General features: G+C 41.1%; 47 protein-coding genes (2 of these 47 cut by a window edge). 24 read left to right on the top strand and 23 right to left on the bottom strand.

Annotation, left to right across the window (positions count from 1 at the left end; genetic code table 11):
• The 5 genes from ACWATR_RS26925 to ACWATR_RS26905 form a co-directional block, all read right to left on the bottom strand.
• On the bottom strand, positions 1-1,698 hold the 5' portion of the coding sequence (locus ACWATR_RS26925; RefSeq protein WP_460339020.1) for an efflux RND transporter permease subunit. Its footprint begins 1,494 nt before the window's first position; the window shows 1,698 of its 3,192 coding nt (coding positions 1-1,698); the start codon lies at positions 1,696-1,698; the stop codon falls past the left edge of the window.
• Between the two features lie 157 nt (positions 1,699-1,855).
• Positions 1,856-3,463 carry an efflux RND transporter periplasmic adaptor subunit gene (locus ACWATR_RS26920; protein ID WP_460339018.1) on the bottom strand — a complete coding sequence of 536 codons (1,608 nt, stop codon included), beginning with the start codon at positions 3,461-3,463 and terminating at the stop codon, positions 1,856-1,858.
• A 288-nt stretch (positions 3,464-3,751) separates the two neighbouring features.
• Positions 3,752-4,399 carry a TetR/AcrR family transcriptional regulator gene (locus ACWATR_RS26915; RefSeq protein ID WP_460339016.1) on the bottom strand — a complete coding sequence of 216 codons (648 nt, stop codon included), beginning with the start codon at positions 4,397-4,399 and terminating at the stop codon, positions 3,752-3,754.
• A gap of 602 nt (positions 4,400-5,001) precedes the next feature.
• A complete protein-coding gene (locus ACWATR_RS26910; protein ID WP_460339014.1) occupies positions 5,002-6,291 on the bottom strand; it encodes a glycosyltransferase family 4 protein in 1,290 nt (429 codons plus the stop codon).
• A gap of 562 nt (positions 6,292-6,853) precedes the next feature.
• The gene (locus ACWATR_RS26905; RefSeq protein WP_460339012.1) at positions 6,854-7,444 is read right to left on the bottom strand and encodes a PEP-CTERM sorting domain-containing protein; all 591 of its coding nucleotides are present in this window, start codon (positions 7,442-7,444) and stop codon (positions 6,854-6,856) included.
• A 351-nt stretch (positions 7,445-7,795) separates the two neighbouring features.
• On the opposite strand from ACWATR_RS26905, the gene ACWATR_RS26900 reads away from it, so the two are divergent.
• The 6 genes from ACWATR_RS26900 to ACWATR_RS26875 all read left to right on the top strand — a co-directional run bounded on the left by ACWATR_RS26900 (position 7,796) and on the right by ACWATR_RS26875 (position 14,612).
• Complete coding sequence (locus tag ACWATR_RS26900) at positions 7,796-9,970, top strand: DEAD/DEAH box helicase (RefSeq protein ID WP_460339010.1); 2,175 nt, start codon at positions 7,796-7,798, stop codon at positions 9,968-9,970.
• 433 nt (positions 9,971-10,403) lie between these two features.
• On the top strand, positions 10,404-10,979 hold the full coding sequence (locus ACWATR_RS26895; protein WP_460339008.1) for a TerD family protein: 576 nt from the start codon (positions 10,404-10,406) through the stop codon (positions 10,977-10,979).
• A gap of 181 nt (positions 10,980-11,160) precedes the next feature.
• Complete coding sequence (locus tag ACWATR_RS26890; protein ID WP_460339006.1) at positions 11,161-11,763, top strand: TerD family protein; 603 nt, start codon at positions 11,161-11,163, stop codon at positions 11,761-11,763.
• 69 nt (positions 11,764-11,832) lie between these two features.
• Positions 11,833-12,405, top strand: a complete 573-nt coding sequence (locus ACWATR_RS26885; protein ID WP_069071297.1) for a TerD family protein — start codon at positions 11,833-11,835, stop codon at positions 12,403-12,405.
• Positions 12,406-12,508: 103 nt separating this feature from the next.
• Positions 12,509-13,906, top strand: coding sequence for a TerD family protein (locus ACWATR_RS26880; protein ID WP_460339004.1), 1,398 nt, complete (start codon positions 12,509-12,511; stop codon positions 13,904-13,906).
• A gap of 7 nt (positions 13,907-13,913) precedes the next feature.
• Positions 13,914-14,612 (top strand): zinc-dependent metalloprotease family protein, encoded by a 699-nt coding sequence (locus ACWATR_RS26875; RefSeq protein ID WP_460339002.1) that lies wholly within the window; start codon positions 13,914-13,916, stop codon positions 14,610-14,612.
• 186 nt (positions 14,613-14,798) lie between these two features.
• Here ACWATR_RS26875 and ACWATR_RS26870 read toward each other — a convergent pair whose 3' ends face one another.
• From ACWATR_RS26870 to ACWATR_RS26850, 5 genes are all read right to left on the bottom strand, one after another.
• Positions 14,799-16,562 carry an ATP-binding protein gene (locus ACWATR_RS26870; protein ID WP_460339000.1) on the bottom strand — a complete coding sequence of 588 codons (1,764 nt, stop codon included), beginning with the start codon at positions 16,560-16,562 and terminating at the stop codon, positions 14,799-14,801.
• The gene (locus ACWATR_RS26865; RefSeq protein WP_460338998.1) at positions 16,559-17,617 is read right to left on the bottom strand and encodes a substrate-binding domain-containing protein; all 1,059 of its coding nucleotides are present in this window, start codon (positions 17,615-17,617) and stop codon (positions 16,559-16,561) included. Before ACWATR_RS26865 ends, ACWATR_RS26870 begins: the two co-directional genes overlap by 4 nt.
• A gap of 89 nt (positions 17,618-17,706) precedes the next feature.
• Positions 17,707-20,400: a PAS domain S-box protein gene (locus ACWATR_RS26860; protein ID WP_460338996.1), complete on the bottom strand. Its 2,694-nt coding sequence runs from the start codon at positions 20,398-20,400 to the stop codon at positions 17,707-17,709.
• A gap of 734 nt (positions 20,401-21,134) precedes the next feature.
• Positions 21,135-22,313, bottom strand: a complete 1,179-nt coding sequence (locus ACWATR_RS26855; RefSeq protein WP_460338994.1) for a DNA double-strand break repair nuclease NurA — start codon at positions 22,311-22,313, stop codon at positions 21,135-21,137.
• A 303-nt stretch (positions 22,314-22,616) separates the two neighbouring features.
• Entirely contained in the window at positions 22,617-23,402 is a 786-nt protein-coding gene (locus ACWATR_RS26850) for an HAD family hydrolase (protein ID WP_460338992.1), read from the bottom strand.
• A 621-nt stretch (positions 23,403-24,023) separates the two neighbouring features.
• Here ACWATR_RS26850 and ACWATR_RS26845 point away from each other — a divergent pair.
• From ACWATR_RS26845 to ACWATR_RS26825, 5 genes are all read left to right on the top strand, one after another.
• Positions 24,024-24,359: a hypothetical protein gene (locus ACWATR_RS26845; RefSeq protein WP_181929165.1), complete on the top strand. Its 336-nt coding sequence runs from the start codon at positions 24,024-24,026 to the stop codon at positions 24,357-24,359.
• 293 nt (positions 24,360-24,652) lie between these two features.
• On the top strand, positions 24,653-25,312 hold the full coding sequence (locus ACWATR_RS26840) for a carboxylesterase family protein (RefSeq protein WP_460338990.1): 660 nt from the start codon (positions 24,653-24,655) through the stop codon (positions 25,310-25,312).
• Positions 25,313-26,041: 729 nt separating this feature from the next.
• On the top strand, positions 26,042-26,260 hold the full coding sequence (locus ACWATR_RS26835; protein WP_460338988.1) for a hypothetical protein: 219 nt from the start codon (positions 26,042-26,044) through the stop codon (positions 26,258-26,260).
• A gap of 129 nt (positions 26,261-26,389) precedes the next feature.
• Positions 26,390-27,745 carry a GTP-binding protein gene (locus ACWATR_RS26830; protein ID WP_460338986.1) on the top strand — a complete coding sequence of 452 codons (1,356 nt, stop codon included), beginning with the start codon at positions 26,390-26,392 and terminating at the stop codon, positions 27,743-27,745.
• A 320-nt stretch (positions 27,746-28,065) separates the two neighbouring features.
• Positions 28,066-28,323 (top strand): CP12 domain-containing protein, encoded by a 258-nt coding sequence (locus ACWATR_RS26825; protein ID WP_460338984.1) that lies wholly within the window; start codon positions 28,066-28,068, stop codon positions 28,321-28,323.
• Here the strand turns inward: ACWATR_RS26825 and ACWATR_RS26820 are convergent.
• Both ACWATR_RS26820 and ACWATR_RS26815 read right to left on the bottom strand, forming a co-directional pair.
• Positions 28,320-29,138, bottom strand: coding sequence for a TlyA family RNA methyltransferase (locus ACWATR_RS26820; RefSeq protein WP_460338982.1), 819 nt, complete (start codon positions 29,136-29,138; stop codon positions 28,320-28,322). The two genes, ACWATR_RS26825 and ACWATR_RS26820, sit on opposite strands and share 4 nt — an antisense overlap.
• A gap of 140 nt (positions 29,139-29,278) precedes the next feature.
• The gene (locus tag ACWATR_RS26815; RefSeq protein ID WP_460338980.1) at positions 29,279-29,725 is read right to left on the bottom strand and encodes a DUF29 family protein; all 447 of its coding nucleotides are present in this window, start codon (positions 29,723-29,725) and stop codon (positions 29,279-29,281) included.
• Positions 29,726-29,914: 189 nt separating this feature from the next.
• On the opposite strand from ACWATR_RS26815, the gene ACWATR_RS26810 reads away from it, so the two are divergent.
• Positions 29,915-30,190, top strand: a complete 276-nt coding sequence (locus ACWATR_RS26810) for a hypothetical protein (RefSeq protein ID WP_460338978.1) — start codon at positions 29,915-29,917, stop codon at positions 30,188-30,190.
• Between the two features lie 371 nt (positions 30,191-30,561).
• Here ACWATR_RS26810 and apcB read toward each other — a convergent pair whose 3' ends face one another.
• Positions 30,562-31,071 carry an allophycocyanin subunit beta gene (gene apcB, locus ACWATR_RS26805; protein WP_460338976.1) on the bottom strand — a complete coding sequence of 170 codons (510 nt, stop codon included), beginning with the start codon at positions 31,069-31,071 and terminating at the stop codon, positions 30,562-30,564.
• A 357-nt stretch (positions 31,072-31,428) separates the two neighbouring features.
• Here apcB and glnA point away from each other — a divergent pair, with 357 nt between their 5' ends.
• The gene (gene glnA, locus ACWATR_RS26800) at positions 31,429-32,850 is read left to right on the top strand and encodes a type I glutamate--ammonia ligase (RefSeq protein WP_460338974.1); all 1,422 of its coding nucleotides are present in this window, start codon (positions 31,429-31,431) and stop codon (positions 32,848-32,850) included.
• A gap of 121 nt (positions 32,851-32,971) precedes the next feature.
• Here glnA and gifA read toward each other — a convergent pair whose 3' ends face one another.
• Complete coding sequence (gene gifA, locus ACWATR_RS26795; protein WP_012411649.1) at positions 32,972-33,172, bottom strand: glutamine synthetase inactivation factor IF7A; 201 nt, start codon at positions 33,170-33,172, stop codon at positions 32,972-32,974.
• Positions 33,173-33,467: 295 nt separating this feature from the next.
• Here gifA and ACWATR_RS26790 point away from each other — a divergent pair, with 295 nt between their 5' ends.
• Positions 33,468-34,526, top strand: a complete 1,059-nt coding sequence (locus ACWATR_RS26790) for a class I SAM-dependent methyltransferase (protein ID WP_460338971.1) — start codon at positions 33,468-33,470, stop codon at positions 34,524-34,526.
• Positions 34,527-35,307: 781 nt separating this feature from the next.
• Here the strand turns inward: ACWATR_RS26790 and patX are convergent.
• Together patX and ACWATR_RS26780 are read right to left on the bottom strand one after the other, a co-directional pair.
• Positions 35,308-35,535: a heterocyst-inhibiting protein PatX gene (gene patX, locus ACWATR_RS26785; protein ID WP_069071274.1), complete on the bottom strand. Its 228-nt coding sequence runs from the start codon at positions 35,533-35,535 to the stop codon at positions 35,308-35,310.
• A 107-nt stretch (positions 35,536-35,642) separates the two neighbouring features.
• A complete protein-coding gene (locus ACWATR_RS26780; protein WP_460338969.1) occupies positions 35,643-37,412 on the bottom strand; it encodes an FAD-dependent oxidoreductase in 1,770 nt (589 codons plus the stop codon).
• Between the two features lie 274 nt (positions 37,413-37,686).
• Here ACWATR_RS26780 and ACWATR_RS26775 point away from each other — a divergent pair, with 274 nt between their 5' ends.
• The 6 genes from ACWATR_RS26775 (at position 37,687) to ACWATR_RS26750 (ending at position 44,356) form a co-directional block, all read left to right on the top strand.
• Positions 37,687-38,109, top strand: coding sequence for a helix-turn-helix domain-containing protein (locus ACWATR_RS26775; protein ID WP_460338967.1), 423 nt, complete (start codon positions 37,687-37,689; stop codon positions 38,107-38,109).
• Between the two features lie 27 nt (positions 38,110-38,136).
• Positions 38,137-38,406, top strand: a complete 270-nt coding sequence (locus tag ACWATR_RS26770) for a hypothetical protein (RefSeq protein ID WP_460338965.1) — start codon at positions 38,137-38,139, stop codon at positions 38,404-38,406.
• A 30-nt stretch (positions 38,407-38,436) separates the two neighbouring features.
• Positions 38,437-38,709, top strand: coding sequence for a hypothetical protein (locus tag ACWATR_RS26765; RefSeq protein ID WP_460338963.1), 273 nt, complete (start codon positions 38,437-38,439; stop codon positions 38,707-38,709).
• Between the two features lie 58 nt (positions 38,710-38,767).
• A complete protein-coding gene (locus ACWATR_RS26760; RefSeq protein ID WP_460340700.1) occupies positions 38,768-39,814 on the top strand; it encodes a zinc-dependent dehydrogenase in 1,047 nt (348 codons plus the stop codon).
• Between the two features lie 117 nt (positions 39,815-39,931).
• Positions 39,932-41,266: an inorganic phosphate transporter gene (locus ACWATR_RS26755; RefSeq protein ID WP_460338961.1), complete on the top strand. Its 1,335-nt coding sequence runs from the start codon at positions 39,932-39,934 to the stop codon at positions 41,264-41,266.
• Positions 41,267-41,950: 684 nt separating this feature from the next.
• Positions 41,951-44,356, top strand: a complete 2,406-nt coding sequence (locus ACWATR_RS26750; protein WP_460338959.1) for an EamA family transporter — start codon at positions 41,951-41,953, stop codon at positions 44,354-44,356.
• Here the strand turns inward: ACWATR_RS26750 and ACWATR_RS26745 are convergent.
• Positions 44,353-44,475 (bottom strand): hypothetical protein, encoded by a 123-nt coding sequence (locus tag ACWATR_RS26745; protein ID WP_460338957.1) that lies wholly within the window; start codon positions 44,473-44,475, stop codon positions 44,353-44,355. The two genes, ACWATR_RS26750 and ACWATR_RS26745, sit on opposite strands and share 4 nt — an antisense overlap.
• Positions 44,476-45,857: 1,382 nt before the next feature.
• Positions 45,858-46,136 (bottom strand): hypothetical protein, encoded by a 279-nt coding sequence (locus ACWATR_RS26740; protein WP_460338955.1) that lies wholly within the window; start codon positions 46,134-46,136, stop codon positions 45,858-45,860.
• Between the two features lie 77 nt (positions 46,137-46,213).
• On the opposite strand from ACWATR_RS26740, the gene hetR reads away from it, so the two are divergent.
• Both hetR and ACWATR_RS26730 read left to right on the top strand, forming a co-directional pair.
• Positions 46,214-47,113, top strand: a complete 900-nt coding sequence (hetR, locus tag ACWATR_RS26735; RefSeq protein ID WP_069071266.1) for a heterocyst differentiation master regulator HetR — start codon at positions 46,214-46,216, stop codon at positions 47,111-47,113.
• A 509-nt stretch (positions 47,114-47,622) separates the two neighbouring features.
• Complete coding sequence (locus tag ACWATR_RS26730) at positions 47,623-48,720, top strand: TIGR03032 family protein (protein WP_460338953.1); 1,098 nt, start codon at positions 47,623-47,625, stop codon at positions 48,718-48,720.
• Between the two features lie 357 nt (positions 48,721-49,077).
• Here the strand turns inward: ACWATR_RS26730 and ACWATR_RS26725 are convergent, their stop codons facing one another.
• Positions 49,078-49,716, bottom strand: a complete 639-nt coding sequence (locus ACWATR_RS26725) for a hypothetical protein (RefSeq protein ID WP_370684465.1) — start codon at positions 49,714-49,716, stop codon at positions 49,078-49,080.
• A 598-nt stretch (positions 49,717-50,314) separates the two neighbouring features.
• Here ACWATR_RS26725 and rpsD point away from each other — a divergent pair.
• Positions 50,315-50,923, top strand: a complete 609-nt coding sequence (rpsD, locus tag ACWATR_RS26720) for a 30S ribosomal protein S4 (protein WP_069071263.1) — start codon at positions 50,315-50,317, stop codon at positions 50,921-50,923.
• Between the two features lie 120 nt (positions 50,924-51,043).
• Here the strand turns inward: rpsD and moaA are convergent, their stop codons facing one another.
• On the bottom strand, positions 51,044-52,030 hold the full coding sequence (gene moaA / locus ACWATR_RS26715; RefSeq protein WP_460338950.1) for a GTP 3',8-cyclase MoaA: 987 nt from the start codon (positions 52,028-52,030) through the stop codon (positions 51,044-51,046).
• Between the two features lie 162 nt (positions 52,031-52,192).
• Between moaA and ACWATR_RS26710 the strand changes: the two genes are divergently transcribed.
• Positions 52,193-53,224 (top strand): hypothetical protein, encoded by a 1,032-nt coding sequence (locus ACWATR_RS26710; protein ID WP_460338948.1) that lies wholly within the window; start codon positions 52,193-52,195, stop codon positions 53,222-53,224.
• A 303-nt stretch (positions 53,225-53,527) separates the two neighbouring features.
• Here the strand turns inward: ACWATR_RS26710 and ACWATR_RS26705 are convergent, their stop codons facing one another.
• The 3 genes from ACWATR_RS26705 to ACWATR_RS26695 all read right to left on the bottom strand — a co-directional run.
• On the bottom strand, positions 53,528-56,020 hold the full coding sequence (locus ACWATR_RS26705; protein WP_460338946.1) for a filamentous hemagglutinin N-terminal domain-containing protein: 2,493 nt from the start codon (positions 56,018-56,020) through the stop codon (positions 53,528-53,530).
• 241 nt (positions 56,021-56,261) lie between these two features.
• Complete coding sequence (locus ACWATR_RS26700) at positions 56,262-56,594, bottom strand: hypothetical protein (protein ID WP_460338944.1); 333 nt, start codon at positions 56,592-56,594, stop codon at positions 56,262-56,264.
• A gap of 413 nt (positions 56,595-57,007) precedes the next feature.
• Positions 57,008-57,671, bottom strand: partial view of a hypothetical protein gene (locus ACWATR_RS26695; protein WP_460338942.1) — the 3' end only. It continues 1,106 nt past the right edge of the window; the window shows 664 of its 1,770 coding nt (coding positions 1,107-1,770); its start codon lies off the right edge, out of view; the stop codon is at positions 57,008-57,010.

Raw genomic sequence — 57,671 nt, 5'->3', positions numbered from 1 at the left:
GTCTGGGAGAAAGGCTGTAGGTACTGTGGTGTAGAGCCAAGCAGTCATACCCAAGGAGACAATAAACAACCCAATTACGACGCTTTTAAATCGTGTGAGAAAGGTAAGCGATCGCTCATAGCTTGACCTTACCCATTCTAGAAACCGATTAATCAGGTCAAACAACCAGGCAATCCACCGGGGAGGTCTTTGTTCTTGACGCAGTAGCACACCACACAAAGAAGGTGTTAAGGTCAAAGCCAAAAAAGTCGAAATCGCAATTGAAAAGGCGATCGTTAGCGCAAATTGCCGATAAAGTGCGCCTGTGGTTCCCGGAAAAAACGCCACTGGTACAAACACTGCCATCAACACTAATGAAGTGGCAATAACCGCGCCAAATAGTTCCGCCATTGATTCACTAGCGGCTCGGCGAGGATTTATGCCTTTATCCTGAATAAAACGGCTGATTTGTTCCACCACAACGATCGCATCGTCTACCACCATCCCTGATGCTAAAGTCAGACCAAACAATGTCAAACTATTAATGGAAAAGTTAAAAACTTTGATGAAGGCAAATGTCCCAATTAGTGCTAAAGGAATAGTTAGCGCAGGAATTAAAGTGGTTCGCCAATCCTGCAAGAACACAAAAATTACAATCACCACCAACACCACCGCTTCAATCAGAGTCTTGATCACTTCTGCCAAAGACTCTTCTACAAAGGATGTTGTGTCAAAAGCTACTTGATATCGCATCCCTGGCGGAAAATTCGGAGCCAATCGCGCTATTTCGGCTTTGACTCCTTTAGCCACATCTAAGGCATTACTGCCAGGAACTTGATAAATCCCTAAACCGACAGCATCGTTGCCACGAAATCGTAGAAATGAACTGTAGTTTTCTGCACCCAGTTCGGCTCTACCTACATCTTTGAGCTTAACTAAGGTGCCATCCTCTTGAGTTCTGAGGACAATTTCTTCAAATTCTGATGGTTCTGCTAATCGGCTGACAGCACGTACATCAAGTTGATACCTTTGTCCTTCAGGAGCCGGTTCTTGTCCAATTCTCCCTGCACCGACTTGCAAATTTTGTTCGGATAAAGCATCGGCTACATCCTGAGTTGTTAGTCCCCGACTAGCAAGGCGACTCGGATCTAACCACAAACGCATTGCATAGCGACGTTCACCAAAAATTCGTGCGTCACTTACACCTTTGACTCTTTTTAAGGCATCTGCTAAGTAAAGGTCAGCATAGTTGCTTAAAAATATATTGTCGTACTCTTTATTTTCAGCGTATAAACCAATTGCTAAGAGAATGTTGCTTGACTGTTTTGATACCTGCACTCCCGTGCGCTGTACACTCTCTGGGAGTTGCGGTTGGGCAACAGAAACACGATTTTGCACATCCACAGCCGCAATATCTTTGTCTCGTGAAGAATCAAAGGTGGCTGTAATGGTACTAGTGCCATCGTTACTGCTGCTAGAAGTGAGATATCTTAGTCCCTCAATCCCGTTGATTTGCCTTTCTAAGATATTCGTTACCCCGCTTTCTACGACTTCGGCACTAGCTCCGCTATAGTTGGAAGTCACACTGATTTGGGTAGGACTAATTTCTGGGAACCTAGCGATCGGCAGTGTAGGAATACTGATTAATCCTATTAAAAGGATGACGATCGCACAGACCGACGCAAAGATTGGCCGCTTAATAAAGAAGTCAACAAACATAGGTTAAAAAATTGGGCATTGGGCATTGGGCATTGGGCATGGGGCATTGAAAAGAGGCAGAGGGGCGGGGTGCGGGGTGAAGAGGGGAAAACTCTTCTCCCTTTCTCCCTGCTCCCTGTGCTCCCTGCTCCCTGCTCCCCTGCTCTCTCATCTTCAACTAAGGCCTCCGACTACCCACTTGTTCCGGTGCAGGAGTGATGGGAGCGCCATTGGTTAGATTGAGAATACCGGAAACAACAATTTTGTCCCCAGTTTTTAATCCTTCGATAACTTGATAATTATTCCCCTCAATAACTCCCAATTTCACGGGTTTTTGTTGAGCTACTAAAGATGGCGCTCCAGCTTTGGTTTTTTCTGCCGGTGCTTCAGCTTTAGGCTTTTCCTGCGGTGCTTCAGCCACAAATACAAAAGTCTCTCCACCTAGGCGAGATACTGCTGTAACTGGAATTAAGATTCCCGGACGTTCGTTCCAGATGACTTTGGTTTGCACTGCCTGACGATTAACCAGTTGACTTCTGGAATTACCAAAGTTGGCTTTAGCCAAAACTGTCTGCGAATCTGAACTAGCATTTGGAGAGATGAAACTCACCTTACCAGTAGCGATGGGTTTGCCTTGGGTGTCCAACATTTGCACAGGTAATCCCAAACGCAGCTTATTGGTGTCAGCTAAGGGAACGGAAATATTCAGTTCTAAAGAGTCATTTCTAGTCAGTGTAGTGAGTTGATCTGCTTGTTGCACATAATCTCCCACCTTTGCTGGAATATCACCAACAATACCGGTGAAAGGTGCAAGGACTTTTGTGTATTGCAGTTGAACTTGGGCAGATTTGACTTGGGCTGCTGCTTGAGTTACTTGCGATCGCGCTTGGGCAATTTCTTCTGGGCGAGAACCATTTTCTAGCTGCCTTAAGTTTTGTCTCTGTTGTTCTAAAGCACCAGCTAGCTCATTGATACTAGAATTTCTGCTTTGGCGAAGTTGGTCTAGGCGTTTCTGAGCCACAACCAGGGCAGCTTCAGCACTTTGCTGTTCTTTGACATATCCTTCTAAGGTATCTTGGGAAACTGCACCCTCTTTTCTCAATTGTGCGTATCGCTTGGCGCGTGACTGTGCTAGTTCCACATCAGATTTAGCTGACTGAATTTGAGCTTCAGCTTGAGCAATTTCTTCTGGTTGTGATCCCGATTGGGCATCTCGAAAACGAGCTTGGGCTTGGGCTAACTGTGCTCTAGCTTGGGCAACTTCTTCTTGTCGCGTACCCGCTTGCAGTTCAGCAAGCCTTGCTTGGGCTTGTTCTAGTCCAGCTTTTGCTTGTAATAATTGAGCTTGGACATTATCACTTTCTAGGCTAATAATGACTTGCCCTTGTTGAACACGGTTGCCCTCTTGAATGAAAATCTGGGTAACTCGTCCGTCAACCTGTGGTCTGATGATTACCGAACGTGGAGCCTCTAAGGAGCCAATAAACTCCGAACTTTCCTGCACAGTTTCAGTTTCCACAGTTGCTAGCTTGACGGGAATTGCCATCGGTTGACCAGCTGCGGCCCCAGCAGGTGCATCGCTAGCGCTACTAGTTTGCCACCAGCGCCAACCAAAACTAACACCTGCAACTAACAAAACAATTCCCAAAATTAGCGGCCAACGGCGTTTTTGCGGTGGCTTTGGCGATCGCTCCAACAATGGTTGCGATTCTTGATTAGAATCATTAACAGCAGGCTGTTCTATTTCAACGGGCAGGTGAGAATCAGGGAACTCAGAATGGGACATCTTCGGTTTCTCGTCTTATGGATTTAGACTTGGGCAATCTACTCTTCGCTAAAAAAGCACTGTTTGAATAGTTTTTTAGCCCTTGTTGCTTGATGTTGGTGCCAAATATATACGCGGGTATTTGGGCGATCGCTCACTATGTCTAGCACCTCAAACCAAACAATATCGCTTATCACTTTATGGTTAATTTGTAAATTACTTAACTCCTGTCAATTGTTTAAAGTGTAATTTATAAAACTTTTTTAGTCAGTGTAAAATCAGAGCCTTAACTCTAAGAGAAAACACGATTTATCTTGTTGCAAGGGAATCAACTGAACCTCTAGCCTCTTTCAATGGCAAAGTGCTAATACCGCGCACAAATAAATTGACACAAGTTTCTATGTAACATTGACGACTGTAATCTAGTGTGGTAGATATATCTCTAAAACGCAGCATACCGTGAAGCAACATACCCGTAAAACTATCTACAGATGCTTTCAAATCTATATCTGAGGACACTGTGCCCTTCTGTTGACTGTTTTGCAAATACACAACCAGCTTTTCGCGCATCGATTTGTTAGCTTCGTATAACATCAGACTGGCTGCTTGGGGGTGTCGCTTCGCTTCTCCAATCAATGTCCGAATCAGGTCTTCATGCTCCTCCATCATCTGGTTGCAAAGCCTTGCATAATTATTGAGGTCAATGTACAGGTTTTGAGTCCAGTCCTTGTGATCAGCTAAGGTTTGGGATTGTGAAGCGATCGCTTCGGTAATCACAGCAGCTAGTAGTTGCTCTTTGCTCTGGAAATGACGAAATAAAGTTACCTCGTTGACCGCAGCAACACGAGCAATTTCTCGCGTTGTCGCTCCTGTTAAACCTGCCGTTGCAAACACCTTAGTTGCCGCCTTGATCAAGCGTGCACGAGTTTGTGCCGTTTTTGATGCTAAGTTTTTCATGAGGGTTTGCAAGCGCTTGCTTGCATTATAACCACATAGAAGACGAGATTGGTATAAGTTACAGATGAGTTTATCGGTCTTTATTCATGGTGAATAGTGATCTTAGGGAAGAAAAGCATACGGAGCGATGCCTTCTGAGGCTTGTCTGCGACACGCTGCGCGTAGCTTGCTTCGACCTAGGAGTATGCCTACGCTGATTAATCCAGCTCTATTAATCAAGGTTACGAGTTTCATCAAGTTATCCTCACCAAGAACGACATCCAATCAATCAGTGTTCTCTAGAGTCCTATTTTTCAGCAGTCTCAACTTCCTACACTTAGGTCACCCGATCGGTTGATTTTTAACTCACCCGAATGGGTGATTTAATTTATCCAAATCAGGGTTTTGTCTGTGCAGTCGCCTGGTGTTCGCTAATTAATTGACATCCTCACCGACCTAAAGACGCTCTTAAAAAGGAGTAATGAGTAATAAGTAATAAGTAATGAGTAAATACCCATTTTTCATCCACTCATTACTCATTACTCCTTACTCATTACTTTAAAGCATTGCGTGAAGCCTTAGAATTCAGACCCAATTCTTTGGTGAGCAGTCCTCAACAGCCTTCAACCATCTACAACTGATTCCTTAGAATCCAAATCCGGTAATATCTTCAGAGTAGATTTCCGGTTAGTAACAATATAAGAAAGCAGCCCTTCATACCGATCAAGTGCTTGCTCCAAGGAATAGTTTTCTTCGGCAAACTGTCTTCCTGTATTACCAAGCCTTGCCCCTAAAGTAGGATTAGTATATAAATCATGCACCGCAGCGGCCATTGCATCGGGTGATTCTGGCTCAACAATTATTCCACCACCACTAAGTTGGATTGCTTTCGCAGCAGTACCAGTGGCAGGAACAGAACCCACAATCGGGCGACCACTCGCCAACAGGAGTGGTATTTTTGAAGGCATATTGAACGAAATCACATTATGCTTTTGCACAATCAGCCCTACATCAGATGCTGCTAGCATTTCAGGAAGTGTTTCTCGTGGCTGTAACGGTAGCAGCAAAACATTATCTGCTCCATTTAAAAGACAATATTCCTGCAACCTTTGCAATGCTCTTGATTCGCCAACGATGACAAAGACAATATCTTTGATATGACGCAAACAAACGGCTGCTTCTATTACTGTTTCTAAACCTTGTGTTAGAGCAATGTTGCCCGAATAAAGTACTACAAATTTCCCATCGAGTTGATGTCTAGATATCCAAGAGTTGTTCTGTTTCGGTAAAGGGCGAATAAAATTTACATTCACCCAATTGGGAATACAAACGATTTTATTAACAGGTACTCCCTTATTCACTAAATTCTCACGAAACCCATCAGCGATGACACTAATAGTGTGTGCCGTCCGATATGCAAACTTCTCTAGGATTGCAAGACTTCGGATCATCCACTTGTTTTTTAATAGCCCGATACGTACCGCAGCTTCTGGTAAAATATCTTGCACATTTAGAACTACCGGGCAGTTGTATAACCAACCAAATATTGTTACTGGTAACGTACCAAATAGAGGCGGAACTGTTAAGATAATTACATCGGGGCGTCCGCCTTTAAAGGCTTGGGGTAAGCTCGTAAAAACAAAACTCAACTCCAGCAACAGCCGATCTACGAGGTTAGGTTTAGACTTAATTCGCAAATAACTTCGCTGAATGGTTACGCCATTTTTTTGTTCAGTAATATACCACTTACCCCGATATCCATCGTAAATTTCGCGCTGAGGATAGTTGGGCATTCCCGTAATCACTCGCACTTCATGACCTCGCTTTACTAGTCCTTCTGCCAATTCAGTCATTAATGGAGCAATTCCAATCGGCTCTGGATGATAGTTGTAGGAATAGATCAGAATGTGCATGAGCTATTTGTGAATTTTGTAAAGACAGCTTGAGATCAGCGGACTTATTGCTAATTTCAGTAATGGCTGCCACTTTTATTACTCAATTTAAGTTTAAAGATTTGTTGATTAAGATTGGATTAAGCTCTGTTTATAAATTTTCTGAATAATTTTAATTTTAAAAGATAGTTTTTGTATTGCATAAAAGACTTAAAAATTAAAATATCAGATTGTGTAAAGACTTTAGGCTCTTTATAAACACAGACTTTAGACTTTGGTGATGATCACAATAGTTGATTTGCTAGCTCCTGAATCATGCATAATGTCTAAATTTAAACTTCGGGGATTGTAGCATTATATTTAAGCTTGTGCATATAACCCTCATACCGCCCTTTCAACTGGCACATGAAGTATTTTTAACCAAGTTATCAGTGATTGCTCGAATACTTATGTCAACAAGTATTCGAGCGATCGCGAACTGATAAGGCTGGATAATAGACTCACCAACTCACTTAACCATTGGAGCTAGAATAGAGATTCATTAAACTAAAATTGGCAACCTCTAACTAGAAAGCCCTACTTTCTAGCAAGAGGCTTGCTTTTTCTTCAGAGTTGAGCCTACACCCAATATCCCAAATGCCAGTAAACCCAACATAGAAGCAGGTTCAGGGACTTTGGATACCTGAATAGAACCAGAATTTTGATCTAATGTTATAAATGCTGTCTGTTGATCGATATCCTGACGTAAGGACAAAGAATCACCAACGGTTCCCTGGAAGAAATATTCTCCGATTACACCCGTCCCTCCTGCTACATCAAAGGGGCCAAACAAGGTATGAGTGGAAGTATCAAAGTTGAAAGCGAAGAAATCAGATTCTGAGACTCCATCAGTAACGGTGTTGTAAGTTCCAAGAAGATTATTCGATGGATCTAAGAAGGAGACATTCAAGGATTGTAAAAAGTTGGTTGCTCCACTACCACTTTCTGAAATAATTGTAGGTGCTGTAGTCTCGTCGTAGCTGAATGAACCTATTGCTGAATAACCAGAATCACCTAGCCAGTTGAAGTTTAAATCAATAGCTTGGGCAGGGTTGTTAGCACTAGCTGCGATCGCAACACTAAAAGCAACACTGGTTGCTGTGGTAGCAGCGATTTTGGCAAAAATATTTGTCATTGTCATAACTCCAAAATTGAGTGACATGATGCATTGATATATGCATCACACAACACTAAGCTTAAGATAGAAATATGTATACGTAAATACCGCATAAAAGTACGCTAGCAAATGTAATAAATCAATAAAGAGAAACACTTTTTTTGTGAAGTTTTATATAAAATATCAAGTCTGTAGCGATGTCTTACGACAAGCCGCTCCGCATCTACGCTCGTTTATATGTAATATATTCTGACCTCTTCCCTAAAAAGCTATACCTATCAAGCGTTACGGTATTATTTTAAGTATTTTCCCTGTTTGTAAAAATGCAGTCAATTCATACCTGTTACTAATTACTTATAAAAAATAAATATGAGCGATGCTTTTAGCCGACTCGCACCCTTCATCCAAGAATATATTTATCATCACCAGTGGACTGAATTACGGCCAGTTCAAATTGCCGCTTGTCAAGTCATATTTGATACTGATGCTCACTTGCTAGTTACTGCTGGAACTGCTGCTGGTAAAACAGAAGCAGCCTTTCTGCCAGTTTTGACTCTATTACACGCCAACCCGGCTGCAACCATAGGGGCATTGTATATTAGTCCAATCAAAGCTTTAATTAATGATCAATTTGAGCGTCTCAACGACTTACTAAAAGAAGCAGATATTCCCGTTTGGCACTGGCATGGTGACGTTTCGCAAACTCGAAAAAACAAGCTTTTAAAGAATCCTCAAGGCATTCTCCAAATCACACCAGAATCTTTAGAAAGTTTGTTAATCAACAAAAATAACGACCTACTTCGCTTATTCGGTGATTTAAGGTTTGTCATCATTGATGAAATTCACGCCTTTATGGGTTCAGAACGCGGTTGTCAAATTATTTGCCAATTACAACGTTTAGCAAAGTTGACGCAAAAACAACCGCGCCGTATTGGTTTGTCAGCAACTCTTGGTGATTACTCAATAGCTGAAGATTGGTTACGTTCAGGAACAGACAAGCCAGTTATTACACCGAAAATCGACAGCGTAAAACGCCAAATAAAACTAGCTGTAGAACATTTTTATATTACTGATGAAGTAGATGAATCAGAGGCGACAGATGATGAACAATATATTTTCAACCTTAGCAAATCTCGCAAATGCCTAATATTTGCTAATAATCGCACGCGTACTGAATCTGTAATTGCATCTTTACGAAAAATTGCCACAAAACAAGGACTACCAGATATATATCATGTACATCATGGGAGTATATCTTCTAGTTTGCGGCAATCTGCTGAAAATGCAATGCGTGAATCCAACAATCCAGCTGTGACTGCCGCCACTCTGACTCTAGAATTAGGCATAGATATCGGTCATTTAGAGCGAGTTATTCAGTTAGAATCACCCCTCTCTGTAGCTAGTTTTTTACAGCGCTTGGGACGCAGTGGTAGAAGAGGTGAAGCTGCTGATATGCGATTTGTCTGTGCTGAAGATCAGCCATTAGGAGAAGCTTCTCTACCAGAGCAAATCCCTTGGCAACTTTTGCAGTGTATCGCTATTATTCAACTTTATTTAGAGGAACAATGGATTGAACCAATCAAACCAATTAAATATCCTTTGAGTTTGCTTTATCACCAGACAATGAGTATTTTAACAGCAACAGGTGAAATTTCAGCCAATGCTTTAGCTAAACAAATTTTTAGTCTGCCACCCTTTGCTGCTATCTTAAAAGAAGATTTCCAACTATTGCTACGCTATTTAATTGATATTGGTCATATTCAGTATACCGAACAAGGTAAACTAATCCTGGGTTTGACAGGAGAAAAGGTGGTGAGGAAATTTCAGTTTTATGCTGTCTTTGCTGAACAGCAAGAATATATTGTTAAGCAAGGTGCAACAGAAATTGGCAGTATCGTCACACCGGTTCCAGTTGGCAACCAATTTGCTTTAGCTGGGAGAACTTGGGAAGTTTTAGAAGTTGACTTTAAAAAGAAAGCTATTTTTGTTAAACAAGCCGAGGGTAAAGCGAGTATTTATTGGCGTGGTGGCAATGGTATTATTAATACCAAAGTTTTACAAAGAATGCAGCAAATTTTATTGGAAAATGTTGAGTATAGTTACTTGCAAAAAAATGCTTTGCAACGATTACGTCAAGTTCGCCAGTTGGCACAGCAGGTTGGATTAGATAAGCAGAATATTTTGCAACTGGAAAAAGGTAAATGTTGCATTTTTCCTTGGATGGGTACGGTTGCTTATCGCACCTTAGAAAGATTACTAAATTCCTACTGCCGAGAATCGTTGGAAATTACAAGTATTGGCGGAGTAAATCCCTATTATTTGACAATTAAATTAGGCAAGAAGAAATTTAAATATCTTTACAATGAAATTGCTTCATTGTGTGAACAAAGAATTACCTCAGAAGATTTAGTCAGTACTTCAGAAGCACCAGAACTTCAAAAATATGATGGATTTATTCCTCATCCACTTTTATGGAAAGCTTTTGCTAACGATTATTTGGATATGAAGGAACTGAAACAGCAAGTGGCAATGTGGAGAGAATAAACTAATCCGCCTTTAAGTTGCATAATCCTTACCTCAGAAAGACGCTCTTACGCAGAGAGGGAAGACACCAGTAACCCCAAAAATAGAGTTTTTGAGTTTACGTATTTTTCCTGATTTCAGTGCTTCTTGAAGGTGACTACGATAGAGCGCATAACAAATATGACACACATTCAATTGTGTGGTGTGTTATGACTTAACTGTAAATAGTTTAACTTATTGGTTAATTATGATAGAAAAGTTGGTTGATACTAATCAACCTTCAAAACTAGCCAATTCAAAAATTAAATAATTACTGGTGAAGTTTTTCTAGACAATCAGCACTATAGCTGATTAATTTTTTGTTGCCATCTAAAAATTCCCCAATTATTTTAAAGCAACAATAAAAAGCTTGCTTAGTTTGTGCATCAATTTGCTATAAATAGGAAGAAAAATTATGGCAGTTTCACTAACAAAAGGACAAAGAGTTTCACTTGACAAAGTTGCTCCTGGCTTAACAGATGTCTTTATTGGACTTGGATGGGACGTTAAAGCTACAGATACAGGTTATGACTTTGATCTAGATTCCTCAGTGTTCATGTTGGGTATTAACGAAAAACTTATTTCTGATAACCACTTTATTTTTTATAATAACCTCACAAGTCCCGATCCTGATAAATCGCTTCAGCACATGGGAGATAATCTTACCGGTGTAGGTGAAGGAGATGATGAAGTCATCAAAGTTAACCTAAAACAAGTACCCGCAGATGTTCAAAAAATAGTTATTACTGTAACTATCCATGAAGCGCAGCAACGTAGTCAGAATTTTGGTCAAGTTAAAAACGCCTTTGTGCGAATTGTTAATGCTCAAACAAAACAAGAAGCAGTCCGCTATGACCTTGTTGAAGACTACTCTGTAGAGACAGCATTAATTATGGCAGAACTTTACCGTAAAGACGGTGAATGGCGTCTTAATGCAGTTGGCTCAGGCTATCAAGGTGGCTTGAAATCACTACTTGACCGCTATAGCTAGGCAATGTATTAGAACTATCTAAGATATTTTACAATGTTGATATTAACCTGAGTTTAGAAAACTCTATTGCTCTCTATTTAATGCTTAGTGTAAAAGCTATAAAGGAAGATAATAATATTACAAACATAGAGCAAAACTTAGATATAATCTTGTCAATTCAATACATCTTGAAATAACTTACATGGGAATCAATCTACAAAAAGGACAACGCATCTCACTTTCTAAAGAAGCTCCTGGGCTAACAAAGCTGATGTGCGGACTGGGTTGGGATATAGCAAAACATTCCGGTGGCGGGTTTTTTGGTGCTTTTAGTAACGCTCCAGACTTTGATTTAGATGCCTCCATAATCTGTTTAGATCAAAATGGCAAAATAACAGATATAGGCAATATTGTTTACTTTGGTAATCTATCTCATAAATCAGGAGCTATTACCCATCTAGGTGATAATCTCACAGGTGCGGGAGAAGGTGATGACGAGCAGGTTCTTGTAGATTTAGCTCGACTACCAAAAGAGATTGTAAAATTGGTTTTTACAGTTAATATTTATGATTGTATTACTCGGAAGCAAGAATTTTCACAGGTAAAAAATGCCTTTGTACGCCTAGTTAATACATCTAATAATCAAGAACTAGCTAAGTATCATCTGTCCGGTTCTGAATACAAAGGAATGACCGGGATGATTATGGCTGAAATTTATAATCACAATAATGAGTGGAAAATGGCGGCGATTGGCAACGGCATTAACGTTAATGGTTTAGAAGGACTTGTGAAAGTCTATGCTTAACTACATATTGATTTACTCAAATCAATAGTAATTCAGAATCAAATTAATTTTCAAAATTAGGTAATAATCATGTCAATTAACCTCAGCAAAGGCGAAAGAATCAATCTTTCAAAAGAAGCACCAAGCTTAAAAAATGCTGGAATTGGTTTAGGATGGGATATTAACGTTACAGATACAGGTTCAGCTTTTGACCTAGATGCTTCTATATTTATGTTAGGTGCTAATGGAAAAATTCCTAACGAAAAATACTTTGTATTCTATAACAACTCACAATCACCAGATGGTTCTGTGAAACATGAGGGAGATAGCAGAACTGGAGAGGGTATAGGAGACGATGAAACAATTCAAGTTGATTTAAGCAAAGTTGATGCTTCAGTTCAAGAAATAGTTTTTGTGGTCACTATCCATGAAGCAGAGCAAAGAAAGCAAAACTTTGGGCAAGTCAGAAACTCATTTATCAGAATTTATGACAACACCACAGAAAAACAAATTGCTAAATATGAATTAGATGAAGATGCCTCTGCGGAAACTGCAATCGAATTTGGTAAACTTTATCGAAAAGATGGAGAATGGAGATTCCAAGCTGTTGGGGCTGGTTATAAATCAGGGCTGCAAAGTTTTGTAGACCAATATGCTGCTTAGTAAATATCTCAAAAGTTAATCTAAAGGGAGTATTCATTGTTGTTACCCCTTTTTTTTTTGCATAAATTAATAAAAAAAGTTTAATTTATAGGATGTATATGAGATGGAAATTGAATTAACTAAAGGTGGCAGGTTTAATCTTTCTAAGGAAGCTCCAAATTTAAATAAAGTAGCTATTGGCTTGGGTTGGCAAGTAAATCAAGCTGGGCAAAGCTATGATATTGATGCTTCGGTATTTATGTTAGGTGCAGATGGTATCATTCCCAATGATAAATATTTTGTTTTCTATAATAACCTTCAGTCACTCGATGGTTCTTTAAGACACTCAGGAGATAATAGAACTGGGGAAGGGAATGGAGATGATGAGACAATTTATGTTGATTTGGCAAAAGTAAATCCAGATATTCAGGAGATAGTTTTTGTTGTCACTATTCATGAAGGACAAGAAAAAAATCAGAATTTTAGCCAAATCAAAAATGCCTTTATCAAGATTTACAATCACGAAAGCAAAAATTCTCTGGCTCGGTACAATTTAAGAGAGGCTTTTTCTCAAGAGACAGCTTTGGAATTTGGACGCTTATATAAAAAAGAGAATGAATGGAGATTTCAAGCGGTAGGAGAAGGCTATAGTTCTGGACTACAAAGTTTTGTAGATAAATATATTGCCAAAACTAAGCAGCAAGAATCTACAAAAGTAGAAAGTGCCCAAGAAAACTGTACAGCGAAACTAAATATATCGTTAGAGAAAAAGCTAGAGCGAGAAGCGCCACATATTTTCAATCTTGTTAAAAAAGCAGATATATCACTACAAAAAGCAAATTTGACAAATCATAAGGCTAAGGTTGTGCTTTGCCTTGATATCTCTGGCTCAATGAGTGCGCTCTATACTTTAGGTAAAATTCAGCGGTTTGCTGAAAAAATTCTGGCTTTAGGATGTCGTTTTGATGATAACGCTTCCATTGATATATTTCTATTCGGAGCTAAAGCCTATAATGCAGGTGAAATGACTATTGAAAATTTTAAAACCTTTATTCCAAATCTCTTAAAAGAGTATCCACTAGAAGGTGGTACTTACTATGGCAAAGCTATAGATATGATTAGAAAATTCTATTTTCCAATATCTAAAAAAGGTAACCATAAAAGTTTTAATCCAGTTTATATCATGTTTGTGACGGATGGAGCAACCTCTGACGAGTCACAAACAGAACAATATCTTAAAGAGTCTTCGTATGAGCCTATTTTTTGGCAATTTATGGCAATTGGCAAGTCACGCAAGGATGTTAAAGGTAAAGGTATTTTAGGTTGGCTAGCTAAAGCAAAGACCAGTGATTTTACTTTTCTAGAGCGGCTTGACGAAATGAGCGATCGCTATCTTGATAATTCAGATTTTTTCAGTTTAGAAGATCCAGAAAGCATACCAGATCAAGAGCTTTATGATTTACTGATGACTGAATATCCAAACTGGGTCAAATTGGCTAAAACCAAGAATCTATTACAATAAAAAATCAATGTCTCTCTACGATCGCCTGGATTTAACTAGACCCAATCGCAAGCTCAAAGTCCCGATTTGGGAACGCATAGATTTGACTAGACCCCCTAAACTCCGTTGTCAGGGATGTCGTTTGCGCATTCAGCCTCAGTGGGAGTTTTGCCCTTGCTGTGGAAAAATTCTCATAGAGAGAAATAGCGAGTTTCGCCGTTGCATCTGGGTAGACGTTTCGGGAATGGATATCGAAGAGGAAAATACCGAAGCAATCAATAGTATTCTCAGTGATGCCTTTTCTAAGCTCTACGGTGCTTTTAGAAGCGTTGAAGTATTTTTGACATCAGATCCACCTGAACCCAAGGAATGGGGAGACAACTTTACTCACGTTTATATATTTGCTGATAAGCAGCCAGTTGACTATTTAGGAGTAGCTACTTTTAAATTAGGAATGGTTACAAACCGTGCTATCATCCGCATTGATCAAGTATTATATGCGTCTTACAATGCCAGTCTTCATGTTAATCAATTGTCTAACTTAATTGCCAATACTATTGCCCATGAGATTGGACATACATTAGGGCTGGATCACTCTGCGCTACCAACGGATGTAATGCATGATGGACTTGATCATATCATTCATAGCTCAATGCCTCCATCATTTCATGCATCGCAAATCAACTCGATGAATAATGCAATTCGCAGAGAAGCAGGATTGAGATAATTCGTAATTTCGTAATTAGTTAAAATCAACTATTTTTTAATTAAACTCTGGAGCGATCGCAAATCATAATTTAATATTTTTCCAGTACTAGAAAGCAGTGTTGCTTTGGACATGAAAAAGCTCTAAATTCAGCCCTATAGCATTGGAGGTACTTAAATTTTGCATAGTTTTTAGTCAATAATTTCTCTAGACTTTTGACTTTTGCAAATCAGTAGGCAATTTAAATCCGTTATAGCTTACCGATTTTCCTATCTGATGTAAAGGAATCTCAATCCAAAACTCGCTTCCTTTGCCCAGTTCTGATTCACACCGCAGGATTCCAGAGTGTTTTTGCACCACAATCTGATAGCTAATTGATAAGCCCAATCCTGTTCCTTGTCCCACAGGTTTAGTAGTAAAAAATGGATCAAACAGTTTCTTTTTAACCTCTTGGCTCATACCTGGCCCATTATCTGCGATTCTTACTACCACTCGGTTATTACTAACAAGTTTAGTACTAATTATAATTTTACTAGGATTGCTCTCAATCTCTTGCTGATAACTTTGAAAATTGCATATATCAAGGGCATCGATCGCATTATTAATCACGTTCATAAATACTTGATTTAACTGCCCTGCATAACACTCTACTAGAGGTAGCTGGCCATACTCCTTAATGATTTCAATTTTGGGATGCTCTGGCTTGGCTTTCAATCGATTCTGCAAAATTAGCAGTGTACTATCAATACCTTCATGAATATCAACCTCTTTCATGTCTGCTTCATCTAAATGGGAGAAGGTACGTAAAGACAAGACAATTTGCTGAATTCGTTTAGATCCCATTTTCATCGAAGACAAGATTTTGGGTAGGTCATCTAGCATAAATTCTAAATCAATATCCTCTATCTTTTCCTGAATCTTTTGTCCAGAATTTGGGAACTCTTTTTGATAGAGACTTACTAGTTCTAGCAATTTTTGAGTGTATTCACTGGCATGGGTGATATTGCCAGAAATAAAGTTAACTGGGTTATTAATTTCATGTGCAACCCCTGCTACAAGCTGACCCAGACTAGACATTTTCTCAGTTTGAATCAATTGAGCTTGAGTGCTTTGGAGTTCTTTTAAGGCTTTCTGAAGTTCTGATTCTGCCTGTTTGCGTTCATAAATTTCCAACTCTAGACGTTGGTTCATTTGGGTTAATTCAGTGTTCTTAATTAGGGTTTCACGAGATTCGGCTAGCTTCAGTGACATATAGTTAAACGACTTAGCAAGGTCTTCTACTTCATCCCCTGTCTGAATATCTAAACGGTAATCTAGGTTTCCATCTGCAATTTCTGCTGTTCCTGCTTGTAATTTATGTAAAGACTTAATTGTTGGACGCCAAATCACTATAAATTTCCCAACAAATAAAATTATAATTACTTGCACAACTACAAAAGAAATAATTCTCTGCACTTGATATAGGTTTTCCAATTCATCTTCAACTAAGAGATTCTGCTGATTAGCACGTTCAATTAGCTGGCTGAGGAACAATTCAATGTCTCTATCAAAAGAATTAATGGCTCTAAAATACTGTTGGGAATCTGCGAAAGAAGTGTCGCTAGAATTCCAGTGGATTAGTTGAGTTGACAACTGGCTGAGAAACTGGTGACGGCGACGAATGACTGAGATTTCTTTGGCATCTGGCATCAAGCGTTCTAACTTATCAAGAGAGTCCAGAAACTTTTTTGAAGATTGAACCATTTCTATATTTTGACTTTTAAGTAGAACAATATCCTTGAGTTCAATAATTTCAGACTTCAAGGCATTTTCCGCAGTCAAAGCGACTTTGATAGTTTCGGTGGTTTGATTACTTTTCTCACGAATAGTCTGCTTTATTTGTTGAACAGCTACAGTATTGCCAACGAGAATAGCTATTATCAGTCCGACAGACACAACTGAACCTGTAAAAAACTTTGTGGAGATTTTCATTTTGTCGGAACAGAAATTAAGTTGAGATATTTTCGGAGTTGCTCGATAGGAGTGTAGTCTGAAGGAGTCACAAGGGTGTATCCGGCTGACTCTGTTCCGATAATATCCTGAAGTCCTTCTGGGCTACTAATAAAAGCCTGCTTTAGTCGTTTGATTAACTCAGGTGAGAGTTTTTTGGACACTACTATTGGAGAATTGGGTATGGGAGCAGATTCCCACAGGATTTTGGAGTTTTGAGGTGTTAGCTTACCGTTTTTTTGCCGCTTCAAGTAGGAGGAAATATTAGTTGCTGCGGCATCAACAATGCCATCTTCTAATGCAGCCATACTATTGCTATGGCTACCAGCATAGAGGACTTGAGCAAAATTTCGATTATCATCAATTCCTAGTTTTTTGAACGTTGCCAGTGGCATCAAATACCCAGAGGTTGATAATTTATCTACAAAGGCAATACGTTTACCTTTGAGGTCTTTTAAGGTTTTGATGCGACTGTCTTGTTTGACAATGATACACGCCCGATACCAGGGTTGTCCCGTATGTTTATCAATGGGAGCAACCAACGGCTCTACTTTAGCACCCCGATCTACTGCCTCCAAATAGCTCATAGGCCCTAAATAAGCCATGTCCAGCTTATCCTGCAATAGCCAGTCAATGATTTGCTGATAATCCTTAGCAATCTGGAAATCTACTGAACTGGCGATCGCATCTTGTACCTGCTGGATCTCTGGTTTTTTGTGTCTCCCTTGTCCCCCTATTCTCTTTGATTGCAACTCAGTATCAACTCTTCTTCCAAGGGATTGCTCTAAGTATTCTTTTAGGGGTTTAATCATCCCTTCTTGCTCTGTCCGGCTTTGCGTAGGTAGCACCCCAATTTTCAAAGCTGGTAAGTTCTGTTGACTTGAGACATTATCCACAACAGACTGATTCTTTTCTGATACTTTTCCAGTACAGCCTACACTCAGTAGTGCCATAATTATCACTACAATCAAAGCTCTACTTTTACTGGATAAGCAATATCTACCAAAGAGCCACGGTGCTACTAAATACTTGTTCATAAAATTCAAATATAGATAGCTCAAAAATTCTAGGACTATCGTGGCATTTTTAAACGCAGAGTATTTTAAAGCCGAGCAAAGCCAATACTTTAAATTGGAATTTGAATGCAGAATTCTGTGCCTTTTCCTGGTTCCGATAGACAATTCAAAATTCCACCATGTTTTTCTACTATAATTTGGTAGCTAATTGACAGTCCAAGTCCTGTTCCTTTACCTACGGGTTTTGTAGTAAAAAATGGATCAAATAATCGCTTTCTAACGTCTTCCGCCATTCCTAATCCGTTGTCGGCAATTCGGATGACAACAAATTTACTCTCTAAAATTTCAGTCCTAATGAGAATTTGCGGTTTATCAGTTATTTTTTTGCTGACTCTTGACTCTTCTAAAGCATCGATCGCATTAGTCAGAATATTCATAAATACTTGATTAAGCTGCCCAGCATAGCAATCAACTAAGGGCAAATCACCATATTCTTTAACGATAGATATATCTAACCCAATTCCATTATCTTTCCAGCGGTGATGCAAAATTAATAGGGTATTTTCAATCCCTTCATGAATGTTGACTAGTTTTTTATCTGCTTCATCATGACGAGAAAAATTTCGTAGCCCCAAAACAATTTCACGGATGCGATTAGTACCCATGTTCATCGAAGATAGGAGTTGGGAAAGGTCACTAGTAATGAATTCTAAATCAATTTTTTCAGTGTAATCTTCAATTTCTGCTTGAGGCTGAGGATAGTGTTGCTGATAAAGGTGCAAGAGAGTTAACATTTCTTGAAAGTATTCGTTAGCATAGGTTAAGTTGCCATGAATAAAATTAACTGGATTGTTAATTTCATGGGCAACTCCAGCTACTAATTGTCCCAAGCTAGACATTTTTTCATTCTGGATCAGTTGAGATTGAGTTTGCTGCAATTTATGCAAGGTTTCGGTAAGTTTTTCGGCTTGAGTTTGAGCTATTAAAGTAGCAGAGCGACTTTGGGTATAAAGTTGTGCATGATCGATGGCGATCGCTAGTTGATCGCAAACAGCTTGTAGCAGGTTAATTTCACTGTTAGTCCAAATGCGATCGCCACTACAATGACTGCATACAATTGCCCCAATTTCACCGGAATTACTCTTAACTGGTAGCATTAGTTGAGATGTGATACCAAACTCAGTTAAAAGTTCTTGCATATCATAATCAAGTTGTGATTTTCTATTAATATTTTCTATACAAATTAGCTCTTGAGAGAGAAGTGTTTGGGTCAAAAAAGTGCTTTTTTGTAGTGGGATATTGCCTAACATACTTGGCAAGTTAGGGTTTCGTGCTTCATAGGTAATAGTCAGACTTGGTTGGGATGGGTGCGGTAAGTAAGAAAGAAAGTAGCAACGGTCAATTTGTAATAAGCTGCGAATTTCATTAACAGCAGTTTCTAGGATCATATTTAAGTCAAGAGAACTGCGGATTTGACTAGCTAGACGCAGTAATAAGGCTTCCCGACGGCTGAGGAGTTCTTCTCGCGCCCAGATTCGGTCAATAGCCACAGCAATATTATTCGCAATCCAATTTAATAGGTTATGAGTTGGTTCGGTAAATAATTGCTTGCTAAATAAAGCTATTATGCCGATTATTTGCTGCTCTACTATCAGGGGATAAGCAGAAAATCGAGAAATTGAGAATGTAGAATTGACAAGTTTATCTGAATGATTAATTGATAATTCTTCGTTAAAAATAGCTTGATGGTTTTGAATCATTAATCCCATAATATTATTGACTAAAACCATGTGATCGGGGAAATCTTGGGTATCGCTCAAAGCATTACAAGCAATATCTGTGCAATGAACACCAGCCTGCAATTGTAGCTGGTTTGTCTGTCGTTCAAATGTCCAGATACAAACAAAGCCGATATCAAGGTATTGGGAAATAGTATTTGTACAGTTTTGCAGAATTTCTGAAAGTGTGCCACTTTGAGATAAGGCTAAACTGACTTCTGCACTCAAAACTGACAAACGCGATCGCTCCAATAAAGCGAACTCTGAAAGCTTGCGTTGTGTAATGTCTGTACGAATTGATACGTATTGATAGGGCTTTCCATCTTGTCCCAACATTGGGGCGATCAGAGTATCTACCCAATAAAAAGTGCCATCCTTAGCTTTATTTTGAATTTCTCCCTTCCAGATTTTTCCTTGGGCAATAGTTTTCCATAAATTTGCAAAAAAATCTTTTGTATGGTGTCCAGAATTGATAATCCGATGGTCTTGCCCTAGAAGTTCTTCTGGAGAATATTTAGAAACTTCACAAAATAATTCATTGACATAGGTTATTCTTCCAGTTCTATCAGTAATAGCTACCAGTGAATGAGCATTTAAGGCAAATCTAAAAGCTTCTAGTTCTTGGATAGATTTTTGTAGCGCTATTTCATTCTGTTTATTAATAGTGATGTCACGAGCTACTGCATAAATCAGCTTTTCTTCAGTGAAACTAGTTGCATTCCATGCCAGCCATTTGTAAGAACCATCCCGACAAAGATAGCGGTTTTCAAAGCTGATTGCATCTACAGATTGTGTAATTTTTTGAGCTGCAACAATAGTGGATTCACGGTCTTCAGGGTGAATAAATTCGATAAAGGGTTTAGTAACGAGTTCCTGAGTTGACCAACCTAGTGTTTTTGTCCATACTGGATTTAGATACTTAAAATAACCATCAAAATTAGCAATACACAATAAATCTATAGAAAGTGAGAAAAATCGAGAATATTTTTCTTCAGATTTTTGTAACTCAGATTTAACTAGTTTCATCAGTTTTTTAGGTGTAAAGCTTTTTTTGATAAAGGTTAAATAAGTTAATACGTTTATCGTTAAAATTGAGTAACCATCGCAATAGGATGTTTCAAGCTAGGAATTGCCTCATGTCAGTTCTGACGAAGACTGTTTAGCGTCCGAATAAAAACGTATTTAACTTGATAGTGTAGGCAAGAAGTATCTACTAGTTTGTACTGAGTAAACTAGCTAACTTTTGACTTACCTCTCTACTAAATAAAGGGTTCCCAAAAAAACTATAAAGTAAACATTTATATCTAAAATTTAGGATAAGAAGTGTTACGTAAACTGAATTAGTCAGGACTTTTATCTGTCATTGTCCTTAAACAGCAAAGTACTCGTTTAATAAATGTAACAATTATTAAGATTTTTGCATTCCCTCATATATAAACTTAATGTTTCAGTCCTCGCTCATCTGAAAATTTACCATTTCATAAATATCACTGAATGAAATTTAGAAATTTATAGAATCTAGTGTTAACAATACATCGGGAGATTCATATTCAGTTAAGACCCATTTACCATCCGAGTTTTTAGCAAATTGCTCGACGTAAAATTTGTATTGGTCAATCAGAATATATTCTTTAAATTCAGGAATTGAATGATAACAAGAAAACTTATCTGATTCGTTATAACTTCTGGTTGATTTTGACAATTAAGTGATTTGTAACAGTGGTAGTGCTGCTACTCTTATACACTGGTTCTTTCCTTTTTCACGCAATACTCCCGCGCTTTCTGGCTTCTTTGTAAGAAGTTCCCACATTTTTCAAACCAGCTTTAATCATTTGTTGTTCGAGAAGGGCAAAGAAACGCGCTCTGTCGCCACCTTTTACCACTGCTTGATTATGGGCTTCTGCGATCGCTACAGGATAGCCATATCCTTTTTGAACTTGTGCTAACATCAGTCCCAGTGATTGGTCTAGCATGGTTGCATTCTGGGCTACCCATGCCGGAACTTCGATTCGAGCGATTTCAGTGCCAACGTGGACGTAGCAAAAGTAAATGGTTTGATCGCCGTAAAGTTCGAGAATGGGGGAATTACTCCGCCACAGGGTACTGCGTTGTCCTGGTTTGAGTCGGGTTGCCCAAACTGAAGTATCTCGCAATTGTTCAAAAATTTTACAAGGTACTTTTTCTAGCTGATTTGGGCAATGACTTTTACAGTCTGGCACTGGATGGGGACAAGCTAATAACCGTAAAAAGTTCATTGTTTCGATGCTGCGAGAGGCGCTAAGATAGCCCATCAACGGAATTTTAGCATCACGCATTTGCTGCCAAGCTTCTAGGATGGGGGGTAAAATGCGATCGCGTGCATCCATCGGCAACTGTTCTAAAAACCAGTAAATTAGCGAACCATCTACCATCGCCAGCGCTGGAGTTTCCCCTTGCGCTGCACCACATGCAAGTTCTGCTAACACTGTTGTTTCGGAAGCAGTGCGGCGAAAACTCATCCATTCCTCAGTTCTAATTCCCCACTGCCGAGACATATATAAATCTTCTGGGCGGTAAAATACTTCTGGCAAACTATCGAGTAGCGGATGGCGATTTTGTCCGTAGTGCAAGACAACTCTGCCGATATTTAAGAGATAACAGTAAGCAATTTCGTGATGGTTGGGGGCAATTTGGGAACCATCGGTAGCGATGACAGTATGGATTTTTGGAGGAACTGAGATATCAATGCAGGTTTCTAGCGGTTCAATTGGGGTAGCATTAGCGAAGAGAATGCGATCGCGCCATTTTTCCTGGCGATCGATTAAATCTTGTTGACACTCGTAAGCATTTTTTAAATGTTGTTGCGCCAATTCTAAACGCTGGCGACTAGCAGCAGCTTCTAATGTTAGATGCTGACTTAAACCCTGCATTTGTCGCGCTAGTTTTGTTAGATCAAGCATAAAAGTAAGTACTAAGTTAGGAGTTAGAAGTTAGAAGTTAGGAGTTTTCCTAATTACTTATTATTTACCTACATCTTTTAAATATGTCACTTCGCTGCAATTCTCCCAGTAAATTAAAATAATTACGTTAGCGTCGAGGTAGCAAGTCTGCTAGCGTCATTATGAATTACGAATTATTGAAGAAAGGCAGAAGACAGTTCTTGCAGGAGGCAGGAGAAAGAAAATATTGTTTTGCCCTCTGTGACAGGGTTTAGAGCAAGTAAATTTATTTATGGGGATTCCTCCTGCCTCCTGCCTCCTTAATTAAAGCCAAGCCGAGAAATCTTTGGCAAACTGAGAAATTGATAACAACTGAATTCGCGGATCATTTTGTGCAGCTTCCCGTTCTGCTTGGGTATTATAGCCCCAGTCTGCAAGAAAAAGTTTCACATCCTCAAGGTCTGCTTGCTGTTGAACTAACTGTAATGTCTTGAGTCTATCTTCTACAAACCAGAGGCTCAGTGGCTTTTCTCCTGCTGACTGGATTAATTCTCGCAAAATTTCATATTTGGGACGCTTGACTTCTTTCCCAAAAATTGCTCCTGGTGGTAAATTCACCCCTTCTTGTTGCAACAATTCCTGGACAAAACGCCCTTCTTTAGTTGTCACAATGTATAGCTTAACTCCACTGTCAATAGTTAATTTAATTTTTTCTACTACAGCCGGATAAAATCTATGCAGACTCAGCCACCCATCTAAATCTGTAGTAATCCATTTATCTCTCTGGTTATCTAGTTTTGTGGCAATTTCTCTTGCTTGTAGCTTGTCATTTAACAAGAGTTGTGGGGCGATGGTTACCCATTCATGAAGAATCTTTTCGTCAGGAATTCCATCTACCAAGGCTTTAATTAAAACGGGCATTTCCCAACCCGTTTCAATAACAGGCCTTAGACGGTAGAATCTCAAAGCTAAATCATCTGCTGGTGTGTCGTTAGTAGGAGACCAAATTTCACAGTAGGTACGCCATGCTACCTCAAAATATTCAATTAATCCGTCGCAAATCACTCCATCAAAGTCCAGGGCTAAAATTTTGGGACTACTTGTGGTCATTGGTTTGAGAATGAAACTGCTCTTGTCAGCTTACCCGACAATTTTAAATCATGCAGTAATCTTTGTTAGTCTTTTATAATTTGCTTAAAAAGTATGGTGGCATTGTTCAATTTGATTTGATACTGCTAGGTTAAGGAGAATCTACGGCAGATTTGCGATCAACTAAACGAATTTGGTTTTACTTGACTACTACAGTGATTAGTGGCAGAGAACTTTTAGCTGGGACATGAATGACTCGACCCTGAAAATCTTATTGAGAGCCATGACTAGGACAAATAAAGTGATTATTTTCAAGATTTCACTCAACGAACAAGACTGTCTTTTCTCTCCTGTTGCGATCGCATTAGAATTTAATGTACATCTGTGCTGACAGTAGGTTCATTTTCGTAAAATTTACTTTTTTTAAGAGTTGTTCCTGAAAATTTAATTTTTAATTACTATTTGTTTCTGGAGTAAGAGGTTATTTCTCAAACTCAGAACTAGAATCTAACCTAAGAGATGTTCCTCGTAAAATCTATTCCAAATCTATTCTCAAACTCTCTCCAGGGAAAGAACTCTTTATACCTGAGATTTTTTAAGCTGTTATTAGTCAAGTCACATTTTTTAATACCTGAAAGAGCCATGAGTGATAATAAACAACAAAATCAAATTAATCAACCAGTAAGCGAAGATTGGGATTCTCGTGATGAGCCAAATGTGAAGGAAAGAAACTTAACCGCGAATCCGGGAGATAGAATTGCTGATGAGCCTCAATCAGTTGAAGAGAAGGCTGAACAGGTAGCTGTTGATGATGTACCAGACATTACAGGCGACAAAATCACAGTCCCAACTTACTTTGTTGTAGATGAACCCAATGGGGAAAAGAAGGCACTCCACCACGTTAAAGATGCTGAAGAGATTTCTGATGTAATTCGGGAAGCCCGAGTTGACGAAAATGGAAATCGAGTTTGGTGGTAGTTATTTATTGAAGATCCCAAGAGGCGGAGAAGTTATCAAATACTCTCTCCGTTTCTTTGTGTCTCCCACTCACTAGTTTTTTTTTGGTAAAGTTAGTCTATGAATTCACACAATTAGAATGTATGTGGAAATTCTCTCACCATGAAGAGTGATGGTAAATGTCATTTTTTTCCATAGCATGTGTATATCGATAATGACTTTCGATTGGTTAAGAGTCAACGAGAAGCTACACAGCGATCAAGTTATACAATTGTTGTTTGCAGACAGTTGAACTAACAATATTTATGAATCTTATGCCCTCAATACAACAGCAAGTTACTTCCAGCGACAGCTACAACTACCTGCTATTCTTACCTGATGGGCTACGCCTACGCAACGAAACACAACAGCCACTTTTACCAACAATCCTATTTTTACACGGTGCGGGTGAACGAGGTTCTGACTTAGATGACGTGAAAAAGCAAGGCGTTGCCCAGATTGTCGAGAAGCAGTCGGATTTTCCCTTTATTGTCATTTCTCCCCAATGTCCGCGCGGTGAACATTGGAATGTAGAAAGATTGAGCGCCCTTTTAGATGAGGTGATCTCATCCTATCCTGTTGATCCAGATCGGGTTTACTTGACCGGCTTAAGCATGGGTGGTTATGGAACATGGCATTTAGCAGCAGCGCAGCCCGAAAGATTTGCTGCGATCGCACCCATCTGTGGCGGTGGTAACCCACAAGCAGCACGTAAGTTGAAAAATCTTCCCGTGTGGGCATTTCACGGAGCAAAGGATAATGTCGTCCCCTTAAGCGAGTCTGAAATCATGGTTTCTGCACTCAAAGCCCGGAATGGGAATGTAAAATTTACAGTTTACCCGGAAGCCAATCATGACTCGTGGACGCAGACATATAACAATCCAGAACTTTATGACTGGTTTTTACAGCAACCACGGCAGCAGGCTGTAGGTTAAAGATATTTTTCTCTGCTGAAATACACCTAATTCTTTATTGACTGCAACTGCCGCCCTTAAGGAGGCAGGAGGTAATCCCCATAAATAAATTTAGGATTGCCAGCATTACGCAAAATTTTGCTAACCAAATTTTGGTATCAGATACAGATATACAATAATCCGACGTTATAACAGTATTTTTGCTGCATTGATGGCAAAAGGCTGTGAGTTGAATTTGCCAAGATTTACGGAAAGAATATTGGCACAACTTCAAGATATTTTCATGAAAAATATTTTTTAGCACCCAAAAATTAAAAGTTTTAAGAAGTCGTTACTTGTACCTTTGACATCAGAGTATATAGCTTCAATAATGTTCTTACGTAAAAATCCGTAGTCATATAGGATTCCTATTTGATTTTTGCTAAATATACTGAGAGCCAAAACCTGATCCGGCTATCTCTCGGTTAGCTTGGCTTTGACAAATCAAATGGGATCGCTATATAAACTGGCATTAATAGGGTTGCATTATGCTTTTCTCGAATTCAACAACCAGCTTAAAAACTCGCAAAAAAAATAATAAAAAAGGTACACTTTTTTGGACTCAAAGTAACATTTTCCTGATCACTGGATATTTAATCACTCTACCGATTTGTACATTAATAACTTTATCCTTATTATTGCCCTTATTCACTGCTAGCTTATTCGCTCCCATTGGAAACTCGTACCACTCTACATCGATTCCTTGGATAGATGATGCATCTGAATGTGAATATACGGGGAGAAACTGGCGCGATCGCAAGTGTTGGGATAATGAACACAGTCCCATGTTCTGAATGCAATCTCCATTCAGAGACGATGGAAGGAAGAAAGTTAGAGTACCCAGCGCGGTACAGTCAAGAGAAGCTATTTGGACTGTATCGAGTTAAATGGCATCTGGATACAGCACTAGAGATCCTGGGAATGCTCTAAATCCTAGTTAGCCTTGTTAGTTAGTCCCCGACATCCTAAAAGCGGGGACTTTTTATATCTTAGTGTCCAGAGTTGTTAGAGTATTATTTGAGCGTTTAAGAGAGAGTGAAGGCTGAAAGTATTGATATTATGTCGATTTATCGTAATCTGCAAGAAACTCACTTAAATCGTGCCCGCGCCAGTCTTAGACAAGCGCTGTCTTGGTATGGATATCTTCGTAAGTCAGGACAGTTATCATCTAACCCAGAATTGGTAGGTTTGCTGAAACCAGAATTGGAAACTTTGAACACCACACTCAACAAACTGGATTCTAACGTCATTAGAATTGCCGTCTTTGGTTTGGTGAGTCGGGGAAAGTCAGCAGTTTTAAATGCCTTGCTGGGAGACAAGATTCTGCAAACTGGGCCTCTAAACGGTGTCACTCAATGGCCGCGTTCCGTCCGTTGGCAGCCCGGTGGTAAGGTAATTGTAGAGTTAATTGATACCCCCGGATTAGACGAAATTGAGGGTGAGTCACGGGCAGATATGGCACGTGAAGTAGTACATCAGGCGGATTTGATTTTGTTTGTCGTGTCTGGTGACATCACACGCACTGAGTATCAAGCACTGCTGGAATTGCGTAAATCACAAAAACCTTTGATTTTAGTGTTTAACAAAATAGACCTTTATCCAGACACAGATCAGGGAGCAATTTACCAAAATTTGCAACAACTGGGTGCGGGGAATCCTCAAGCGAAGCCTCTACTACCTGATGAAATTGTGATGGTGGCGGCGGAACCAGCAGCAATGGAAGTCCGGGTTGAGTGGCCTGATGGTCGTGTCAGTTATGAATGGGAGACACCACCACCGCAAGTAGAGGAACTCAAAGAGACAATTTTGAACATTCTGAATCGGGAAGGGCGATCGCTTCTCGCGTTGAATGCACTTATCCAAGCACGGGATGCAGAAGCCGCGATCGCTCAAAAAACCATCGACTTACGCGAACAAGAAGCCGAAGAAATCATTTGGCAATTTACCAAATACAAAGCTTTGGCAGTGGCTTTAAATCCCATCGCCTTCTTAGACATCCTTGGCGGAACTGTTGCCGATTTAGCTTTAATTCGCGCTCTAGCTAGATTGTATGGTTTACCAATGACTAGCTATGAAGCTGGGAAAATTTTAAAAACGATTTTATTTAGTTCTGGTGGCTTGCTACTGGGGGAATTAGGTAGCAGTTTTCTTTTAGGTTTAGGTAAAAGTACTGCTGCAATCACCAGTGGTGACAATCCCACCAATATTACTGCTTTTGCTGGTAGTGCGATCGCTCAAGCTGGTATTGCCGGTTATGGCGCATATTCCGTTGGCAAAGCCGCTCAGGTGTACCTCGAAAAAGGCTGCACTTGGGGACAGTTAGGCGCTAGCAGCGTCATTCAAGAAATTCTCTCTCAAGTTGACCAAAATACAATTCTGTATCGCTTGCGACAAGAGTTAGGCATAAAGTATTGAGAATGAATAAGAATTATTAAGCATTTGTTACCGTTTATAAGTGTTTATCAACTTCTATCAAACTCTTCTGACAATTGACTGACATTCCTAATTTGGGATGCAAGATTAAGGGGACAGGTTATAGGAAATAGAAACTATCCCCTATCCCAATACTTGTCGGTTAAGGGGAAAAGGGGAAGGGGAAAGGGGAAAGAAAAAACCTTTAACCTTTACCCTTTAACCTTTACCCCAAACCCAATTCCGAGTTAAAAATCCTTAACCGAGCAGTATTGTCCCCTATCCTCTAATATTTCTCTGTGTAAATTAAAGGTGAAATTATCATGACAACTACCCTAAAATTTGAAACTGCTGGGGCGGCAAATCTTGAAGAAGCCATTACTGAAGCCATTACCGAAGCCCGGACAACTTGTGAGCTAGATGGTAGTGATTCTGCTGGTTGTGCCGTAGCCTGGGACATTGTGGAAGAATTACAAGCTGAAAAAGCCGATCAACAGCAAGCAAAATCAAAGAAAACCTCTTTGGAAAATTACTGCGATCGCCATCCAGCTTCCGTAGAGTGCCTAATCTACGACCTTTAACTTTTCCGTAAATCAGTTGTTGCTGATTGCGTTATTTGCTTAATTGCCTCTAAATCAGGTGGTGGTGTTTCACTTTCCATTCCCAACCACAAAAGATATTCGATATTCCCAGCTGGGCCAGTGATCGGCGACCAAGTTAAGCCTTTGTATTTCCATCCTAATTCGTGGGCTGCTTGCAACACCTGGAAAATGGCATCAGCTTGGTCATTTGGATCGCGCACAACGCCTTTTTTACCCACACGGGATCTGCCGACTTCAAATTGTGGCTTGACTAACAATACAGCTTCTCGGTTAGCTTGAGTTAGTTGCCACAAAGCAGGCAGAATCTTAGTTAAAGAAATAAAGGATACATCCACCACCGCCAAATCAGGAACCAAGTCATCCTCACCATATAACTCATCCGGTCGTAGTTGCCGTAAATTGGTGCGTTCCCGCAAAATCACCCGCGGATCATTTCGCAATCGCCAGTCAACTTGCCCGTAACCGACATCAATACCGTAAACTTGTTTTGCTCCAGCTTGTAAGAGACAATCAGTAAAACCACCAGTAGAAATTCCACCATCTAAACAAATCCGCTCTGCTACGGGAATGGCAAATACTGACAAAGCTTTAGAGAGTTTTTCACCGCCTCTAGAAACAAAAGGCGATCGCTCTTTAATATTTATTTGAGCTGCAATATCAACTTCAGTACCAGGTTTATCAACTAACTGCTGATTAACAGTAACTTCCCCCGCCTGAATTAACCGCTGTGCTAAGGCGCGAGAAGAACATAAATTTAATTCTACTAATAGTGTATCGAGTCGCTGTTTAGCCAATTGGTACCAAATTCGTAAAGAATATATTGATTTAATGACAAGATATTTTACTAGAAACTGTCTCTATCCAGCCTTTTAACTATATCTTAATTACGAATTACGTTAGCGTAGCGGTAGCGACGGAGGAGCGTCATTACGAATTACGAATTAATATAACTAGACTCTCCTGGTAAGATTAAAGTCAAAGCACGATTGATAATTTCTTCTCGGTTAACCAGCTTTTCTAATTCTTGGGCTTCATAACGACCTTCTTCTACTTCTAAGGAAGCCTCATCAATGGCATTTAAATAGGCTTCTGCTAAGGTTTCTAATAATTCTTCTGGCGCGAGATAATAGCCTCCAGCTTTGCGCCGCTTGTTTTCCCGCTGAATTTCCCGAACCGAATTCCGAATTGAGACTTCCCAAGAGCGAGTAGTGCGATTTTCAGCTTGTTGTTTAATCAAATGCAACAGCAAAATCACTGCATAGCGACGAATCGTCTTGATTATGTCATTTCGGCTCATTTCCTCTAATTCTTCAACTATAATCAATGCTCCTTGAACATCGCCCTTAACAAGCAAGTCTTTCAGAGTTAATAATTCTTCCATAATCAGCGCCTCAAACATCGGCAACTTCTATTGTGGCTCATAGCGGTTCTAGTCCAGATAAGATAGGCTAATGCATTTCATCTAGGAGCGATCGCATTCCTTAGCCAGTCTCATTCAACTATCCAGCTTACAATAAACGCTAGAGGATTTTTTTCCTAACCAGTCGTCCAAGACTACGAAAGATTTATTATGCCATTACGACAACCTCGTTACAGCAAAGAAGAATTTGCTCGTCGCGGTGATGAAATCTACGACTCTCAAGTGCGCCCACAAGTCGAAGCAAATAATTATGGCAAAATTGTTGCAATCGACATCGAGACAGGTGGCTGGGAAATCGATACTGATGAAATCAATGCCTCGAAGCGTCTTGAAACTCGCTACCCAGATGCACAAATCTGGTTTGTGCGTGTTGGCTCTCGCTATGTCCGTCGGTTCGGGGCTGGTCGCATCCACAAAACAAAATGATTATTGGAAGTGTGAATGCTGACTACGAGCCAATTATCGTTCTACATAATGAGCAAATAAGCGGTTGAGAGCGACGATCGCAACTCAATGTATTATTCGAATAATTTCACGATACCGAGCTAGCTTATCCATCTGATAATCCTTTCTAGTTGCTCGTCAAAGACAATTAGGTTTATTCCTATACTATGAATACTATGAAGAATTAGCTGACCAAAGCGTTCAGAAAATATACCTTCGTAAACCCGCTTGGGAACGCCCTTTTCAACGCCTGGGAGGGTTCACAAAAAAGCGATCGCTCTTTTCCCAACACAGACAAAAGTGCGATCGCTATTTATAATTCTTGTGGGGCAGACACCTTGCCCACTTAAAATCTAAATATCTATCTCGCTCAACTCGCGTGTGATGTGATCAAATGGTTCATCTACAAAAGCAGTATTAACCACACCTGCTGCTGCTACTTGCTCCTTAATCAGATCCTTGAGAATCTGGATACCGCGAACAGTAGGCCCAATAGGCACTCCTAGAGAATTATAAGTTTCTCGCAGCCCTTGTAGCACACGCTCATCCAACACATTTGTATTTCCAGCAACCAACGCATAGGTAGCGTAGCGCAAGTAGTAGTCTAAATCCCGCAGACAAGCCGCATAACGACGAGTTGTATAAGAATTTCCACCAGGACGAATCAATTCTGGCAGTTCTTCATATAACTTCAAACCAGCTTGCTTGACAAGTGCAGCCGCATTAGTATTTATCGCCGCCGCCGCTTGTACTCGTGCTGTACCACTATCAAAGTAAGACTTCAGGCTATCGATCGCATTCCGGTCAAAATACCGACCAGCTAAGTCATAATTCTTAATTAAACTTGTTACCGCATCGCGCATTCCTTCTTCTCCCAATCATTGCTATTTATGGTTTGATATTTATTTGGCTGCACTTATGCACCAGTAAATTTTTGTGCTATTAAAAATAGATTCGGCACAAAAACGATCTATCCACTACATAAGGATTTTATGTCAAAGTTGACCCCTATATGATGAACTTTCCAGTTTTGTACAGATGATCGCTGAAAGGTTAATATAACCTGATAATCCAGATATCTGTAGTACAAGCTACAAAATCAGCTAATGTCTAGTATTTAAGATATTTCTGGTGTGTCACGGCCTGATTGAGATCAGCAGGGTTAGGATGCAATGTAAGATTCTGGTTGACTTTAGGAAATTGGTAGAGAAGGAGTAACAATGACAACACCACAAGAACTCTTGAAAAAAATTCAAGATGAAAAAATTCAGCTGATTGATCTCAAATTCATCGATACAGTAGGGACTTGGCAGCACCTCACACTGTACCAAAACCAAATCGATGAGACTGCATTCACTGATGGCGTAGCTTTTGACGGTTCCAGCATTCGGGGTTGGAAAGCGATCAATGAATCGGACATGACGATGGTACTCGACCCCAACACTGCTTGGATCGACCCATTTATGGAAGTCCCAACACTAAGTATAATTTGTAGTATTAAAGACCCCCGCACGGGTGAACCTTACAACCGTTGCCCACGCGTTATTGCCCAAAAAGCAATAGATTACCTGGTTTCCAGTGGTCTTGGTGATACAGCCTTCTTTGGCCCTGAAGCTGAGTTCTTTATCTTTGATAGTGCTAGGTTTGCCCAAACTGCTAACGAAGGTTATTACTTCTTAGACTCCGAAGAAGGTGCTTGGAATTCCGGTAAAGCTGGTACAGATGCAAAACCCAACTTGGGTTACAAACCACGCTTCAAAGAAGGTTACTTCCCAGTTGCACCAACGGATTCTTTCCAAGATATCCGTACAGAAATGCTGTTGACAATGGCAGAATTAGGTGTGCCCATTGAAAAGCATCACCACGAAGTAGCCACTGGTGGTCAGTGCGAACTAGGTTTCCGCTTTGGGAAGTTGATCGAAGCGGCTGACTGGTTGATGATTTACAAATATGTCATCAAGAACGTTGCCAAGAAATACGGCAAAACCGTCACCTTCATGCCAAAACCGATTTTTGGCGATAACGGTTCGGGAATGCACTGTCACCAGTCCATCTGGAAAGACGGACAACCTCTGTTTGCAGGTGATAAGTATGCTGGTTTGAGCGATATGGCGTTGTACTACATTGGTGGTCTTCTCAAACACGCACCAGCACTGTTGGCAATTACCAATCCTAGTACCAACTCATACAAGCGCTTAGTGCCTGGCTATGAAGCTCCTGTTAACTTGGCTTACTCCGAAGGAAACCGTTCTGCTTCTATCCGTATTCCTCTATCTGGTAAGAACCCCAAAGCAAAACGTTTGGAATTCCGTTGTCCAGATGCTACATCTAACCCCTACTTGGCATTTGCTGCAATGCTTTGTGCTGGTATCGATGGCATCAAGAACAAAATCCATCCTGGTGAACCCTTAGATAAAAATATCTATGAACTCTCTCCAGAGGAGCTTGCAAAGGTTCCCTCAACTCCAAGTTCTTTAGAACTGGCATTGCAAGCGCTAGAAAACGATCACGGCTTCTTGACAGAATCAGGCGTATTCACGGAAGACTTTATCGAAAATTGGATTGACTACAAGCTTAACGAAGCCAAGCAGTTACAGCTACGTCCTCATCCCTACGAGTTTTACCTCTACTACGATGCTTAATTAAGAGTCGTATCTAACTAAAAAGTAATAAGTTTTGCCACCCTAAAGTAAAGGGTGGCTTTTTTTCAGACTTGTCAGTTGAGACATTTACTCAAAAAATCCAGCTTAGAATTCCTGAAACTTAGCTCATGGAAGCGTGGCTGGGGCCATAAATCATTCTACTACTAGCATCTACCTTCCCTTGAATCGGGTTCCAGTAGTGAGATACTTCTTCAGGAAGACCAAGTTCTTGTGCTGCCCGCATCAGCATTGATTGTTGGCGATTCTTGACTTGTTGATGTTCACGCACCATTAATGCACGAGATTTATCTGCGATAGACATAACCATACTCCTTTCTATTTTGTGAATATATAATTTTTGTTCCTTCACATAACTAATATAACAAAAATTCTGTAACATAGGCTACTTTTTACAAAAATTTATATTTGTCTTTGTCCACAATATTAGGTATTTTTTCCCAAAAGCCGGGTAAACCTCACTCAATCCAGCTTCGATGACTAAAATATCGAGTTTTAATTTTGTCTAACGTGGTAACTTTTACCTTCCCAACAGTAGGTAATTTATTCGTTACAATTATTTACATAAAAGTTAAGTCATCAAAACTTGAGCTATTTTTATGCCTGACAGTTTAACTAAGCTGACTTATCAGACCTTTCAGCAGAGCAAAAATTACTTTGGTCTGGCTCACAAAATATTAAGTTCACGATTGAGGAACCTGGTGTATCCGACACTTGAAGAAAAGACCAAACCCATCCCAAATGAACTTTTATTAAAACTTCAACAGAGATTGAACCAGGTACTCGAAACAGACTGGCAAGATGCTCAAAAGGGTGTCTACCCCGAAAGCTTATTGTTTGACAACCCTTGGGATGACTTTTTCCGCTACTATCCTTTGGTATGGCTAGATTTTCCTCAAATCTGGGAACGAGTTAAACAACAGAATTACCAAGATTTTTCGCCCGAAATTGATACAGATAGTTATCCCAGCTACTATGTGCAGAACTTTCATCACCAAAGCAATGGCTATTTGAGTGACTTGTCAGCCAATTTATATGACTTACAAGTGGAAATTCTTTTTGGTGGGGCAGCTGATCCGATGCGGCGGCGAATTCTTGCTCCTCTCAAGGAAGGACTGAAAGCTTTTGAGTCGGTTTCACCAAAGCAAGTCCGTATTTTGGATGTAGCTTGTGGAACTGGACGGACTATGAAGTTGATTCGGGCAGCACTGCCTCAAGCTTCGCTGTTTGGTACAGATTTGTCACCAGCTTATTTGCGGAAAGCAAATGAACTACTATCCCAAATTCCGGGAGAATTGCCACAACTTTTACAAGCGAATGCTGAAGAGTTACCCTATCTAGATAACTATTTTCATGCTGTAACTTCTGTTTTTCTCTTTCATGAGTTACCAGCATCTGTACGTCAGACAGTCATTGAACAATGCTTTCGGGTAACAAAACCAGGTGGAGTCTTTATTATCTGTGACTCAATTCAGTTGAGTGATTCACCTGAGTTGGAATATATGATGGATTCTTTCCCCGAAACTTTCCATGAACCCTATTACGAGCATTACACCACTGATAACTTGATAGAACGTTTACAGAGAGTCGGCTTTGGGAATATTGAGATGCAAGTCCATTTTATGAGCAAGTATTTCATTGCTCATAAGCCAGCTTGAGATAAAACCTCTTTATTCCCTTTTCTTTAAGTAAAATTCATCTAAAAAGGCCAGATGCAAAATTTTGCATCTGGCCTTGGGTGTAGAATAATTAAAATGACTAAGATGATCTAGCAGATCCTTCTTAATATTTATTTTGTTGGGAGCTATCTGCGGGGAGAACGAACCGGAGTGCAAGAGTAGGTCAGGAATAGTAAGATTTGTTGCCAAGTGCAATAAACTTATATTACTTGTGCAAATCAATGCGCTAGTTCAGATCAGATGAAAGTAAATAGATTTTATGCTTCGGCAAAGGACGCTAAACAGGCGTCGGAGCAGAGATCAATTACTTGCTGATATAGATAACCAGCTAGGCAATATATTAAGAAGAAAACCTATTGGGGAATAAAGTGAAGTTGCCTTAAGACTGTTTCCTCAACAAGCAAAATGTCTGAATTAGATGTGCTTTAGATTAATTGATAGCCTAAATAACATCTATTTCTAGAACAGTTGAGGATTGAGATGCAGAGCTTCCCAAGAATATGAGCAACAGTTGTGTAGCTTTTGAGGAGTTGGTAATGCTGTTGATCAAGGCACTGAATTTGATTTGCGTTTTGATCGGCAGGATTGATGCCAACTATATATACAAAGCTTGCAGTTGAAATACTAAGCGATCGCTGAAGATTTTCGTGTGTCAACTGTATATATCTCTGTCAGAAAAGCTGTGTAAAAGATGTTAGCACAACATCCTGTTTTCTGGTAATTTTGTTCCTTTAATAAAAAAGGTATTACCCTACAGTAGTTAAACCACAGCATAGATATTTCGGAATTTTTGTGTCACTTCTCTACGCCCACTACCGCGATGACGTGGCGCATCATCTGGATTTTGTTCAGATGCCGCCGAGAGCCACTGTTCCGAAGTAGGCGTGGAAGGCAGCGCTGTTGATAAGTGATTGACCATTGCTTGGCAGTTAGAAGCTAAGGGGCCGAACACCAGACTCGATACTAAAAGTGAAATGGCAGCACGCATAGCAGATGTCTATTTTGGAACTCTCCACTTCACTGATACTTAGCTTTTTAATGAATATCCGGACAATTAATCAAAAAGTATTCTGTTTTACTGAAAATAAACTCTTCTTATCCTCCGTTTAAATGTTCGACTAATAACCAATTACCAGAGTGATTATGACGGCCCCACAATGTAACTAATTGTTCGTGGGGATAAGCGCGTAATTGCTCGTCGATATGCGATCGCAAAGTCACAAGCTGCCAATTTTGCCCTTGATATGCGGCTGGTGCTGTGACAGTAAATCTGTATTCCTGTTGATCCAAGCAGGAAAAAATACCTTTGAAACAGTTACTTTCCCGAATTGATGCCTTGTCAAAAGCAGAGTCAGGGTACTCATTCCCCGATGGGAAAGGGCAATAACCACTAGCTGGATAGGTTTGTGGGTTATTTAAGTAATACAGTTGCCAGTGCAGCCAATCCGAACGATTGGGTGGAAGATTAAAGAAAGGAATAATTGCTGTTTTTGAGCGATTATCTTCCAATAAGGCTGTTTGTAGTTCCCTGATAGGTAAATCCCTCGGCTGGCAGTGTAACTCAACACAAATTGCCGCCGCCATCCCTGCTGCTTGACCAATGCCCATAACCACAGGTTGTAATCTGGTGGCGCCATTGGCAATGTGGGAGACGGAAATATTCTTTTCACATACCAAAAAACCATCTGTGGTGGCTGGAATAAGACAACTGTAGGGAATTGTAAAGGGAGTCCCAGTCCAGCGTCCCCCCCAACGGATAGATTTTGGTTGCAGTGGAAATTGAACGCCAGGATAATGATGGTCATTGGCGTAGTTACCAACTGCGATTGCATCATTAAATATAGATGCAACTCTCCCTCCTGTGATCGGCAAAATATCCTGTTCTCGGACAGTAGTTAGCCCCACTAGGCGGCGACTTTCCCGGTAATAGGGATGCAATGCAAAAGCTGTAGAGGCATGAGGAAATACTTTTTCTGCTAAACCATAGCGACGACCAAGCTGATTTTGGATAAAATGGGCAAAATTTTGGCTGTGCCAGCGAGATTCCTGGATGAATTCATCTCTGGATACATCTGACTCTATCAGCCGCCCTACTCCTTGGCCGTAGTCATTGCCACAGATTGGCCAATTAATCATGAAGCGATCGCCAGGTAAGCGTCCATAATTCAAAAATGTCTCTGCCCCATAGCCATCCCAAGCACCTGTAAACAGTGATGGATTATAGTTAGGTGCAGCCGGAATTTCTGGTGCAATCGCTTCACCAAAGTCTTGCATAATCACTACATAAGTGGGCGCTTGCACAGGATATTTCTGGGTTAAAGAGTTAAAAGTCACTGGGGCGCTGGGTTCTTCCCACTGCGATCGCAATTCCCAGCCCCAACGGTAAGGTATGTCAGCTAAAGGTAATAAATCTCCTAATTCTGTAGCGTCGAGAATAATCTTGGCTGTGACAACAAAATCAGCGAAGCGCACACCAGTAATCGAATCACCTTGGCGGAAGATATCTATTGGCACTTGTCCAGAAATCCAGTGCAGATTAGGTAATTCATGCACCCAATCTGCAAAAATCTCTGCTCCAATTCGGGGATCGTAACTGAAAAAGCTTACCCAACTGTTATCTAATCCTCCAGGCTGTCGTTGTCGCAATTCCTGCAAAAACGCACCCCATAACCCCGTTTGAAAGGCTTCTAATTCATTTCCATCTGGTACAGACACTCCAGCTGAAGTGAGCATTCCCCCCAACCAAGGAAATTCACTCACCAAAATGGTTTTGGCTCCCCGTCGCGCCGCTTGGATAGCAGCCGCAGTCCCTCCGGTTCCCCCACCGACAACTAAGACATCAGCTATGTATGTCTGATTGAGCATTTTCTTCACCTCGTTGGAATGTACCCAGTTAGGCTACATCAGACAAGGTATTTTTAATATCCGTTGCTAGAGAAAGACACAAAGAACTTTCTTCTTTGACATCTCACGGATACAAGTGAGCATATTGTTCGCACCACAAGATTAGATCAATTATTTTTTACCCCTGGAATATAGACAGGCGCTTGATTTTTATTTCGTTTATTTCGTTTATGTAATACAATCAAAATAAAATACCAAGCTAACCCTCTTTATGAATACCTTCCTATCTAACCAAATGCCTACTGATTCTAGTATGCTTACAGAAGCCGAAGCAGAGGCTATAAAGCAATTTGAACACATACTCAATCAGGAACAACTGAAATTAGTAGTGGGAAATGGCGAAGAAATGACTATTCCTGATTCTGTAAGTCGTGTGCTACGTCAAGTAGTGCAGGCAATGGCATCAGGTAAAAATGTATCTATAGTTACACATAATCCAGAACTAACAACACAACAAGCGGCTGATTTGTTGAATGTATCACGTCCCTATCTGATTAAATTATTAGAGCAGGGTGAGCTTCCTTACATGATGGTAGGAACTCATAGACGGGTGAAATTTGAGGATTTAAGAAAATATAAACAGCAAAGGGATATTAAACGTAGACAGTTGCTAGATGAATTAATAGCCGAAAGCCAAGAGTTAGGATTTTATGAGTAGGGTATTCTCGATTATTTACTGAGTATTATGTATCGTGCTGTGCTAGATTCTTGTGTACTGTTCCCTATGTACTTACGAGATACCCTGTTGTGTGTTTCTGAGGCTGGATTATATGTGCCCCATTGGTCGCAAGAAATACTTGATGGTGCAACTCGTAATCTAGTTAATACAGGTAGACTTACAACTACCCAAGCGATGAGACTGGAAGCAAGAATTAAAGAAGCTTTTCCCGCAGCACTAATCGTAGTTACTGATAGTATTGTTCAATTAATGACAAATCACCCTGGCGATGTCTGACGACAAGCCGCTTCGCGTCTACGCCATGTTTTGGCTGCTGCGGTGGTAGCGAAGGCTAATATAATTGTCACCTCAAACCTGAAGCATTTTCAAGATCAGGATTTAGCACCTTGGCAAATCGAAGCCAAATCTCCAGATGAGTTTTTAACTGAATTATATAATCTCTATCCTCAACAACTGATTGAAATATTAAAGCTACAGTCTCAAAGTCTCAAAAAGCCACCCATAAGTTTTTTTGAGCTTCTAGAATTACTCAGTAGAGAAGTACCAAAATTTACAAGCAATATTAAATCCCAAACCTGATAGCCTAACGTTGACTGCTAATGTTACATCTAGTATCGTTGAGCGGGGAAAAACCAACGTGAAAGCACAGGTATTTAGAGGCGTCAATCAACTCTCTTACGAAGATATCCCAGTTCCAACCCTAGAACCAGATGAAGTGCTGGTACAGGTGCGGGTTGTTGGATTGTGTCAGTCAGATATTAAAAAAATTCGTTATCCGCTATATGAACCGCCGCGCATTTTTGGACATGAAACTGCCGGCACGATCGCAGCACTAGGCAATAATGTCAAAGGTTGGCAAGTTGGACAACGGGTAGCGGTAATGCACCACATCCCTTGTATGCGTTGCACCTACTGCCTAAATGATAATTTCTCTATGTGTGATGTTTACAAAAACATATCCACAACCGCAGGTTTTAATGCCAGTGGTGGCGGTTTCGCTGATTATGTCAAAGTTCCCGGACATATTGTCGAAAATGGTGGGTTGATTCCCATCCCGGATAATATCAGTTTTGAAGAAGCGAGTTTTGTAGAACCAACTAATTGCTGCTTGAAGGCTGTGAAAAAAGCCCAAATTGCTCCAGGACAAACTGTGTTAGTTACTGGTGCTGGGCCAATTGGATTAATGTTCATTATGTTAGTGAAGTATTTTGGAGGAAAAGCGATCGCTACCGATTTACTACCCTCTAGAATTGAAAAAGCTTTGAATGTCGGTGCAGAGGCGGCTTTTGATGCTCGTGATCCCGATTTACCAGCCAAAATCTCTGCCTTAACTGGTGGACTAGGTGTTGATGTTACCTTGTTGGCTGTTCCTAGTGAAAAAGCTTTCTTTCAAGCACTTGAGAGTACCCGCAAAGGTGGCAAAATCTTGTTTTTCGCCGAATTCCCTGATGAAGTCGAAATTCCCATCAATCCTAATATCCTCTACCGTCGGGAAATTGACTTGATAGGCAGTTATAGCTCATCTTATCGGCTTCAGAATTTATCAGCTGATATTGTATTTAATCAGCGAATTGACGTACAAGCGTTGATTAGCGATCGCTATCCATTAAAAGATTTATCAGCAGCGGTGGAGCAAGCGATCGCACCAACACCGGATACTTATAAAATCTTAATTTATCCGTAATCAGAACAAAGACGGAATAAATCGCCGTCTCTACAATAATCAGCCTTTGTAGAGACGGTGATTTATCGCGTCTCTTACCTTAACCGAACTCTCCTATTCTCCCTTTGTCCCCACAACATGCTTATTACCTTACCTCTCGTAGCTCTACTAGCTTTCTACGTTGCCTGGAATCTCGGAGCAAACGATGTTGCTAACGCAATGGGAACCTCTGTAGGTTCCAAAGCTGTTACGCTCAAACAAGCGATAATCATTGCTGGGGTTTTAGAGTTTACGGGTGCTGTGTTGTTTGGACATGGGGTAACAGAAACTCTCGCAACGAAAATTGCTAATCCCGCCTTATTCGCAGCTACACCCCAAATATTAGTTGCTGGAATGGTAACGGTACTAATTTCGTGTGGTGTGTGGTTGCAAATTGCGACATCACGCGGTTTACCAGTCTCATCTTCTCATGCAGTTGTTGGTGCGATCGCAGGATTTAGTTGGGTAGCTTTGGGAGCAGGTGCAATTGACTGGTCATCAATTGGCTTCATCACCATTGGCTGGATTTTGACACCATTAATTAGTGGTGCGATCGCTGCTTTATTTTATAGTCAAATCAAGCACTGGATTTTGGATCAACCTAATCAAGTAGTCCAGTTACAAGAATGGATTCCCTGGTTGAGTACTGCACTGCTAGGTATATTCGGCGTGATTGTATTACCATCCCTGACAGAACCGCTCACCAATTTTGTAATTGAGCAAGTTGGTTTCAACATCCCTGCTTACGATATCCCACTGTTAACCGGTGCAGCAGCAGCAGTTGGACTCACAATAATTAGTTGGCGACAGTTAAAAGAGACGCAAGAAGTGTTTCTCACTTCCCAGTCCCCAATCCCCAATCCCCAATCCCCAGTCCCCAATCCCCAATCCCCAATCCCCAATCCCCAATCCCCAGTCCCCAATCCCGTAGAAAAATTATTCGGACGATTCCAACTACTAAGTGCTTGCTTCGTAGCCTTTGCTCATGGTTCTAATGATGTGGGAAATGCGATCGCTCCTTTAGCTGCGATCGTTTACATCAATCGCACTGGTAGCGTACCTATAGATGGTATCACTATCCCCCTTTGGATTTTAATTCTTGGTGGTGTTGGTATTGTTGGTGGTTTAGCTGTCTGGGGTAAAAAAGTTATCGCCACCATTGGCGAAAACATCATTGCCTTGCAACCTAGTAGTGGATTTTGTGCCGAACTTGCGACTGCTACCACCATTCTCATCGCCTCCCGGCTAGGTTTACCAGCCTCAACTTCCCACGCTCTCGTCGGTGGTGTAGTTGGTATTGGACTAGTACAAAATATCAAGTCGATTAAGTTTCAAACACTAAAAGGCATTGCCGCCGCATGGCTAATTACAATCCCCGTGAGTGCTGTTCTTAGCGCTGCCATTTTTAGCATCGCCCGGATTTTATTCTTCTAAGAATTATTAATATTTTCCTAACTTTTTCCTCTACTGCATTTATTCAAAGTAAAACCTAGACTGCAACAACGCCAAAAAAGCGTGTTTTTGCAGAATTGCTGCTCATTCATTTAGAATGTTGTGCAGGGGATAGCGTAACTTTGAATTTCCACAGAAGGATACTTTAATCTCCATTTAGAGATATAAACTGTCACACAAGTTACATTCCACACAAATTTACAGCTAGTTTCGCAAGTCAGAAAATTTTTTGGCGATCGCGCACGCATCTGCAAGTCTTTGACAATTATTATTGGCAGCAAAACAATAAATATTTATTTGGAGTGAGATTTATTTCAAAGTAAAAATCTCATTGGCAAATATATTGATGAAAATTGAACTGACCAAAAATAAAAAAAGTCTTAGTTCAAGGGACTTCCAGTAGTGGTGATATTCCAAAATCTAAAACCTAAAATCCAAAATCGAATGGATAAATACTTGTAAATGCTGAAGAGAATACGGTGTAGTAAGCCGTGGAGCAAACTTGATACTTTGCCAACCTGTGTCTAGTATGACAGAATTACGTTGAAATGCGGAAGTGCTGTTAAAATTTTTAATTTATCTGACAAAATACAGGAAATTAGGATGACCGCCAATAAAGTGTACCGGAAGCAGCTTTATCGTCAAGGTGTTAGAGGTTAGAAGCTAATGGGGCGATTCGAGAAGCAACCAGAAAATCCGAGAGTCAGAGGCGAACTATCCAGAGCAGCGGAAAATGCGCTTTGGGCTGTAGTTGAAGACTTAGAAAATCTTCAGCAGAATGTTCTCAGAGCCTTGCAGGAAGACGTAAAGCGGCTTCAGTCAGAAAAAAATCGGTTATCTGATGAGATTCAAAGCTTGGTAGAAGAAAAAGAGCATTTACAACAAGTGCGCCAAATCACTGAGCAGCAAGTGTTAATTCGTCAGCTAGCAGAAGTTCTGGCAAAACATATATCTTCACAACTGCAATCCTCTCTGGCAACTTTAGCTAACCAAAACATAGAGGGCAAATCTTACGAACAAGCTGCGCTGAAGTCTGCTGAAGTGAGCAGCAATGTAGTAGGTGAAATCAATGAAAAAGTCGAACACATGTTTGACAGTCTGGATGATACCGTTACTGTTACCTTTAACTCGCTGCAACAAGAGCTAAAAAACTATCAAAGTAATCTTTCCCAGCAGTTGTCACGGATGTACAGCCAGCAGCAGCAAGGCGAAACGATTTTGACGGAATTTGTTAATCGCCTGCATGGAGAACTAGAAAAAACTATAGAAGAAACTTCACGTAAACCAGCAACATCAGGTATACCTACTGTTTTGCAGTTTACGGAGCCAGAAAAAAACAGTTCTTTTCAGACATCCCAGCCACCATCTAGCGAAGTAGTAAGAAATTCCCCTGAGCCAATTTCCCCGATCCAGAATAAATTTTTAGAAAGGGAAACGACATCAGAGGCGACGGTTGTTAGAGAAACCGCCGCGAACCCAATTTCTATTCCCAGCAAGGATTTGTCGCAAAGGGAAACAACACCAGAGCCGACGATTTTTAGAGAAAACGCCGCGAACCCAATTTCTATTCCCAGCAAGGATTTGTCACAAAGGGAAACAACACCAGAGCCGACTGTTGTTAGAGAAAACGCCGCGAACCCAATTTCTATTCCCAGCAAAGATTTGTCCCAAAGGGAAACAACATCAGAGGCGACTGTTGTTAGAGAAAACGCCGCGAATCCAATTTCTGTCCCCAGCAAAGATTTGTCGGAAAACGAAACGACATCAGAACCTCCTGCTGCTGTCGTTCCGCCACCAAAGGATAATGTCACCGAACCAACTTCTGTCCTGAATCAGAACTTAGCGGAAAACGAAACGACATCAGAACCTCCTGCTGCACCTGTGTCACAGCCGAGAATGAAGCGCCCTTCTCTAAGGCTAAATACTACTGAACCAATTTCTGTCCTCCGCAAGGATGTATCACAGAACAAAGCTCAATCCCCATCAACCACTGCGCTAGAACCACAGCCGGAAGCAAAACCCCCACAATCGCGATCGCGTAATTCCTCCGGTTTATCGCCGCTTCAAATTGGTTTCTTGTTGATTGTTTTATCAGCAGTGGTATCGTCGCTTTACAACGTAGCCATCAAGATAATTTTCCACCAAGGTTCCCAGATTTTTGGAGTATTAGAAGTAGAACAGTTGCTACCACCGACTTTGGGCAATACTCTGTTAATTTTGACGCTACGGTTTATGGTAGTAGTACCACTGATGCTACTGTTATCTCCTATATTGCATCCAAGACTGTGGCAAGACTTGGAAAACTTGGCCGCTTCAGTCCGAGGAAATCCCACACCTACTAATGCAGCTACCAAGCAGATTTTGGTGTTATCGATTGTGAGTGGCTGCTTTTTGTTTTTGTCTCAGGTGCTAATTTACATTGCGATCGCTCAAGTCACAACTGGAATGGCGATCGCACTGTTCTTTATCTATCCGATGGTTAGTGGTTTATTGTCGTGGTTTCTATTTCGCGATCGCCCTACAATATTCCGCATTGGTGCGATCGCCGCGATTTGCTGCGGTGAATTGCTAGTTTTGGGAGGCTCTCCCGCCATAGCTATGGGTAATACTTCAACGGGAAGTAGCACCGCCCTGCTTTCGGGCGTGGCTTTTGCGGCTTACATAATTCTGACAAGGGTTTGTGCTAGCAAACTGCATCCCGTGACTTTTACTTTAATTAACTTCGCTACCATGTTGTTGTTGAGCTTTATCTGCTTGATGCTACCTTTTTGGAACTTGGTAGTTGACAGTTCTAAGATGCTAGAACTGGTTTTAAGCGCGTTTATTTTGGGTGTGCTGACTCTAGGCGGCTATTTGCTCAACAATGTTGGTATTAGTAAACTAGGTGGCTCGCGAGCGGCGCTCATTGGTGGTACTATCCCAGTTTTAACGGTGATTTTCGCTGGGTTAATCATTCAAGAGAATTTGGAGATTGTGCAAATTCTGGGAGTGTTGTTAGTAACTTTTGGTGCGGCTGCTTTCAGCTTTGAAACAATGCGAAATCAGGTTAAACCCTCTAATCCCACGAATTAAATGGCGAGTTCAATCAGTTTAGGTGTGATGGGAGCGACTGTACCTCCCATCCCTCTCAGCATAAATCCTAACGCTAATACGCCCACTCCTAACTTCTCTAAATCATCTGTGACAAACAAGATCCCCGACTTCTCAAAGAAGTTGGGGATTTAAGTTTTTACGAATGATTTAGGACTGTTGTATAGGTGGATATAAGACTTCATAGACGAGGGAGCAGTAATCAGAATAACTTGACTTGTAATATATTTTTAGGGATTTAGCCTGATACAGGTAGGGAAAACACGTATATATAAGCAGCATGAGTAGTACTGACTCCAGCAATTGAGTACGAGTACTGGCTCAGAGAAGAGATTGGCAAAGATTTAAGACCATTGCAGTACGTTTTGGAACTAGGAGATAAAGAAAGTAGCAGAAGTGTTTAGAGTAATCAGTTTTTTAAGCGTGGGAGACTATTGTAACGACACGAATATATGGAGATGGAGCGATCGCCAGTGAAACAGCTAATACCTTTATTCTACGAAAACCTCTGCGAGTAACGCCAAATTCAAAATTCCTTATTTCCATGCTCTTGTGTTTAGTGAGATAGTATCTTTATTTCTGGCAATCTGGAAAACGTCAATTTGGTCTGCGTAGACGTAGCCCGCCGCAAGTATCGCCCAGATGCCCATATCAAGAAGCTTAGATCATAGCCTGCTACAGAGTATCCTCCTTTTATAGCAACAAAGTATCTACGTAATTTAAGTCTCTCAAATACATAAAACAGCGAGGTAAAAACATACTTGAAACTAGCCAATGAATTAGTTAATTCATGAAATTTTAAAATTCTTTCATGAAAAAAATATAAATTCATTGAAAAAAAATCTCTAAATAATCATCAGATGGAATCCAATATGTTTTATTATATGTATGGCTAGTCACTAATTTTTTGGTTATTAGCAAGCTCCACAAAGTCTTATGGCTACGCGATTAATTCAGACTAAATCGCGGTTTCTGTGTCCAATCATCAACACAAAAGAATAAAACAAACTTGATTTATTAGTCAAAACAAAAATATCATCAAACCTTGATTTAAGCAGAATATAAAATATTTAAATACGCATCATTTATAAACTTTAAAATACATAATTTTATTCCAAAAGCAAAAAATAATGATATGATAAGGAACAATATTTGAAAACACAACAGGCATTTTGAAATTGGAATTATTTGCTCTACTTAATGTCTACTATCTTTCCTTAAGCCAAAGGCTGATACTGCCAAGACATCACTGGAGGTTGTGAACGCGATAATAGTTCACAACGAGCCGTGTGGCTCAACCTCTAAATGTGGCTACCTACACCTGGTAAGCGATTTCTTTTTAGACCACTCCCAATTATTTTTAGTCACCTTGTGTACTACAAAGTAATTCGCCAAAGCTGAAAAAATCATCTTTTTCGAGTAACAGATATCCCAGATGAACCGCGCAAACTAGTTTTTACTCCGAGTCGGCATAATGCCATAATTAGGCGTAAGCAGCTTGACGTTGTTGCTCTTGAAAGATGAGAAAAACCTCAGAGAACTGAAAAGCTTTGTAGATTACGTGCAACACATTTGACTTTTGGGATCTAACCGCCGTCAAGCTGAACTTGGTGATGTATGTAATTTTCTGGTCAGATGCAGAGACAGTTATAATCACAACCACCGAATCTGCTTTTGTACCATAAAATATGCGAAAATGGTAGTTTGGACTACCACTGATCTCATAGTTATCGCATACTAATATAGTCTGAAGTGAAGACATCGCCTTCAGCCAGGTGTATACTACCTATTTTCATTCGATTAAAAATTCTGTAAACGTGCTATTCAATTGTCTGTAATATGAGTAACGACATAGATCTGATCAAACGTCTTGACCCCAGTGCGATGGATCAGATCATGCTTTATCTGGCTTTTAGTGCCATGCGGACGAGTGGGCACAGGCATGGGGCATTTTTAGACGCAGCCGCAACAGCAGCAAAGTGTGCAATTTACATGACCTATCTAGAGCAGGGACAAAACCTGCGAATGACAGGGCATTTGCACCACCTGGAGCCGAAACGGGTAAAAATTATTGTAGAAGAGGTCAGACAGGCGCTAACAGAAGGCAAACTGTTAAAAATGTTGGGTTCTCAAGAACCTCGCTATTTGATTCAATTGCCTTATGTCTGGCTAGAAAAATATCCTTGGCAACCGGGGCGATCGCGCGTTCCTGGTAGCAGTCTGACAAGTGAAGAAAAAAGACAAATTGAGCAAAAACTGCCCAGTAATCTACCAGATGCCCAGTTAGTTAGCTCTTTTGAGTTTCTGGATTTGATTGAGTTTTTGCACAGGCGATCGCAAGAAGACTTGCCACCCGAACACCAAATGCCTTTGAGTGAAGCTTTGGGTGAGCATATCAAGCGCCGTCTGCTCTATTCAGGAACAGTAACCCGCATCGATTCTCCTTGGGGAATGCCCTTCTACGCACTTACCCGTCCTTTTTATGCCCCAGCAGACGACCAAGAACGTACTTACATCATGGTAGAAGATACTGCTCGGTATTTCCGCATGATGAAAAATTGGGCAGAACGGCGACGAAATGCCATGCGCTTGTTGGAAGAACTTGATATTCTTCCAGAAAAAATGGAGCAAGCTATGGAAGAATTGGATGAAGTTATTCGTGCCTGGGCAGATAAATATCACCAAGATGGAGGAATTGCAGTGGTTTTACAGACAGCTTTTGGCGAAAGAGAAGATTAGTACAACTGTGCAAAATTCCAAATTACCAAAGGCGATCAATTAACGTGACTTCGACCAAACTCTCTCCAACTCCTCTCCGTGTTGGAGAGGAGTATTATAGAATTTTTTATTTATTTGAATCAGAATCACCAATAGGGGCGCACACCTACCTGTGCGCCCCTATAGTATTGTTTATTGCAAATAATTCAAGTTTTGACTAAACTTATCTTCAATATATATACTGATTTGTTTTAAATAAAAAGTCACTATCATACATTAGTCACCCAAACAATACTTACCAGTAAAACATTCTAAAAACAACTAAGGTCAAAATGTCTGCAAGGTTTGATACATTGCAGCTTGATGCGGTGCGACCTGTTATCGGCGGGCGATTCCTTTCAGTGTTGTTGCTGCTACAGGTTTTTTATTGGTAACTAATTTTACTTCTTAATGGATTTAGTTTTGTTTAACCGTTTTTATACTTGACTAAGTCTAAACCATAACATTATTGCCCCAACAAAATTTGATTTATGTTAACCACCTCTAACACTACTGCCCCAGAAGAGAATAACTTAATTCAGTGTGATGCCGATCCCGGATTTATCTCCTGGCTGAGTCAAGCCGGAGGTTCAGTTGCCATCACCACCTACCAAGCCGGGAAACTAGCACTAGTAGGCTGGAATGGACAACAGATTACTATGCTGTTACGCCAATTTTCCAAACCAATGGGATTGGCAGTGAATGGTTCACGACTGGCACTGGCTAGTCATCACGAAGTCTGTTTATTAGCCAATGCCCCCGCCTTAGCTTATGAGTTTTTAGAAGACCAGCCTGGACGGTACGATGCCCTTTATCTGCCACGAATGACATACTTTACAGGCGACCTGAACATTCACGACCTGGAATTTGGCAGAGAAGGGCTGTGGATTGTCAACACCCGTTTTTCTTGTCTTTCTACCTTGAGTCCAGACTTCAGCTTTGTACCGCGCTGGCATCCCAAATTTATTTCCGAAGTAGTGCCAGAAGACCGCTGTCACCTGAATGGGTTAGCGATGGTGGATGGCAAACCCAAGTATGTGACTGCTCTCGGTACGACAGATACCGTCGGCGGATGGCGACCGGGTAAAGCCAACGGTGGAGTCGTGGTGGAAGTAGAGAGCAATGAAATTATTGTAGATGGATTATCAATGCCCCATTCCCCAATTTGGCATGACGGGTTTTTATGGTTACTCAACTCTGGTGCTGGGGAAGTATGGCGCATTCATCCAGAATCAGGAGACAAACAGGTAGTCTGTGTACTCCCTGGATTTCTGCGGGGGTTGTGCTGCGTCGGGTATTACGCCCTAGTGGGACTATGCCAGATTCGGGAACGGCATATTTTTGGAGGGTTGCCCATTACTCAACGGTTTGAGCAATTGCTGTGTGGCGTGGCAATTGTAGATTTGCGAGATGGGCAGCAGGTGGGTATGCTGAAGTTCACCGCAGGCACTCAAGAACTTTATGATGTGCAGTTTCTTGCTGGTGTGCAGCGTCCGATGGTTTTGAATCAGGAACGAAAAGAAATCCGCCAAGCATTTACTGCTCCAGAGTTGAACTACTGGCTGCGACCGAGTGCGGTGATAGTGTAATCAATACTTGTCGGGTTTTGGGGGAAAGGGGAATGAGAAAGGGAAAAGAAAAAACCTTTACCCCTTAACCTTTAACCTTTTCCCCAAACCAGATTCCGAGTTAAAAGTAATTAACCGAGAAGTATTGATACTGTAATTGCCTAATCTTTGCTATATAGTCAGCAAAAGTAAATTACCCAGTCAGTTGGAAGCTTTGTAATATAAGGTTGGGTTTCGCTGTTGCTCAACCCAACCTTGTATCTGAGAAATAGTAGTAGATCAGATGATTTATGTTTTGGTAGTGCCTGAATTGGGTTGGCAAATAGCCAACTCTGTATTCAACCTGTATTTTCAATCAATTACACAAAGCACTGTCAATTAATTAGTACCTGGTTGCGCTGGAACAAGCGGTTGCGTTGGAAATGGGGTATTCTCGATACTTGGATTTGATCCCGCAGGAATTACGGTAGGCGGTGTAGATGAAGATGAAGCGCCAACAACACTATCATCAGCACTGATACAGGTATCTAGCGCTTGAGTAGCGGGAAAGTCGATTTGACTACGCAAGCCAACCACACACTGGCCAAAACGCACGGGTAACAAACTACGTCCACAGTACTCTAAAACTGCCGGATTAGCTTCCTCCTTAGTATTTAAGCTGACGCCAACTACACAGGTAGCTAACTCTTCAGGACGCCGGGCCTTCCCGCAAGAAGAAAGGGCATCTGTGGCGGCAATTTCGGTTTCCTTATCAATTTTGACCACGCAAGCAGCCAAATCCCTGGGACGCAGTGCTGCTGCACAACCTTCTGATGCCGCTTCTGCCGTTACACCCACGCTCAAAAGGCGACCAGCACAGACACTATAATCATTGCTGTAGGAAGCTGCGATCGCTGTATTGGGTAAGATCGTTGTCAACCATCCAGCTATAGCCAAAACTGGTATTGTTAAATTCCTGGAGGTTGAACTAGCTTGTTTGTTCTTCCCTCTGTTAACCACTTTTTTGCTCATTGACATTGCCATTCTCCAAACACCCAAAGTTATGCTAACTTAAATCTTTTAAAAATCCTCTGCAATTAAAGAATTTCAGCGGGAGCAAGGTATAGACATAATTAATTATGGCGGAAATTGTGTTACTATAACTGTTTGAAAGATAAGTAGGCAACGTAAAAAGTATTTCAAAGTTAAGAATACTAAGTAAACCAATCTGATGATTGAGTAGCCTACGAAACTAAATAAACACAAAAAAGTTATGGGCAGGAGTACGGCGTGACAGGTCGGAATTCAGGCTTGGAGGCTAGTTTGTCGGGTTTACCGATTAAAAGCAACTGGCGCAAAAATCGATGCGTCTACCTTGGTGAGATACGTCTCAATACGGTTCGGATAAGCACAATGAACTTTCCTTGTGGTCTGGGAAAAGGTTAAAGGGTAAGGGGTAAAGGATGTATTTAAAACCTTTCCCCTTTCCCCTTTCCCCTTTAACCGAACCGTATTGAGATACGTCTTACCTCGGTAAGCAGCTTCAAAAAACCAAGAATCCCCTGATTAAAAATTAGGGGAGTGTCAAAATTGAATGTTTCGGTAAAGTTTAAACAGGATTAGATTAAGGAAACTCATGTCCCGATATAGAGGGCCCCGCCTCAGAATTGTACGCCGCTTGGGCGATTTACCAGGATTGACTCGTAAAAGCGCTAGACGCGCTTACCCACCTGGTCAGCATGGTCAGAACCGTAAAAAACGTTCTGAGTATGCCATCCGTTTAGAAGAAAAGCAAAAGCTCCGCTTCAACTACGGTTTGACTGAAAAACAATTGCTCCGCTATGTGCGTAAAGCCAGACGTGTTACTGGTTCTACCGGACAAGTATTGCTGCAATTGCTAGAAATGCGCTTGGATAATACCGTTTTCCGCTTGGGTATAGCCCCAACTATCCCAGCCGCTCGTCAACTGGTAAATCACGGTCACGTAACTGTTAACGGTCGTGTGGTGAATATTGCCAGCTACCAATGCCGTCCTGGTGAAACAATTGCAGTCAGGGATCGGGCACAATCACGGAAGTTGGTAGAAGCTAACTTGCAATATCCCGGTTTGGCAAACCTCCCCAGTCATTTGGAGTTTGACAAAAATAAGTTGGTTGGTAAAGTCAACAGCGTTATTGAACGGGAATGGGTGGCATTACAAGTTAATGAACTACTTGTGGTTGAGTACTACTCACGACAAGCGTAATTATTCATTTGTCCCTAGTCATTAGTCATTGGTCATTTGTCATTAGTTTAGGACTTACGCACAATCCACTAGTCTAAGCAAATGACGAAGGACAAATGACAAAGGACGAAGGACAAATGACTAACCGCCAATTTGCGACATGGTGCGTGTATATGTACCTAAAATGCCAGAATCGCGCCCTTTAAAGTTAATTTCTGGCTTGATTCCGAGTAAATGCCTCACCTGCTCTTGTAATTGAGCGGTGCTAGTGCCAGAACGCAGAGCAGTTTTTAAATCTATTTGACCAGTTTCATTCAATAAACAGGGACGCAGCCAGCCATCGGCACTTAGGCGCATCCGGTTACAGCGATCGCAAAAACATTCTGACATTTGACTAATAAATCCCAGTGTCCCCTTCGCACCGGGAATTTTAAATACATCAGCAGGACCAAAACCACGAACTTGTGATTCTGTCAAGCCCCAGCGATCGCGGATTTGTTGCCGTAAATCGGCTGAAGATACCCAGCCGCGATCGCCAAATAAATTCACATTACCAATGGGCATAAATTCGATAAATCGAACGTGCCACTGTTTTTCAATCGTTAAGGCGGCTAAATCTAGAATTTCGTGGTCATTCACACCTGGAATCACTACCACATTCAGCTTCAGCGGGTCGAATCCAACTTGATGGGCAGCTTGAATTCCCTGCCAAACTTGTTGCCAACGAGAACGGCCCTGATTACCAATAATTTGATCAAAAATGTCGGGATCAAGAGAATCCAGACTAATATTAATTCGTCGCAGACCAGCATTGTAGAGGTTTTTCGCCATCGGAGCCAGCAAAAAACCGTTGGTGGTCATTGAAAGGTCTTGAGTTTGGGGAAAAGAAGCGATCGCTCTTACCAAATCCACCACACGGGGGCGCAATAATGGTTCACCCCCAGTCAAACGAAACCGATTAAAGCCGACTGGAATAAATACCTCTTGAATTAAGGTGAGCAACTCCTCATCAGTTAACAGCTGTTGCTTGAGAATATAGTCCAGTTCTACTCCCTCTGGCATACAGTATTGACAACGAAAGTTACAGCGATCGATTAAACTAATGCGGAGGTAGTCTACCTGGTTCATCGTTTTATTTTTATTCTCTCTGATCAAGGAAAGACCTCACTGAGGTGGTTTACCCCTTCATACTATATTTGTTGTAATTCAAAATACCGCACTCCCCCTTAAGTGAGAGTCCGCAGATTGTGGCATAATAAGCCGATCGCATCCACTAGTTAGTCATCAATCGTGCAAGATACCGACTCCATCAACGACCTTGCTGCTGCGTTACTACAGCCAGCAGATATCAGCTTTGAACTGCCCGATCCAGAAGATGAACAGATTTTAGAGTCAGATTTTCAACAGCAGCTCGAAATAGCTTGGCAGGTATGCGATCGCTTTGATTTGCAAACTGAAATCTGGCGGGGGCGAATTTTACGGGCTATCCGCGACAGAGAGAAAGTCGGTGGCGACGGACGCGGTACTGGTTTTCTACGATGGCTAAAAGAGCGGGAAATCAGCAAAAGTCAAGCATACTCCTGGATTCAACTGGCGAATAGTGCTGATAGTCTGATCGAAGACGGTAAACTTGACCCTGGTTCTGTGAACAATTTCAGTAAACGGGCATTTGTGGAAACCTCCAAAGCTGTCCCAGAAGTGCAACAGATGGTGAGTGAAGCCGCCCAAAAAGGCGATCGCATCACCAGGCGCGAAGTCCGTCAACTTAGCGATGAATGGACAGCCATGTCCTCAGATTTATTACCTGAAGCAGTCAAGGAAAAAGCAGCAGATAACACCCTTCCCCCGCGCTACATCGCCCCACTGGTGAAGGAAATGGAAAAACTGCCAGAATCGCATCAAAAGTTTATCCAGAAAGAAATAGCTGCCAATCCTGATGTGGATACGCTGAAACAGGTAACTACCGAAGCGCGTAACTTGGCGAAATATCTCAAAGGGGCGGCTCAAGTTCAGGCGCTAACGCAGGAAAATGTTGATATTGAAACAGCCTTAGAAGAAGCGCAAAGAGTCGGCTGTTTGAGCATTGCTGCTGATTTGGTAAATCAAGCGTCGCAGATTGAACAAACGATCGCTAAATTGTACATGACTTGGAAACGGATCGGTAATCTAGCAGATCGATTATATGTAGATACTGGTGCAAGTACACCCAACTTGCGATCGCTCCTCACTTGCTTGGAACCTCTGGGTGGTGAAATCATGGAATTGCAACTTAGTGGTGCGACTGAACACACTGTACGTCTGCAAATTCAGGAGACGAGTTAAGAACTTCCAAATAAAAAAATATCCAATTAACTCCTGTGGGGTGGGCGTCTCGCCCGCCCAGTTTATATGGCGGGCAAGATGCCCACCCCACAATATTGGATAATTTATTTCTTGGAGTCCCCTTAGGGAATAGGCATCGCGCATGGCCGCGAAGTCAAAAGGGCGGTTATAAACCGCGTCTACACCGACAAAACCCACCTCCGTGGGTTTCAAGCTCTCAATTTTACCTTAGTCCGTGGAGGCGGACTTTGTTTGTGTAGCCGCGAATTCCATTCGCCTTGGCTATAAAGTTGACCAGCAATTTTAATTAGCAGCGCAAGATGTAGCGGTGAGCGAGGAGTTATGGGGCGATGCAGTGGGTACTTGAGCGACCAGAACCACATTACCATTGGCATCTGTAACCCACCCTTGGGCTTCTACAATTTGAGTAGGTTCATTGACAGAATTAGCTTTCTGTGATTTTTCTTCTGTGTTTCGCTGCGCCTGAACAACCGCTTTTTTCTGAATACCGCTAGCACGTTTCTGACTCTCTGGAGAGAGTGTGATCCAATCTGCCAGCACTGCATCCTCAGCTATCAATGGCTGCGTGGGATCGGCTACTAATCCTCCACGCCCAGTAGCAATAAATGAACTTCCGGCTATTCTTTCACCAGAATCACAACCAGCAGCAATTTGTTGCGAACCATCAACCAGATTTACGGGTAATTCCACTAATCCCTTACTGGGGTCAGCATCTGGTGAGTTGATTTGTACAGTGCCATTTAATAAAGGGTTTTGCTGAGAAAATGCGGTGATGTCACTTGTTCGCAGGTTATTCGGGTTGATTGCACCTGTTGGATCAAGCCTTTCTACACTTGCACGAGTGCGGGGCACAAATCCAAAGATATTCTTAGTGGTGATTGTGATTTTACCACCTGAGCCAGAAAAGGCGTTGGCAGTTATATCGTTATTTCCAAAGGGAGTGGCGACAACAAAGCCATTAAGTGCATTGATGGTGATATTACCGCCAGTTTTATCACCCCCGGCATTAGTGGATATTTGACTATTGCGGCGCATCAGTAATAAGTCCCGCACCTGTAGCGTAATATTACCGCCTTTACCTGACTCACTATTAGACGTGAGTTTTCCTTTGGTGTCTAGAAATATGGAGCGAGCAGTTACATTTAGATTGCCGGCTGCTCCTAGATTGCTTACATCCCCTTGATAGATTACATCCTGTGGAAGTCCTGGAAGTCCGCTGCTCACAGTTATCGTAGCCCCATCCCGGATAATTAATTTATTTGTATCTATTCTCACTTTCCCTGCATCTCCAGGGCCGTTAGTAAAAGCAGACAAGCCACTGGATGTAGAACCATTAGGTGAAACTCCAGTTATTTCTACAGACTCGGAGGCGTTTACAGTCAAATTTCCTCCTTTCCCTGTAGCTGGGAAATATTTATTAAAAGCTAGCGTTCCTGAAGACTGTGTTGTTACTTGTGCCCCACCCTGGATACGCAACTTTCCAGTATTGATCGTTATATCACCAGCATTTCCAACATCGGGAGTTCCACTAAACAATCCACTGAATGAAAAACTACGACCAAAGGAGAAACCACCGATTAAGTCCACAGAATCTGAGGCGTTTACGGTCAATTTTCCTCCTGAACCCAAGCTTTGTTCTACATTCCCAACTTGTGCTCCATTTCTGACTTGTGCTCCATTGCGGACAATCAACTGCCCAGTTGTAATCGTTAAGTCTCCAGCGTCTCCTGCACCAAAAGTCACAGCCGTCAACGGTGTGCCGGGGCCAATTAATTCCACGGACTCTGAGCCAGTCACCGTTAAATTTCCTCCTGATTGGGAACCCAAGGTATTAGCTAAAATCTGTGAAAAGCCAGTTAACAGAATGCGCCTACCCTGCACCTGAATATCGCCACTACCTTCGCCACTAACATCTACCTGAGATGGCTTTGCAGAACTGTTGACAGTTCGCTGCATGAGTTGAATGTTCTGAAAATTCTGGACACCTTCATAACCTAAGACCCAACCTTGGTTCGTTGGCTTCAGACTGACCAGACTATTGCCAGCAACACTTCCTAGCTCAATTCGTCCCCCCTTTGCCGTTAAATTTCCGCCCTCCAATGTTACGTCACCGCCTATAAGTGCCAAGGTTTTACCTGGCTGCACTTGTAGACCAACGGGTGCATTTAAGCGATTAGTTGCTTGATTTGGACTAGCTTGGGATTGATTGCGGATGATACCTGCATTTGCTCCGAATTGTAAGCCAGTGGGAACACTTACTATCAGTAGAGGTATGGTTTTGGGATCTGTAGTACTAAATTTAGTATCATTAGCAAAGTTTAGGCTAGTCGCTGTACTTGCTACAAATGAACCGCCTATGTTTAAAGAAGCATTGGGCCCAAAAATAATCCCGTTAGGATTAATCAAAAACAGATTAGCTTGATTATTAGCTTTAAGAATTCCATCAATATTTGAAATAGATTTACCTGTTACTCGGGTAATGATGTTCTTAATATCTGCGGCGTTGTTGAAATAAGCTGCGCTTCCAGTGCGAACAGAAAACTGTTCAAAGCTTTGGAAAAGGTTCGTATCGCGAATTGCCCCACCATCGATCTGGTCAGTAGGGAGTCTATCAATCACCTTGGGTGTAACAATTGAATTTTCAAATCCCAAGGTGTCATCCGGTGTAATCTGAGACAAAGCACGACTTCCAGAAAAAGCAAGTGTTCCAGTAAATACCAAAACACCCACTAGACGTAACTTCCAGTACCGACCGCTTCGGCTTTGATACATCATAGAATTTGCACCTTAATCGATTTCTTACACCGAATATGAATTAGGAAAAATGTGGGACAAGCGGATAAGATAAGAGTTACCAGCTTTTCAATTTAGACCTTCCCCATGACTACCATAGACTTGACAAAGAATTTATCTCCTCAGACTGGCAAGGTGCAACCGCAAAGCTTCTATGCCTAAATCTTTGTCAATAAGTAGGTATTAATTGGATATTAGTAAACTTATTTAAATTTTGATGTTCTTATTGACAGTCCATCCAGCAACCATCAGGGTTGTTGTCTATCGGGCAAGGCTTACGCAATACTATGCAGAATGTATTCAATTTCTTGTCTGGAAATGCTTGCAAAAATTTCTTGGTTTGCTGATGTACATCAACGTCATTAGATTGGAGTTGATTTAGGTCGAGTGTATACTGAAGTTTAAGAACATCTTGTGCTGGGATACCGTATTTTTCGAGTATCTTGCTTAAATTAGAGTTACTCAGTAAATTAAGCATTTCCTGCTTAATTTCATCTTGTAACTGCTGTAATGTGTGATCATCTATGACTATTGACTGTGCTGTTTGAGATTCCATGAATTTTACTTTCCTTGCAGAGTGGTAAATGTATAAATTTATCTTGTAAAGCTCTTGCGAACTCCCATAATTATCAACTTCAGCTTGGCTAGTTATAATTACGCATTACGTAACAAAACTTCATATATTTCTGCCGGATTTCCTTAAAGCGTTGATGAATCTAGCTACTGACCGTTGATCACTCAAGAGAATTGAGTAGCCGAACGCTACGCGAACGGTGGGCTACGTCAGTGTACGGACATCTGAGTTGAGTACAAGAAGCGATCGCTTTATGTGAAATTCATAGCAAAAAAGCGATGTCTACGACGGGCTACGCCAACGCACCACACCTGATTTGAGCAGAAGGAGTGATCGCTTATATCAAGGTCATAACCTATTCCTAACTCCTCACTCCTAATTCCTAATTTTTTTACTTACCCGCCTAAAGTCCGTGTATAAATTACCTGACCTTGAGAATCATAGAGAAAAAGGGACACATTGGCATTGTCACTAATTACAGCTAAAGCTTCCCGTAAGATTTGCAAGTGATTGGTCACGTCAACAGCAGTATCCGAGTTCTCAGAATAAGGATTAGCCAAGTTATTTTGCCTGAGTTGGTCATACTCAGGGGTTAACCGGACAATAATTCCTGCATTGTCCATACTAAAAGTGCAAATCCGAATTCCATTAATACAGGTTTTATCTAAGTCAGTGCGGGTTTGTTGGAAACTACTAACAACTTGTACTTTTTCTTGTGCTTGTTTGAGGGCTGCTGAATAGGGTTCAATGAGAGACTGAGCCTGAGTGTAGTACAAGCTATCTTCCGAAATCTGTTTAGCAGTTTGCAAAGCCTGATCCCAGTATGTCGCCGCAGCTTGCCATTGGTTTTGTTGCTGATATACTTTGGCTTGGTTGGCGGTGCTAAGGGCTTGTTGGTAGCTTTTAACAGCTAATCGTTCTTTAGTAGCGCGATCGCGTGCTACTACTAACTTAGGTTTATAATCTACCATCAGCTTTTGGGCATCTTGGTATCCAGCACTAGTCCGGGGAATGGTATTCAAGGTATTAACTACCACCAGCCAAGTAGACTGCACCTTT

Source organism: Nostoc sp. UIC 10890 (genome assembly GCF_054786515.1).
This window is presented reverse-complemented; position numbering and strand designations above follow the sequence as displayed.

Coding starts and splice junctions, on each gene's coding strand:
- ACWATR_RS26920 (WP_460339018.1), bottom strand. CDS start 3,463: ATGTCCCATTCTGAGTTCCCTGATTCTCACCTGCCCGTTGAAATAGAA.
- ACWATR_RS26915 (WP_460339016.1), bottom strand. CDS start 4,399: ATGAAAAACTTAGCATCAAAAACGGCACAAACTCGTGCACGCTTGATC.
- ACWATR_RS26910 (WP_460339014.1), bottom strand. CDS start 6,291: ATGCACATTCTGATCTATTCCTACAACTATCATCCAGAGCCGATTGGA.
- ACWATR_RS26905 (WP_460339012.1), bottom strand. CDS start 7,444: ATGACAAATATTTTTGCCAAAATCGCTGCTACCACAGCAACCAGTGTT.
- ACWATR_RS26900 (WP_460339010.1), top strand. CDS start 7,796: ATGAGCGATGCTTTTAGCCGACTCGCACCCTTCATCCAAGAATATATT.
- ACWATR_RS26895 (WP_460339008.1), top strand. CDS start 10,404: ATGGCAGTTTCACTAACAAAAGGACAAAGAGTTTCACTTGACAAAGTT.
- ACWATR_RS26890 (WP_460339006.1), top strand. CDS start 11,161: ATGGGAATCAATCTACAAAAAGGACAACGCATCTCACTTTCTAAAGAA.
- ACWATR_RS26885 (WP_069071297.1), top strand. CDS start 11,833: ATGTCAATTAACCTCAGCAAAGGCGAAAGAATCAATCTTTCAAAAGAA.
- ACWATR_RS26880 (WP_460339004.1), top strand. CDS start 12,509: ATGGAAATTGAATTAACTAAAGGTGGCAGGTTTAATCTTTCTAAGGAA.
- ACWATR_RS26875 (WP_460339002.1), top strand. CDS start 13,914: ATGTCTCTCTACGATCGCCTGGATTTAACTAGACCCAATCGCAAGCTC.
- ACWATR_RS26870 (WP_460339000.1), bottom strand. CDS start 16,562: ATGAAAATCTCCACAAAGTTTTTTACAGGTTCAGTTGTGTCTGTCGGA.
- ACWATR_RS26865 (WP_460338998.1), bottom strand. CDS start 17,617: ATGAACAAGTATTTAGTAGCACCGTGGCTCTTTGGTAGATATTGCTTA.
- ACWATR_RS26860 (WP_460338996.1), bottom strand. CDS start 20,400: ATGAAACTAGTTAAATCTGAGTTACAAAAATCTGAAGAAAAATATTCT.
- ACWATR_RS26855 (WP_460338994.1), bottom strand. CDS start 22,313: ATGCTTGATCTAACAAAACTAGCGCGACAAATGCAGGGTTTAAGTCAG.
- ACWATR_RS26850 (WP_460338992.1), bottom strand. CDS start 23,402: ATGACCACAAGTAGTCCCAAAATTTTAGCCCTGGACTTTGATGGAGTG.
- ACWATR_RS26845 (WP_181929165.1), top strand. CDS start 24,024: ATGAGTGATAATAAACAACAAAATCAAATTAATCAACCAGTAAGCGAA.
- ACWATR_RS26840 (WP_460338990.1), top strand. CDS start 24,653: ATGCCCTCAATACAACAGCAAGTTACTTCCAGCGACAGCTACAACTAC.
- ACWATR_RS26835 (WP_460338988.1), top strand. CDS start 26,042: ATGATGCATCTGAATGTGAATATACGGGGAGAAACTGGCGCGATCGCA.
- ACWATR_RS26830 (WP_460338986.1), top strand. CDS start 26,390: ATGTCGATTTATCGTAATCTGCAAGAAACTCACTTAAATCGTGCCCGC.
- ACWATR_RS26825 (WP_460338984.1), top strand. CDS start 28,066: ATGACAACTACCCTAAAATTTGAAACTGCTGGGGCGGCAAATCTTGAA.
- ACWATR_RS26815 (WP_460338980.1), bottom strand. CDS start 29,725: ATGGAAGAATTATTAACTCTGAAAGACTTGCTTGTTAAGGGCGATGTT.
- ACWATR_RS26810 (WP_460338978.1), top strand. CDS start 29,915: ATGCCATTACGACAACCTCGTTACAGCAAAGAAGAATTTGCTCGTCGC.
- apcB (WP_460338976.1), bottom strand. CDS start 31,071: ATGCGCGATGCGGTAACAAGTTTAATTAAGAATTATGACTTAGCTGGT.
- glnA (WP_460338974.1), top strand. CDS start 31,429: ATGACAACACCACAAGAACTCTTGAAAAAAATTCAAGATGAAAAAATT.
- gifA (WP_012411649.1), bottom strand. CDS start 33,172: ATGTCTATCGCAGATAAATCTCGTGCATTAATGGTGCGTGAACATCAA.
- ACWATR_RS26790 (WP_460338971.1), top strand. CDS start 33,468: ATGCCTGACAGTTTAACTAAGCTGACTTATCAGACCTTTCAGCAGAGC.
- patX (WP_069071274.1), bottom strand. CDS start 35,535: ATGCGTGCTGCCATTTCACTTTTAGTATCGAGTCTGGTGTTCGGCCCC.
- ACWATR_RS26780 (WP_460338969.1), bottom strand. CDS start 37,412: ATGCTCAATCAGACATACATAGCTGATGTCTTAGTTGTCGGTGGGGGA.
- ACWATR_RS26775 (WP_460338967.1), top strand. CDS start 37,687: ATGCCTACTGATTCTAGTATGCTTACAGAAGCCGAAGCAGAGGCTATA.
- ACWATR_RS26770 (WP_460338965.1), top strand. CDS start 38,137: ATGTATCGTGCTGTGCTAGATTCTTGTGTACTGTTCCCTATGTACTTA.
- ACWATR_RS26755 (WP_460338961.1), top strand. CDS start 39,932: ATGCTTATTACCTTACCTCTCGTAGCTCTACTAGCTTTCTACGTTGCC.
- ACWATR_RS26750 (WP_460338959.1), top strand. CDS start 41,951: ATGGGGCGATTCGAGAAGCAACCAGAAAATCCGAGAGTCAGAGGCGAA.
- ACWATR_RS26740 (WP_460338955.1), bottom strand. CDS start 46,136: ATGTCTTCACTTCAGACTATATTAGTATGCGATAACTATGAGATCAGT.
- hetR (WP_069071266.1), top strand. CDS start 46,214: ATGAGTAACGACATAGATCTGATCAAACGTCTTGACCCCAGTGCGATG.
- ACWATR_RS26730 (WP_460338953.1), top strand. CDS start 47,623: ATGTTAACCACCTCTAACACTACTGCCCCAGAAGAGAATAACTTAATT.
- ACWATR_RS26725 (WP_370684465.1), bottom strand. CDS start 49,716: ATGTCAATGAGCAAAAAAGTGGTTAACAGAGGGAAGAACAAACAAGCT.
- rpsD (WP_069071263.1), top strand. CDS start 50,315: ATGTCCCGATATAGAGGGCCCCGCCTCAGAATTGTACGCCGCTTGGGC.
- moaA (WP_460338950.1), bottom strand. CDS start 52,030: ATGAACCAGGTAGACTACCTCCGCATTAGTTTAATCGATCGCTGTAAC.
- ACWATR_RS26705 (WP_460338946.1), bottom strand. CDS start 56,020: ATGATGTATCAAAGCCGAAGCGGTCGGTACTGGAAGTTACGTCTAGTG.
- ACWATR_RS26700 (WP_460338944.1), bottom strand. CDS start 56,594: ATGGAATCTCAAACAGCACAGTCAATAGTCATAGATGATCACACATTA.